Here is a 57671-nt window from a genome sequence, read left to right on the forward strand (position 1 = left end):
ATGGAGCAGGCCTTTCCTGACTCCGCGACACCATCATTGTGAGGGACGACCACCAAGCCTTCAAACTCGGCTGGCTGGGCTCCGCCCGTTACACCATCTAATCAGCTTTGATATAGAATCACGAAACGGGAACAGCGCTCGTGGACGCTGTCAATTTCACGCGAACGTCGAGTAGCTTGCTGAAGCGTCGCCATCTCCTCATCCGTCGGAGCATGCAAGCCGAGTCACGCGCAGACAGCGGCAGTTGTTCCGCGCGCTTTCCGTCCCGGTACATGAAGGAGGCGAGTGCAGGCATGAGGAATCCTTGTGAGGTTTCTATGCGGTGAATACACAGCTGCTTCAGAAAGCTTAGATCTCCGGCTTTCCATGAGAGACACTCAGATGATCACCTGTTCCCCTATTTCCACGACGCGGTTTGCGGGGAGGTGGAAATGGTCGCTGGGATCGATCGCCGATCCCGCCATCCCGATGAAGAGCCGGTCCTGCCACTTCGGCATGCCCGAGTTTGGGTCTGGAACAAGCTTGCGTCGTCCGAGATAAAACGACGTCGTCATGATCTCGAACTTGAATCCTTCCTTCCGGCAGTGCGCAAGGGCCCTTGAGACATTTTGATCGTCCATAAAACCGAACCTCAGCTCCAGCTCGGTGAAGCGTTTGGAGAGTTTGTTAAGCGTGTAGCGGTCCTTCTCAGCAACGTAGGGAACGCTAGCAGTCTTGATGGTCAGGATGACGTTGTGCTCGTGCAGCACGTGGTTGTGTTTGATGTTGTGTAAGAGAACTGCCGGGGTGGTGTCGGGGGTTGCGGTGAGGAAGAATGCCGTTCCCGGCACCCCAAGGGGGGCATGCTCGAACTTTCTCTCGACTGCGGCAATGAACTGGCTGAGAGGGACCTCCGAGCGGGTGGTCTTCTCTCGCAGCAGCCTGACACCTTTACGCCAGGTCCACATCATCGCCATCAAAGTGCCGGCGATCAGGATCGGCACGTAACCGCCATCATGGATCTTGAAGAGGTTGGCGCCGAGAAAGGCCAATTCGAGCAAGTACAGGGGAAGCAGCACCGCGATAGCCGTAAAAACAGACCAGCCCCACCGGTGCCGTGCAAATTCGAAGGCAAGGACGGTAGTCATCACCATGGCGCCGGTGACGGATATGCCATAAGCGGTGGCAAGCGATTCTGAGCTACCGAACAAGAATATGAGCACCAGCACGCCGGTCAGGAGCGCGGTGTTGACGAGGGGCAGGTAAATCTGACCGGTCTCGGTTTCCGAAGTGAAGCGGATTTCGAAGCGTGGCAGGAGGCCGAGGTGAATTGCTTGCCGCACTAGTGAAAACGCTCCGGTGATCACCGCCTGGCTGGCGATGATCGTCGCGGCAGTTGCAAGGATCACCACCGGCAACAGCGCCCAATCGGGGAACATCAGGTAAAATGGATCCGACGCAGACTCCGGATGGGACAGGACCAGTGCTCCCTGCCCGAGATAGTTCAACGTCAGCGCCGGAAATACGACCGCAAACCATGCCGCCTGAATCGGACGGCGACCGAAGTGGCCGAGATCGGCATAGAGTGCTTCTGCTCCAGTAACGGTCAAGAAGACCGCACCAAGCACGATGAACCCGACAAGGCCGGCACTCCATAGGAACGCAACCGCATAAGCGGGATGGAACGCCGCGAGGATACCTAGATCATCGCGGATATGGGCTACACCCGCGGCTCCCATAGCGAGAAACCAAACGAGTGTGATCGGCCCAAAAAAAATCGAAACGGCCCCGGTGCCACGTGACTGGATGGCAAACAGTAGCACCATGATCGCCACGGAGATCGGCAAGACGTAATCGTGAAATGCCGGTGTGACGAGCGTGAGCCCCTCGACGGCGGAGAGAACTGAAAGTGCCGGCGTGATCATCGCATCGCCGATGAAAAGGGCGGCACCAAGAATCCCGGCCATGAACATCACCGTCGCATATTTTGGCGCCTTCTTCAGAAGCAGGGCAAGCAGGGACAGCATACCCCCCTCGCCGTCATTGTCAGCCCGAAGCAAGAACAGCACGTACTTGAAGGTGACGATAATAGTCAGGGTCCACAGCATCAACGAAATGAGACCGATGACCTCCGCGCGCTCAAAACCGCCTGCCGCAAAGGGGCGAAGCGCTTCTCGAAAGGCATAGAGCGGGCTTGTTCCGATGTCGCCGTAGACGACCCCAACCGATCCAAGAGTGAGTGCCAGAAACCGTCGCGTGCCGTTCGTCTGGTTTGGGGAGGCGGTCATAAGTTCCTCTCGTCAGAAAGCGCCCGGACTGGGCAGCGGGACGGTGATTTGACCGTGAGCGCGGTCGTCTGCAGGCTAATATGGACCAAGAGCGACTGTCTTTTTCTTGAGGGATACGGGACGGGAGGTTTTCCAGGCGCGATGTCGACGATCAGCTACAACCGGGCGATCTGGCCCCCGAGAATCGGTTGCTGAAGAACTCACTTTAAAACAGTGGTTCAACAGAGCCGCACCTGCACTATGGGCGAGCTCATTGCGGGCGCCATGGACATCAGGAGCCTCAAAGCAATTCAATGGCGCAATTGACAAGGCGATTCTTATCGTCGCCATCAAACTTACCAAGGTCCCTCCCAACCGAATCAATTGCAATAGCTTGGCTGAGCGTATCCAGGTTCATGAATCTACTGGCAATATCAGTACGCTGCTCAGGCGGTAGAAAATCAGATGCGCCCAGCTGATGGTGGGGGTTGCATCGGCACGCGAGCGCCAGAATTGTCGATTTCGCTCAGCTGCTGCCCCGTGGCGAGGCTTTGCGGATGTCAGTCCTCTGCCTCTTCGCCGGTCTCAACAGCGCTGTGTAATGAGCATTATTGATGATGACGCCCCCGCTGTTCGCGAGGTTGCTCCTGTCAAATGAACTCGTCAGCTCGTCCTGGGCCACGCGCGTTTTGCCCAAGTGCCGTTCAAACTGCGCTGGCGCGACTTGTCCGGATCGCTGCTCTTGCAAGACGGCGTGTTGCACCTGCGACCCAGCCGCTACAAAAGCTTCCGCGGGGATTGCGGCAAGCTCGTGCGGCAAGCGCTCCTCCCTCAGTCGATTTTGCGGCGCCTGCCGATCGGCGACGAGATAGTTGAGGTGCAGCGGCAGCTGCTGGTCCGGCCGCTCTTCGTTCGCCAATCGATGAACCAGCTCGCGCGTGCCGTCCACCACGAAGACACCGCAATCAACACCGTTGTTCTGCTGGGCCATGGCGGGTGTCACCACGGTGATCGCGTCCAGCCTTGTTGCGAGCTCTCGTGCAGGCGCGTCGTTGTATCCCTGTCCATTGTGCTGGATGGAGTCGTAGTGATAGGCGACAGCTCTTTCCGGGTCGCGGCGATCAACGAGCAGCAGCGACCAATGGTTGATGCGTAGAGGATCCGGCGCTGGATCCATAGGATCGAAGCTGTTCACAGGCAGGAACACGAAGTCGGCTGGGGCGTCGTTTTGATGATAGATGGACAGCAACCTATCTTGCACGTCCAAGTGGCGACGGCGCAGTTGATGGGAGACCGTCGCATCCACCAGCCGCGTCCGAGCGGCGAGCACTGGATCGTCCTCCTGCAGGTCCCGCGCCAGCAACTGGTAATCCCTGTGGATATGGGCGTCGCTCAGCAGTTCGGTGGCGCCGAGTACTGCCCCCTGAGGGAGGTTGGACGAGCCTGACGGAAAGGCTCCGATCTCAGCATCGGAGGAGGTGGTCAGATCAAACAGGGGAACACCGCGATAGGTGTCTGACAGCCTGGCGTTCGCTGGCGAGGCGGGTTCTGGAGCCCTCGCCGGTACTGCTGCCGCTACAGCTTCACTCATCGGACCGCGATGGACGAGCCAAAAGTCCTTGCGCCCTTCCGACCTCGCGGCGGTGTAGCAGTGACCTTCAATCTCGTAGTTCCAGTCCGGCTTTTCCGCATCCGGCAAGAGGCCATGGCGGTCCAAGAAAGAGAGCATCGCGTCTGGTTCGTCGGCTCGATCATCGAACAGCGGCCGGAGCTCCTCGGGAATCCCGTCTGACCTGGGGGACGGGGCAGCCCGTTGCCCGGGCTTCTGCGAGCCGCCCGCGGAAACGGGCTCCGCATCACGAGTCAGTTGTAACGCGGACAAGAGCGTCCTGTCGGCCGGGAACAACCTCTCGGCGAATTCTATCCGCGAACCGTGATCCAACCCAGATATCGTCTGGCCCCGACGCTTAAGCGTTTCAGAAAATTTGCGAAGACTATAACCATAGAGAGCACGGGTTCTAGGGGCCAACCTGCTGTCACTGGTCACATGTTCTAAGACATGCGCGTCGGCCTCTGAGGGCACCCTCGGCTGCCCAGTAGGACCTGAATAGCCCGGCTCATAATACGCGCGAAGTGCGTTCAATGCCTGCTTCATATACCTGTTTTTCGGAAAGAAAGCATCGACGTGATCGACCAGGGATTGGTTATTCTTTAGATCAATCGCTTGGCCACGAGCGCCGAGATCATTCGCCAATCGGCGAAGCGCACTCGTGTATGTATGCACCGTGTTGAGGCTATAGTGTTGCTGAGCCGCAGCGTGAGTGATCGCCTGATCAATAATGCCCCGGTGTTCGCTGGACAGATGGGGATAGTAGCGATCAGGGGCGTTACTCGCGACAGGAGCCGGATCGGCTCGGCCAAGTGCTGCTCAAAGCCCAGTTGCCGCTGGCCCGCTTGCCGCTCTCCTAAAGCGGCGTGCTGCACCCGCGACAGAGCTGTTACAGTGGGTGGGTTACTATTTCGCGGGTCCACGCTAGCCTCACATCAAAACTCATCTGAGCGAGTCTACTGGGGCAAGCTGTCGAAAAACTGACGGGCCTCAGTTCAGAAAGGTCTAAGGGGACGCGACGCATGCCTCGGCTGCACGCGAGGCGCGAGTGGCTGGTGTGTCAAACGCTACACACATGAGAATCCGGCCGCTCGGATTCTCAGCTTTAAATGCCAAACCAAGTCGAAACAGTCGCAGTCTCACATTTAACGGCCAAGCGACAGCAGCCTCGGTCACTTTGTGCCGATAGAGGCTTGATTTCCGCGCCAGACGCATCGCGAATTCCCGCCAGGCCCAGACCGGCCCTGCATCCATCTCCTCCCACGCCTCTATTAGCGTCACACCCCAATTCGCCTCGACGTCGCGGATCGCGAATCAAGCGCGCTCGGGCCGCGATCACCCCAATTCCGGGATGGACGATCAGGCAGAGCGTCCGCCGCCAGACGTCGGCAGGGATCGGCCGTTTGAGGAAGAGGGCGATAACAAGATCCGCTGCGAAAAGTGCCACCCCCTCGCGCTTCAAGTCGTCATGGATATCGAGCTCGATCGATAGCACGTGCCCGGCCTGTCTCGGGTCGACATGCAGGCGCTGGGAGAGCGAGTTGAAGTTATGGCAGAGGAGCAGGTCACCGTCCTCAGCAGATCCGGGGCAGTTGCTCGCCCGACAGCCAGTCGATGATCCGGCCGCCACCGAAGGAGGTCGCCATCTGCACAAAGCAATTGCCATCCGCCACGACGTGGCCGATCAGCGCAGCCTCCCTGCCAAGCGGATGCGCGCGCATTGCCGCGAGCAATGCGTCCGCACCCTTAGGTGCGACGACCGCCACGAGCTTACCCTCATTGGCGACGTTGAGCGGATCGAGCCCGAGGAATTCGCAAGCCGCGGCGACTTCGGGCTTTAGCGGGATCGCCTCCTCGTCGATGCGGAAGCCGACCTTCGACTGGCTGGCGATTTCGTTCAGAGTCGCGGCAATGCCACCGCGCGTCGGATCGCGCATTAGTCGAATATGCCTGCCGCCGGTCTCGACCATCGCAGCCACGAGCCCATGCAGTGCAGCGCTGTCGGAGACAATTGCCGTGTCGAATTCCAGGTTCTCACGCTTCGACATCACGGCGATGCCATGGTCGCCGATCGAGCCGGAGACGATGACCGCGTCGCCCGGCCGGGCGGCATCGGCGCGGAGATCAAGCCCGTCGGGCACCTGGCCGACCCCCGCCGTCGAGATGAAGACGCCGTCGGCCTTGCCGCGCTCTACCACCTTGGTGTCGCCGGTGATGATCGGCACGCCCGCCTCACGAGAGGCCGCGCCCATGCTGTCTGCGATGCGTTCGAGATCGGAGAGCGGAAAGCCTTCCTCGATGATGAAGCTTGCCGAGAGATAGAGCGGCACTGCACCCGCCATGGAGATGTCGTTGATGGTGCCGTGGATGGCGAGCGTGCCGATATTGCCGCCGGGGAAGAAGAGCGGCGAGACGACATAGCCGTCCGTCGTTATAACCATGCGCCCACCGGGCACGGAAAAGGCCGACTGGTCGTTGCCGGCACGCAGCCAGTCATTGTCGAAGGCCTTATGGAAGATCACCTCGATCAGATCGCCCATGGCCCGGCCGCCGGCGCCGTGCGAGAGATCGACACGGCCGTTGGCTATATCGAGCTTTCGCCCGCAGGCCCTGATCATCATGTTCATGCGACCGCCCTCCCGGCGTCGACCTGCCGCGCCTTCTCGCGGAAGCGGCCATAGGTCCAGTGGGCGGCACAGGCGCCTTCCGCGGAGACCATGCAGGAGCCGATCGGCGTATCCGGCGTGCAGACGGTGCCGAAGAGCTTGCAGTCGGCCGGCTTCTTAACTCCGCGCAGGATCGCGCCGCATTCGCAGGCCGGATTGTCCTTCGCAGCGGGCGTCACCATCGCGAAGCGTTTCTCGGCATCATAGGCCGCATATTGCGGCCGCAGCCTGAGTGCGCCATAGGGCACCTCGCCGAGCCCCCGCCATTCGAAGCTCTCGCGGAGCTCGAAGAAATTTGCGACTTCTGCCCGGGCCCTCTCGTTACCGAACGTGGTCACGGCACGGATATACTGGTTTTCGACCTCGTGGCGTCCATCGTTGACCTGCTGGAGGAGCATCAGGATCGCCTGGATGACATCGAGCGGTTCAAAGCCTGCCACGACGACCGGCTTTCGGAATTCCTCGGCGAAGAATTTGTAGGGCTCGGTGCCGATCACCGTCGAGACATGGGCGGGGCCGATGAAGCCGTCGATCTTGATCGTGCCGAGCTTGCGCACGTCGGGGCTTTCGAGAATGTTCTGGATCGCAACCGGCGTCAGGACATGATTGCAGAAGACCGAGAAATTGCCGAGGCCTTTGGCGATCGCCGCCTTGAGCGCCAGCGCCGTCGGTGGCGTCGTGGTCTCGAAACCGATGGCGAAGAACACGGCTTCGCGGTCGGGTTCGGCCTCTGCGATCCAGAGTGCGTCCAACGTCGAATAGACCATGCGGATGTCGGCACCGGCCGCCTTGGCCTTGAGGAGGCTCGATCCGTTCGAGCCAGGCACACGCATCAGGTCGCCATAAGTGCACAGCGTGATCTCGGGCCGCATGGCAAGCGCGATCGCGGCATCGATGCGGCCGATCGGCAGCACGCAGACGGGACAGCCCGGGCCATGGATCATCCGCACGTTCGCCGGCAACAGGTCCTCGAGTCCGTAGCGGGAGATGGCATGGGTGTGGCCGCCGCAGAATTCCATGAAATGATAGGAACGCGCGGGGTCAGCAACGGTGGCGATCTGCCGGGCGATGTCCTTGGCTAGCGTGCCGTCGCGATATTCGTCGATATATTTCATACCGCATCTCCCACTGCTGCTTCGCGGATCAGGGCCAGTGTCCTTGCTGCCTCCCCGGGATCGATCTTGGCGAGCGCATAGCCGACATGGAGCACGACATAGTCGCCGACCTTGATGTCGTCGACGAGCGCCGTCGAAATGATCTTCGAGACGCCCTCGAGCGTGACCTTCGCCATATCCTCGGGCAGTACTTCCTTGACCTGGACCGGTATGGCTAGGCACATGTCCGGTTCTCCTCCATTGATGCTTGATCGTGCACGACGACGTGCCGCGCATGGGCCGCCTGGCCGAGCGCGATGCCGCCGTCATTGGCGGGCGCCTGTCGCGGCAGATAGGGATCGAACCCGCGCTCCCGAAGCGTCTGCGCCAGCCCGTCTGCAAGCACGCGATTGATCATGCACCCGCCGCCGAGCGCGATCCTCTGCGTCCCGAGGTTGTGCGCTCCCTCTGCAGCCCATTCCGCCAAACCGGCGATCAGCGTTCCATGAAAGAGGTCGGCGGCATCGGCGCTTCCGAGCTCCCGACCCGCAAGATGGAGCATGAGCGGGCGGAAATCGAGCACGCCGTTCCGGATCTCATATCCGCCGACAAGAGAGCGCGGCGCCCGGACCAGCGCCTCGAACTCCATCGCAGGCTGCCCTTCATAGGCTTGGACGAGGCATAAGCCGGCAATGGCGGCCGCAGCGTCGAAAAGTCGGCCAAGGCTGCTCGTGCGTGGCGGCCGCATGCCGCGGGTGAACATCGCCGTGACCTGCTCAACCCCCGTATGACCGGGCCAGAGCTTTGCGGCAAGGTCAAGGCGTCCAGCCGCCTCGAGCGCCGCCAGCCCCATGCGCCAGGGCTCGCGCGCCGCACGGTCACCGCCCGGCAGCGGCAAAGGCGCGAGCGATCCCGCACGACGCCAGTGGTGGCCGTCGACAGTCAGCATTTCCCCGCCCCAGCTCGTGCCGTCGGTACCGAAGCCATGACCGTCGAGTGCAAGACCCAGAACCGGCCCGGGGAGGCGATGCTCCGCCGCCACCGCCGCTACATGGGCAAGATGATGCTGGACCGGAACGACAGGCAGGCCGAGGCTCTCCGCCATCCGCACCGACCGGAAATCCGGATGCAGGTCGCAGGCGGCGAATTCCGGCTTCACATTGAGGATCGAACAGAGATGGGCGATCGCCTCGCGCTGGAAACGGATCGCCTCGGCGTTGTCGAGCCCGCCGATATGCTGTGAGAGAAAGGCCTCACGGCCGCGTGTAACGCAGACGGTGTTCTTCAGATCGGCGCCGGTGGCGATGACCGACGGACCGTCCGTGCCGAGGTCAACAGGCTCCGGCACAAAACCACGGGCGCGGCGAATGAACGAGGGCGCGCCGTCGATCACCTGTAGGACGGAATCGTCGGCGCGGACGGCGATATCGCGATCGTGGGTGACGATCAGGTCGGCGATTGTGGCAAGGCGGCGCGCGGCATCGGCATTGTCGGCGACCAGCGGCTCTCCGCCGGGATTGGCGCTGGTCGCGACCAACGCAGGAGGACAGTGTGGCGAATGGCGGGCAAGCGCATCGAGCAGCAGATGATGCAGGGGCGCATAGGCGAGGATCAGGCCGATGCGGCGGAGGCCGGGAGCGATCCCGTCGGAGACCGCGCCGGCCGGGGCTTCGACGAGCACGATCGGGCTGGCCGGAGAGACCAGCAGCGCCACTTCAGCTTCGCTCAGCATGGCGAGCTGCCGCGCCGCTTCAATATCGCGCAGCATGATGGCGAAGGGCTTCTGGTCGCGTGCCTTGCGCTGCCGGAGGAGAGCGACCGCCTCATCGTTGCGGGCGTCGCAGAGCAGATGGAAACCGCCGACCCCCTTGAGCGCGACGATCGCCCCGTCGTCGAGCCGCGCAGCCACCTCGGCGACCGGATGGCTCAGCCCCGGTCCGCAATCGGGGCAGGCGACGGGCTCGGCACGGAAGCGTCTGTTCTCCGGGTCGAGATAGTCCGCCTCGCAGGCTTGGCACATCGGAAACGACGCCATAGAAGTTTGCGCCCGGTCATAGGGCAGCGCGCGGGTGATGGTGAAGCGCGGGCCGCAATGGGTGCAGTTAACGAAGGGGTAGCCGAAGAAGCGGCTCGCAGGATCGCTCAGTTCGTCCCGGCACTCGGCGCAGGTCGCGGCATCCGCGGCGATCCGGGTTGCGCTCTTGCCGCCCAGGCTCTCGAGGATTTCGAACCGCGCGCCGCCGGCGGGCGCAAGTTCGAGGACATCGATCGAGCCGATCCGGGCGAGCGGCGGCGCCTGCGAGCGGATGGCGTCTGGAAAGCGCTCTGCATCCTGCCCCTCGATCTCGATCAGAACGCCGGCGCTGTCGTTGAGCACGAAGCCGGATAGCCGCATGGTCCGCGCAAGCCGGTAGGCAAAAGGCCGGAAACCGACGCCCTGCACGGTGCCACGCACCCGCAGCCTGAGACGCCGGATGGGCCTTTCGATCTGTCGCGCGAGCGCCGGCGCCATGGTTCACGCCACCTTCGGTCGCGCAGCCCTGCGGGCGGCGGATGCTTCGAGCCAGGCGTAGAACGCTTCCATCCCTTCCCCCGTGCGGGCCGAGACCGTCAGTGTCGGCAGCCGCGGATTGACGCGCAGCGCATTGGCGACGCAGAGGCCGACATTGAAGTCGAGATGCGGCAGCAGGTCGGCCTTGTTGAGGATCATCAGGTCGGCAGCCGCGAACATGTTGGGATATTTGAGTGGCTTGTCCTCGCCCTCGGTGACCGACAGCACCACCACCTTATGTGCCTCGCCGAGATCGAAGGCCGCGGGACAGACGAGATTGCCGACATTCTCGATGAAGAGCGCCGAACCGGGTTCGGGTGCGAGATCATCCACTGCATGGCCGACGATGTGCGCGTCGAGATGGCAGCCCTTGCCGGTATTGATCTGGATGGCGCGGGCGCCGGTCTCGCGGATGCGCGCCGCATCGTTCGACGTCTGCTGGTCGCCTTCGACGACGCTGATCGTAACACGATCCTTGAGGTCGGTGATCGTCCGGACCAACAAGCTTGTCTTGCCGGAACCGGGACTGGAGACGAAATTCAGCACAAAGATGCCGTTGCGGTCGAAATGGCGCCGGTTCTCGGCGGCATAGGCATCGTTCTTGGAGAGAATGTCGCGCTCGACTTGGATGATCCGCTCCTGGCTCATGCCGGGAACATGGACGCCGGCTATGCCCTTGCCGTGGACGCTGCCGTCCGCTGCATGGCGATGGTCGTGATCGTGGCCGTGGTCATCATGTGCATGCTGATGGGGGTGACCATCATCTTGGTGGTGATGGTGGTGGTGCTCATGGCCGAGCTCGTGGTCCTGGTCATGCTGATGGCCATGCCCTCCAGCCTCGTGCTTGTGGCCTTCGATTGCCGACGTTCCGCAACCACATACCGTGCACATCAGACCACCTCCATATCCCTGATCTTCAACTCGTCACCGGCGGTCATCTGGACGCGATGCTGGCCGCAGTGGGGGCAGGCCCCGAATCGTTGCTCCAGGGCCACCGTCTTGCCGCAGTCGAGGCACCAGCCTTCGCCCGCAACCCGGTTGATCTCCAGCGGGGCGCCATCGGCCATCGTGCCGTGTCGCACCGCCTCGTAACAGAAGAGAAGCGCGTCGGGATCGACATGGCTCAGCACCCCGACGTCGAGGCGGACCGCTTTCACTCGCGTGGCCCCGTTCTTCCGTGCCGTCTCGCACACGATATCGATTACGCTCTCCATCAACGACATTTCATGCATCGGCTGCCCCTACATTGACCTCGAAGGCCACGCAGGGGTCGAACAGCACCGCGAGAATTGATACTGACCGTACGACTGCCACATCGGTGCCGACCGGAGACGACCGCAGCGTCTCGACGAAGGGACCGGCGGGATGGAAATTCCACTCCGTCGGCGCAAGAATCCGGTAGGCCGCGAGCCTGCCATCAACCCCGATCTCCGCCTGATGATAGAGCCTGCCGCGCGCGCATTCCACAGCGCCATAGCCGCCGGCGCCCGGCGTCCGACCGCCGCTGGCAAGGCAAGCCCAGTCGAGCGCGCCGCTGCCCACGAGCGATGCGAGCTGGGTGAGCGAGGTGCGGACGTCCCGCATCCGTGCGCGCAGGCGTTCGGCCAGATGCGGCACCCCGGGAGAGCGTGCGGAGGCGAGGCGGGCATAGGCGCCGGTCTCGACGACACGGCCGGGAAGGTGCGGAAGGCTGGCATAGCCGGGCTCTACGCAGAGCCGCGCGACGACGTCGGCGTCGTCCCTTCCGGTCAGCGGATGGGACCCGCCCCCGGTGAAGACGGTGTCGTGCTCGACGTCGCGCAGCATCGCCGCGCAAGCCGTTCCCGGCACGGGGACCTCTCCCTCGTGCGGGACGCCGAGCGATGCCGCGGCCATCGAGAGCCGCTCGGCCGCGGGCGCGAGCTGGGCACGCTCAATCCTGTCTGCCTTGACCTTGGCGATGATCGCCTGCGACGCGGCAAGCGCGTCGCGAAGGTTGCTGCCAACGGAGGCGGCGAGCCCGACGGGCAGGGGCGCCGGCCATTGAAGAACCAACGCGCGCAGGGTCTCGAATATGCGCTCGGCGAGCAAACCGGCGCCGGCGCCGACGCATTCACAATCGCCCATCGCACGATCCGTGGCATTGAGGACGGCGAGCCGGGCGGCCACCGACTGGGCAAAGCCGCAAAGCGAAAAAACCTGGCGGGCAAGGAGGGGCGCCTCGTCGGGCCTGCGACCGATAAACATGCGCGCCGGGCCCTGCGGGCGATTTGCCGTGACCGAAACAGAACAGGCGAACCCGCGCGGCGCCGCGACATCGATCCTTATCGTGCCTGCCCCAAGAAGGAAGGTCATGTTTCGGCCCCCGCCTCTCGCTTTTGGAAATGCCCGCGCAGCACGTCGCGCCGGTTCACCGCCGCAGGCGGGGCCGGAGGCGGCTCGAGCGGTGCGAGGTCGAAGAAGGCGCGAACGGCCTCCTCGGCGGTGGCGAGCGCCGCCTCCATGGCGGCGAATTCGAAGACAGGCGAGAACAGAGAACAGGAATCCACTCTGCCGATCCCGTCGAGTTCGCCGATGATGAACTCGACTTCGCCCGCCGGCAGCCCGACGCGCAACGTCGTGCCGGAGACGGCGGCGGCCGAGGGCGCGCCATCCGGCAGGTCGATCGCCACGAGGTTCATGAACCAGGGCGTGGTGACGATGCCGAAGGCGCGCCCGCCAAAGGCGCGGCACCCGGTCGCGGCAACGCCGAGCGCCGGGTTGCAGATCGACACGTCCGCCATGGCGGTGACGTGGACATGCCGATAGCGATCCTCGAGCCGCTGCCCGAGTTGGTGGACAGGATCGAGCCCGACCGGTACCGCGAGCTCAGCGCGCATCGCCTAGCCTCATGAACTTTGACTGCAGCGCATCGCAGTTCGGACAGCGCCAGTCCTCCGGCAGGGCGGCGAAGGCCGTGCCCGGCGGAATCTGCCAGACCGGATCGCCTTCGGCCGGATCATAGACATGCCAGCAGATACCGCATTCCATCCGGTCGTCGTCTGAGAAGGTCTCCCGCTTGCCGAAATTCTCGAAGCCGCTCATCTGAAATAGGCCTCCTCGATCTCGCGGAGCCGGACTTCGGAATCGCGGAAATCCTCCTCCGCGGCCACGGCGACCGAGGGTATGTCGCAGATCTCCAATGTGTCGAGGATGATCGTATCCATGGCGTCGTAGAACTGCACCGACCAGACATTGCGTGCGCCGGTCGCCACGATACGGCACGTGCCGTAGCCGCGCGCGATGAGCTGCACGGGTCCGGCGCCCAGCGTATTCTGCAGGAAGGCCATGTCTTCCGGGCTCATCGGGAAGAGCGAGAAGGTGATGATGTGGGCCGGGTCGCCGTCCCCGTCGCGAGCGGCGCGGTCGCCGATCTCGGTGAGAACGGGCATCACATTCATGGCGCCGGCCGGGGCCGGACCGTGGCTGACCGATGCCGGCAGTGCCGAACAGGCCTGCCGGACCGCGGCGGGGATGCTCGCCACCTCGACATAGTCGCCGATCAGCCGGCCTTCGACATCTGTGAAGCGGACGCGCCAGACGCCGGCCATGACAGCCTCCTGCATCTGCGCCGTGATACCGTTCGTCAGTGCCGCGACGCCCGCGACCTCGCCCTCCCCGAGCGTCTGGACAATCAGTTCGCGGTCGTCGTCGGAATAATCCGTGATGTCGAACAGCCGGCCCGGCGCGTCAGCGGCCTGGACGGCGAGCGCATCGGCAAGCTCCGGCAGCAGCGTCGCCGTCCGCCGACAGCGGCGGATCATTTCCTCGGCACTGCTGGTGGCGAGGAAATTGAGCTTGCGGGCGCGCAGCGGCGGCTCGGCGCCGATCGGCATCACCGTCATCGCGGCATCTTCGCCCTCGGGCGCAACCCAGAAACCGGCCTTCATCGCACGATCTCCTTGCCGGCATGGGTGATCTCGACCTTAGGGTCGCCCGAAGCGATCATGACAGGCGCGTCGGGCGCTAGCCAGGTCCCGATCTTCGCCACATACTCCGACCAGTCGCGGATCTTTCCGATCACACCCACCGGCTGATCCCGGCGTGTAACGACAAGGCTCGGCACGACGACCACATTGAAGCGGGCCTTGAGCTTGTCCTCCGCCATGCGCCGCACAACGGCGCCGCGCATGCGGCCGCGAAACAGGCCGAGCAGTTCGGGCAGCACCACGGCGACATCATCGGCCTCGGGCCGCTGCGCCGGATCGCCGGTGAAGAACAGCACGGCATTGTCCGGCTCGCCCGCGGCCGGGGCGAGGAAGGCATCGAGCGTCGTCTCGTCGACGACGGGCAGGCGCGCCCGCTCGCTTAGGGCGCGGACCAGGGCAGATGGCATTATCTCCTCCACAAATCATCATGCAAACGTTCTGCAGCACGATCTGCAAACCGCGTGCCAGATCGGGGAAGGCTGGATTCCATTGATCTGGAAGGGAGATTTTCGCCGTGGGTAAATATCGCCGACGGTGAGGATGAAAAGTCATTTCCAGCTTGGAAGTTGACTTTTCAGTTGTCGCGCAAATGTGCCGGCAGTTCCGGCTCGCGCAAGAGGAGGTCCGAAAACAAGCTTTCGAAGGCGCGTCCCTCGACCGCCTCGGCGAGACCGGCCAGCGCGTCGTCGATCGCGCGCGCCTCCTCGGCATCGAGCACGCGGATGGCAGAACCGAGATGGGTGAGCAGATGGGTGCCGGGCGGTTGCGGGCCGACCAGCATCAGGGAGACGGAGGTTACCTCGCCATGGCGCTCACACTGGGCAACGAAGTCGTTGCCGGCGATGACCTGCATGGGAATACCGATGCACATGACGCTTCACCTTCGTCCTGAACTTGCGAATCGGAAGCCGTGGGGCGCAGGGGTGCCCATACGGCTCCCGTGAGACGGACGCCTCGGGAGAAATGCAGTTCAACCGGCGAGCAATGCCGCGCCGGCAAGTGCGACGGCCGCACCTGCTATGCGGGACACGACCTGCCCTGCCCGACCGAACCGGAGCGAGGCGAGCCAGGCCATGCAGGATGATGGTCGCGGCCAGGAAGCCGGCCACGTAGCCCGTTGCATTCGACATGGTCAGCAGCTCGGCGCCGTGAGCCTGGCCATGGAAGAGCGCGCAGCCACAGAAGTGGGAACCTTCACCTCGAAGGCCACCAGCAGCCCGAGCGCCGCCACGGTCAGAGCAATAACGGTCTCCATCATTGTCAGCGTGACACCCCGGATGCCCAGGATGCCGCCGCCTGCCATCAACGCGACGAAAGCCGAGGGCAAGATCCAGCGCGCCTTGTCGCCGAGCGTCGATGCCCAGAAGCCGATCGCCACCATCGCAACGGGTGGGCGAGACCTGGCGTGCCATCCGAATGTAGCCCTACATGGGCATTGGCGACGCTCGGCAGAGTCAGCGCGGCGAGTGCTGCCGCCATTCTCAGGAAATCCATGGGATCCTCCTCAGCAGTTCAACGTGCCGGCTCGGCACGGCGCTCGTAATGTTCATAATCGATGTCGTTTTCCAGGAGCGGTGGCACCACCGCTCCTTCCGGCCGCACGGTGATCGCAACGCCCCAGTCCCTCAGCACCCGGACCGCCGTTTCGACGGCAGCGGGTATCGCCGCCTTGACCGGCGCGGTTAGCGGTCCGCCCCAGTCCTCGAGGTCGAGCGGCTGGCAGCCGATTAAGGTCAGCCGCTCAGGATACTGGCCCATCAGGTCGGCGGCGCTCAGCACTTCCTGGAAGCCGGTCTGGTGCAGGCTCATCTTCTTGGCGCCGGTGAACTTCGGCACCTCGTCGTCTTCCACCACCTTCATCGTGCCCGGCTCAAGCCCGTAGTCGATTGCGTCGAAGACGATCAGCCGATCGTGCTCGTTGACGAGCTGCACGAGATAGAGTCCCTGCGTGCCGCCATCGAGGATGGTGACATTGTCGGGCACCTCATAGGCCTTGTGAAAGGCTTCCACTGCGCGCACGCCAAGGCCTTCATCGGCCCAGAGGATGTTGCCTATGCCGAGAACAAGGATGCGTGGCGAAGGCGACGGTGTCCCGGAGGATGGGATGGCCATCTAGTCCTCCCTCTCCTTGAAGAGCCGCTCTCCCGAAATCATCGACGAGATAATGCTCTGCCGGCTCATGATGTCCTCGCGCACGGCCACGTAGATATGGACCATGACGAAAACGAGGATCACCCACATGCCGAGGTGGTGAAAGGTGTGGATATCCTGGCTGTTCGGCCAGATCGAGAACACCCAGCCGAAGAGTGCATATTCCCAGCTGTCGCGGCCTGTGCCCTCGCTATAGAGCGCAAAGCCGGTGATCACCATGAAGAAGAGCGGCAGGGTGAACATCAGGAACATGGTGAACTGGGGAAGCGGACTGTGGCCGGCATACTTCTTCGGCTGCCGCGTGAGGAAGGTGTACCAGCGAACCTCGTGAAGCCATTCCTTCCAGAAGCGATCGCTCCAGAACGGCACGTAGAAGATCTGGCGGGCATGGATGTTGCCGACGAAGGCCCAGTAGACGCGCAGGATCAGGAACACGGCGAGGACCTGCCCCGCCGCGAAATGGATGAAGCGAATATAGCCCATCAGGAAGTTGGCGCTCGCCTCGCCCGGCACCGAAGGCAGGGGCGAGCCAATGAAATAGCCGGTCAGTGCGAGCGTCAGGATCGCGACGGCGTTGACCCAGTGCCAGATGCGCACCGGGGCTTCGTAGATGTAGACCCTCTGGCGCTCAATGACCTTTTCGCCGTGCGCGTCGGCTGCGGCGAGAGTCTCACGGATCGTCATGACCATCCCTCCTCACCGGACCTGAACCTTGGCCATTTCCTGTCCGTCCGGGCTCATGACATGCGTCGAGCAGGCCAGGCACGGGTCGAAGGAATGGATGGTTCTGAGGATTTCGAGCGGCTGGGTGGGGTCGGACATCGGCGTATCCATCAGCGATGCCTCGAAGGCGCCGATATTGCCCTCGGGATCGCGCGGGCTGCCGTTCCAGGTGGTGGGGACGACGCACTGGTAATTGTCGATCTTGCCGTCCTTGATCTTGATCCAGTGGGCAAGCGCGCCGCGCGGCGCTTCGGTGAAGCCGACGCCCTTGACCTCCTTCGGCCACGTCTCGGGCTTCCACCTGTCGACATGAGCGGTGGAGGAGTCGCCGGACTTGATGTTGGCGATCAGCTTGTTCTGAAAATGGCGCATCTCATGCCCGGCCCAGCTCGATTCCAGCGCTCGCGTCGCCGTGCGGCCGAGCGTCGAGAACAGCGCCGCGACCGGCAAGCCGAGATCCTTGAGGACCTTGTCGACAGGATCCTTGAACTCGGCCTTGTTCTGCGCATAGCCGACCACCCAGCGGGCGAGCGGTCCGACCTCCATGGCATGTCCGCGCCAGCGCGGCGCCTTGATCCAGGAATACTTGGCGCCCTCATCGAGTTGCCCGATATTGGTCTTGGTGCCCTTGGCGTTGGGGCCGAGCTCGTAAAGCGGCTCGGTGACGCCGTCCCAAGGGTGCAGTCCCTTGGACTCGTCGGGATACTTGTACCAGGAGTGGGTGACGAATTCCTGGATCTGCTCGGGATCGGCATGGTCAACCGGATGTACTTCCGCGAGATTGCCGTTGATGATCGCGCCGCGCGGCAGCCTCAGGCTTGCCTCCGAATAGTCGTTGGCACGCTGTGGCACGTCTCCATAAGCCAGGACATTCTTGCCCGACAATCCGCCCCCATAGAGCCAGTCCTTGTAGAACGAGCCGATAGCCATGATATCGGGGACATAGACCTTGTCGTTGAACTCGATGATCTGATCGATGATGGCGGTCACCATGTTCAGCCGTTCCATGTTGATCGCCCCGACGGCTCCTGTGGCGTCGATGTTGATCGGACAGGGCACGCCGCCCACCAACCAGTTCGGATGCGGGTTCTTGCCGCCGAAGATCGTGTGGATTTTGACGATCTCCTTTTGAAAGTCGAGTGCCTCCAGATAGTGCGCCACCGCCATCAGATTGGCTTCCGGAGGCAGCTTGTAGGAGGCATTACCCCAGTAGCCGTTCTTGAACGGGCCGAGCTGACCGGACTCGACGAACTTCTTGAGACGAGTCTGGATGTCCTTGAAGTAGCCTGGAGAGGAAAGCGGCCAGTCGGAAATGGATTGCGCCAGGGCGGATGTCGCCTTCGGGTCGGCAGAGAGCGCTGAGACCACATCGACCCAGTCGAGCGCGTGAAGATGGTAGAAGTGCACGACGTGGTCATGCACTTGTAGCGCCAGTTGCATCAAGTTGCGGATTGAATTGGCATTATCAGGAATGGTGATCCCGAGCGCGTTTTCCACCGCGCGGACCGACGTGAGTGCATGGGTGCCGGTGCAGACGCCACAGATGCGCTCGGTAAAGGCCCAGGCGTCGCGCGGATCGCGGTTCTTGAGGATCACCTCTATGCCGCGCCACATGGTGCCAGTCGACACGGCATTGCGGATTATATTGTTTTCGTCGACGTTGACCTCGACTCGCATATGCCCCTCGACGCGGGTGACGGGGTCAACCACGATGCGTTTACCCGAATTGTCGAGGGTAAAGCCGTTTGGTGTTTGGATCGCCATGTTTGTGCTCCTCCCCTGAGACTCAAGCGTCGGCTTTTTTACGCTTGGTGGTAACACGCTTGACGGCGGTGACCGCCGCATGCACCGAGACGGCTCCACCGACGATGACGGCAGCGGTCAGGCCGACCTTGTCAGCGTTCGCCTCGGCGCCGAACTGGTGCAGGTTGGTCAGCCGGTCATAGAAGCTGCCATTGTCCCAGAAGCCGTCTTCCGAGCAGCCGATGCAGCCGTGGCCCGACTGGATGGGGAAGGAAACACCGCCGTTCCAGCGCACGGTGGAACAGGCATTGTAGGTGGTCGGGCCCTTGCAGCCCATCTTGTAGAGGCAGTAGCCCTTGCGTGCGCCCTCATCGTCCCACTCCTCGACGAATTGACCAGCGTCGAAATGCGGGCGGCGGTAGCACTTGTCGTGGATGCGCTGGGAATAGAACATCTTCGGCCGGCCCTGCCGGTCAAGTTCAGGCAGCCTGCCGAAGGTCGTGATGAAGGTGACGACGCCGGTCATCACCTCGGCGATCGGAGGACAACCCGGGACCTTGATGATGGGCTTATCCAAGATGACCTTGTCGATCGGTGTGGCCTCAGTCGGGTTTGGCTTGGCCGCCTGCACGCAGCCCCAGGAGGCGCAGGCGCCCCAGGCGATAACGGCAAACGCGTCCTCGGCCATCCATTTCAGCTTTTCGACGAAGGGCCTGCCACCGTCGATGCAGAACATGCCGTCTTCGTTGAGCGGGGGATTGCCTTCGACGGCGAGGATGTACTTGCCCTTGTACTTCTCCTTGGTCTCCTCGAGGATCGCCTCGGCTTGATGGCCGGCGGCGGCCATGATCGTATCGTCGTAATCGAGCGAAATCATCGACAGCACAACATCCTTGACCAGCGGATGGGCCGAGCGGATGAAGCTCTCCGAACAGCAGGTGCATTCAAGTCCGTGCATCCACATGACGGGAATGCGCTCCTTGGTCTCGAGCGCCCGAGCCATCGCCGGCGCGGCCCCCCGGCCGAAGCCGAGGCTCGCCGCTGTCAGGCTGCAGAACTTGGTGAAACTGCGCCGGGTAATTCCCTGGCGGCGGATGACGTCATAAAAGGTTTCGGCAGCTGCCATTTTGCTCCTCCAGCTATCCCGTCCCGAAGACAGCGTCGATATGAATGTTGGACCCTGTCCGAAAGCCAGCAGCAAGAAGCGGGCCAGTTCGCAGGACGGCGGCCTAGGTTCCACCTATGCTGATGATCGTTTAGTCAATCTCATCTCTGCCTGCATAGTATAGTTGCAGCAGCGCATTCCGGGACGAAAAGACTGTTGGCAGGACTGAAAAGTATCTTGCCGCCACTTCCGGATGCCCCTCGACCGACGTCAGTGGCTTGAATCCCTGATCTGAACGCCCGGCTTTTTGGCAGTAAACATTGTTGAGGAAGACGATGCGCTTGGTTTCGCTTCGCCTGTTACCACTCAATCTTTGCATCTGATCTCCAGGGACAGCGAGTCGATACGGAGCCGACGTGCGGATGGTAGCCCCCTGCAGCCTGACAGAGGCTCTAGATGGATCCGATCACCACCATACGACCTGATGATAGCGGGTTTTCCAGGCGTTCCTACTTGTAGTCCAGGAAGTCACGGACCGTTCTGGTGTAACTTCCGGGGCAGGGCGGGGTCCATACCATTGGCCCGGTTAGCAGGGCACCTATTGCGCAAATCCCCGTCAGACGGTGCAGTCATATGTCCGGCCGATCTGACGCGGTCTATGAACGCTGGCCACGATGAGATCCGCGATGCCGATCGCCTTATCACTTTGGCGCGCTCGATGGCGCATTGAGGAAGACGGTCTAATCGGTATCGAGAGAGTAGGAAAGACGCGGTCACCCAGAGATCGCTTGAACACCCCCGCCCACAGACGCGTCAATCTGTGTGCTGGCCGCTACTGCGAATGCGCCCGTCTGGTTGGAGATAACCTCACGTCGTATGTCACCGACGCAATGAAGCCGGTGGTCGATGGCCTTGTCGCCAATCGCCTTTAAGGTCGAACGATCGCCGCAACTACGCATTGCAAGCAGCAATCGGGCACCTCAGTCCATCTCGAAGGCGTCTTTGTCGGCGTAGATGCAACCCGCCGAAGTCTCCAGCCAAACATCCATCGCGCGGATGGGTTCCATCAGCACAACCAATTTTACAAAATTATAGAGAACATGGATATGGAGCGTCGGCTGGGATCTACTGAATGCGAGCTGCCACTCACCGACCTGTCAAACCATCTTACCGACACCTAGTGAACCGACGGGCGCGGTCGAGGCGAGATCGTTCGAAAACAAGTCGAAGTTGGATGGCGCCAGCCCGAGTACGTACTGCTTGATAGATTCGAAGGTGAGTTCGATGGGATTATTTCGGTGTTTTGGGGAACGTCTTCCAATATCTGTACAACGGTCTGCGCGAGAGTTCATAGAGCGTGCGCGCGATCCGATCTCTTCATTAAACGTACATCGGCAGATCGTTTCTCTCCTGCAGAAACCCGATCCCGTCATCTTGGACATCGGCTGCAATGACGGAACCGATACGAGACGCTTTCTCAGGCTTTGTCCGAAAGCTAAGTTCTACTGCTTTGAGCCCGACCCTCGAGCGGCGGCTCGCTTTAAGAAGGACATGAACCTGTACATGGACAAGGTGAAACTGTTTGAAATCGCGCTCAGCAACCGCAACGGCGAGATTGATTTCCATCCAAGCAATGGAGAAGGAAGCGCGAAGGAATGGGACCAATCTGGCTCGATACGCCGGCCCAAAAATCACCTTGTCGAACATGATTGGGTTCGGTTCGATGGCCCCATCTCCGTTGCAACTCGAACGCTTGACGACTGGTCCAGCGAAGCGAAGCTGAACAAGATCGATTTCATCTGGATGGATGTTCAGGGAGCCGAGTCAGATGTCATCGCTGGCGGCAGACAGACGTTGAGCAACACGCGCTTTGTCTACACGGAGTACAGCGACCACGAGCTCTATGAAGGGCAGCTGTCCCTGCAAGCCATTCTTGATCTTTTGCCTTCGTTTGAGTTGGTGACCCGCTATGCCCGCGGAGTGGAGGGCGATGTATTGCTTAGGAATACGAGCCTGTAGCAGGCTCTCTGATTGCGGCTTGGTGAGGTCAAGTTTCTCCTCTTTCGGGACCATGTAGCCCCGTGAGTCACTCGCTTCTCTTCGGCGGTCGGCGCAGGGCGCGCATGACCGGGTCAGTAGGGCGACCCGCCATGCTCTGGGCCGCGACCATTCTTGCTGAGCACGGCATGTCGCCAGCACAGCCACGGATGACCCGTGCCGAGCGTGGGAGCCAGCAAATGGAATCGCGCCTGACGCCGAGAATGCGATATCGGCAACCATGTAAGTTGGCGGTAGCAGGAACGTTGTTTCTGAGCTGAACGAGCCGGATCGTGCCAACTCGTCACTGCAGGACGTGGATCTGCCTGCGGCCGCCGAGCTTTGGAGCAGGACCGATGACTCGAGCGCGAATACCAAGATCGAGTTCCATGACGCCGGGGCGCTCGTCCAATGTCGGTCCTTTGGTCGTCAACACAGCTCTTGCCATGCCGCATTCTCCACCTGCGGAACGGCCGCAGCGGGGCGGGCGGCATTGTCATCGCCTCGACTAAACACACCGGTCGGATTGAAGTTCAGGGCGGGTTGCGGCGGAAGCACATGGAATATCGGCCTGGCAATCGCAAACAGTGATGATCCTCTCGGTTGACGAGGTCATCCGCTGCTTTCTGCTGGACCGCAAGTAAAAATTCCATTGGTTTGACGGGCATTGGGTGGTTCAGGCATCGAGTGCTTTTAGTCGCTTCTGCAACGTCCGCAGTTGAATGCAAATACGCGCATAGATGTTGTGTCCGCGCACTGCGCGAATTCGGCTTGGGCGATCGTCTCCAGGCCCGCTACGTTGGCTTGGTATTGTTCGTGGGCAAGGCTCTCGCTCACAGACCAACACTGGCCAGGTGCACAGCGCGGCTACGTTCGCGCTCCTGGGCCGGCAGCCCGCTGAACAGGCGTAGATCTCGTCACCAAATGGTGTTATTTCTAACGCCGGAATCAGGAAACGAGAATATGCGATCGACCATTAACCTCGACGACTCTCTCATGGAGAGGGCCAGGTTCCTAACCGGCACGAAAGAAACCGCCGCATTAGTCCGCCAATCATTGGAAACACTTGTTCGCGTGGAGTCGGGAAAACGCCTCATCGCACTTGGAGGAACTATGCCGGATGCAGAGGCAGCCCCACGCCGGCGGAGTGCCGCAGCCAAGCGATACTTGCAGACGCTTCCATCTGGATTGATCATTTCCGGCACGCCGATGCTGAACTGCGCAGGATTATTGAGAACGATCGTCTACTCTGCCATCCGGCCGTGATTGGCGAACTAGCACTTGGCAGCCTTCGGGATCACGGTAGCGTGATAGCTTTCCTGACGGCTCAGCGTGAAGCGTTCGTCGCTACGCACGACGAAGTCATGATGATGATTGATCGCCGCGCGATTTTCAGTATGGGCATCGGCTACACAGATGCCCACTTGTTGGCCTCAGTTCTCCTTGATCAGCGAGCGGCCTTGTGGACCAGAGACAAACGTTTGCGGGCAGCGGCGGAAAAGACCAGGGCGTCTCTGCATACACCTGTCAACACGCGGAACTGAAATAGTGATGCTACTCACAAACCCTGACTCCCTGATGAGATTCGAACCAGAGAACCTTTTTCACAGAAATTGTCGAGTTTCCAGGAATGGTCAACCGCTGGTCCTCGGCTGAAATGAATGAAGCTTTTTTGGGCTGCAGCTGGCACCAGGCCGAAAAGGAGCTCGAAGAGAAGGAGGCGCTGGCGAGAGCGGAGACCTTTAATTTGCGTCTCGCTTCGCTTGCCTGCCGTTCCAATTCGCGCTGCCATCGCGTCCCGTGACAGCGTAATGCTGCCGAGCAGGAATATTTCTTGGCTCAACGGCTTGGAATTGGGTCCGTTGGTTCCGTAGCCAGGATCATCAAGCGGCTCTCATGAAAATGCGGCGAACCGTGACACAGGTCGATCCTGCTCAGTGGCAGAGCTAGGGCCGATCCTAGCACCGCGGCCGGAGCATTCGGGCGGAAACATCACGTCCTACCTTTACGTTCGACCGTTTGTGTAACCGCCAATGCACCGAACAGCGCCACGAAGGCCGCCAGCCCGACCCAGCCGATGATTTGACGCGAGCGCTCCTGGGCTGCCGGCATCTGCAGGGCCTCCAGCTTCGGCCACATGACGTGGATGTAGATAATCCTGACAACGACAGCATATTTACTGTGCTGGCGAACTGCATTCGCGAGGCCAAGAAGACGCGGCAAGTGATTTTGGTCACGCACAACCCTAACCTGGCGACGTGACTTTGGACAAAGCGGCTGGCTACAAGTTTACTTATGAATCCGGGTCTATCGAAAATCCGCGTATCAATGACGCTATCGTGAAGATTCTCGAGGGTTCAAAGCCGGCGTTTGTGCAACGCCGCCTTGCGTACCAAATGAAGTAGCTCTCCGCTTGATGGGTGCCCTTCATGCTGTCGTGGCCGAGTCCGCAGATTGCGGTCTTTGCGCCATCCCAAGCGGTTTGCGGTCACCGCTAGCGGCGCGGACGACGTTCTTTGCTGATGGGGCTATTCAACAAGCGTTGCACTTCCGCCTCGACGCGGTTGAGCGAAAGCCCTGCCACGCCAAACCTCTCATAGAGCGACGTCAACAACGGGAGCATGCATTCGGCCAATCGGCTCTCGATATCGTTGGCAGAAAACTTTGCCTCCAGCACGGCTTCATCGCTTCGCGCCGCATGACCTTCGACAAGCAGATCACTCAGCGGGTTAGCCCAGGAGCGCAACACGCGACCGCGCAGGCCCGTGAACATGGCGCGGAAATGAACCGTCACGGCTGTATCGGCGTCTTTGCGAAGGAGCGATGCAAGCTTTTCCGCGTGCAACAGAACCTCACCCATCCGCCATAGGGGAAGCGTCGTGTCGAGGATCGTTCCGGCGGGGAACGTCTCCGCACCGTCTTCCTGATAACCGCGGATCAGGAACATGCGCCCCGAAGGTGCCGCACGCCAGAAATCGCAATGCGCAGGATCATTAAACCCGCGCTCGACTTCCTCGCCTTGCGGTGCAAGCCAACATTCAATCAGTCCATCAACTTCACGCGGCTGAATAGCCTCGCGTGTCGGAAGCCAGAACGGCGGCCAGCCCGTTTTCCGAACTACGGCCTTTTCAAGAGTGCGTTCAAAGGCGGTCAGCTCCGGCATCTTGAGATCGCCCTCAAGCCAGTAGTCGAACCGATACCAGCCATTTGGAAACCGCGCAGGCGAATCCTGGGGGAGCGGAGCAACCAGATTACGCCAACGCTCAAATGCATCGCGCACGAACCGGGCTTGCGTGTCCCCCTCGGTAGGCTCATCCACCAAACCCACCACGCGCAGGATATCGAGCGCTTTCGCCAGTGTCAGGGTCGTTTCACCACGCTCGAACGCAGCCATTGTCGGATGGCTGACACCCGCCAAAGCCGAATGATCTTTTTGTGTAAGACCTTCCGCCTTGCGACGGCGCAAGGTTTCTTCCACGTACCGTTGCCACGCGAGCGGGGCTATGTTTCCAGTATTCTCAGGCATGAATTGTCCACGATCTCTTTGAATCTATGCACGAAGCCGTCCGCCGGCTCCGCGTCGGGCGGACGGATAATGGATGCAGCCTTCTCCACCTGCCGCTTTAGCTGTCTGAATGTCTGGTCGATGGCCCTGTCCGGCAGGCCGATTTCCTGGCCGAAGGCACGGAAAATTGCCTGGTTGGCCGCTTCCAGATGGATTTTCTCACCGCCGATTGGCAGCGCCAATGTCTGGTCGAACCCGTCATAAAATGCGGTGCTCACCACATCATAGGCGGGGGATAGCCGTAAGCCCGTCGGCGTTTCCAGAAGGGAGAAGTTTTTCAGGTGGGCATCGCAATTCCCGACCAGGGTGAAGACGATCAGGCGATTGAAAAACCGCAAGAGGTCGATTTGCGCGCGCGATGAGTGCTGACGAATGATCGCGGCAATATCCTCGTAGGCCGCATCATACTTGCCTGCGTAGTCCCGTCCCTTGGGCTTGCTGAGTATCTGCGCACAGTCTTCGAGGCGCAGTTTCTCGCCGTTCGGTTTCCGGTCGAAGCGGGTAACAATGAGCGCCGTTTCGTCAACAGCCGCGATGAGCGAGGTCGTGAACGCGGTCACTTCCCTTTCGCCAAGGACGGCGGCGGTCCATCGCAGGCTCAGGAGTTCATTTCGAACGAGGTTGTCTATTCGGTCGGAATTGAATTTAGCGATGTAGGGCGCTGATCCCGTCGCACTCGCGGGAACAAACCTGTTTTCATCGTCCTTGGTGACAAGCAGTTTCTTCTGCACACCTGAAACCGTGCGTCCGGGGCTGGCCGTGGCTTCGGTGATTTCCGGGAGCTGTGCGGCTTCGTCCGGCGGCCGGATGCTGACGGCCCCGATACAGTCTGCGCCGTAACGAAGGAGCAGCCCAAGGTCGTCTTCTTCGACGACATGTGCCGAACGTGCCTGTTGTTCGCGTAGCCATCCTTCCGGGCCGAGGTGCTGGAAGAACGGATGCAGGCCGGCCTTCCATTCATGTTCGCGTTGCGTGGAGGGGAAGCAGCAGGCGATATTGCCTTTATTCCAGTCTGAATGATAGGCGAAGCGCGTTCCGCCGTTGGCCGTTTCGACCAACGTGCCGGCGGATTCATCCTTGAACAAAATATCTGCGCTTCTCAGTGCCATTAAGTTATGCCTTCGCTCTCTGCCCCATAAGCGCCCGATGGGGCGCTTATGAAGCCATACATCCATTATGGTGTATAATTTTGGCGAAAATCAAGTTATAACTCGATTTAACGCGTTTCGCGCGAAAGAAGTAATCTTTAGCTTTATATCTTTCCGATCTGCGCTAGCCACAGCTCGCCTGCGAAACTATGACTCGAATCTAGTGTAAAAATCCGTTCGCGGGAGGCCGTTTAGAATTTTCCGGAAATGCGGCGACCGCTGAAAAAACGGAATTTCTTAAAGCGTTCAGGCGTCTCGGGGAAAAATCCCGACCACCCTCTATGGCAAGCCACCAAACCGCAAGCGGTTTCGCCCCGTGCGGGTGACGATCCTATGACGCAAGGCCCTTCGAGGATAGTCTCCTTGGGAGGGGTGCATTGTCCAGTACCTGAACGTCTCCTTTCGGCCCCTACCCGGCCCCCCTGACCGGCTGGGATTTGGTCGTTTAATATCGCGCATCAATTCGAATACAACTTTTAATTATCGTCAATTTCGACATGTGTACTGCAATGAGCTTATCACACACTTACTTCATCAGGCGTGGCGTGATGAACGCCTGCCGGCCCTGGCGTGGAGTGGGATAGTGTCCACCAAGTGCTAGGTGCACACTATAGCGCTATCCGATATCGGGCATGATTGAGGCGGCGAAGTGTGGTCAACGAATCTGGTCGATGGAAGGCAAATAACGGATTGTTGAAGGAGCGCAGCTTCCGGGGAATTCGTTGCGGAGGCGGCGCGTCGGCGCGGGGTCAATAGCAACCTGCTTTTCCGGTGGATACGAGCGGCCGAGGCGGGACATCTTGACTATCGGCCTGCTTTTGCTTTTACCGGAAGCTCTTAGGGACTCATTCCGATCGGTGTGTTTGGACGAGGCGATGACGAAGCCTGCGATGACGATACCGATCCGGTGGTGCAGCACCTTGGCTGTCAGAGCGCACTCGTAGGCGGCCATGTCCGCCGGCTTTATGCGGGCGAGCTGGTCCCGCTGCGAGGCCGCGAGACGACCTGGCAAAGTGGCTGCTATCGCCGCCGTGACCTCATCCTGAATAGCGAAGATGTCGTCCAGTCTTCGGTCGTATTTATCGGCCCAGACATGAGCATCGTTGACCGCGTCGATGAGCTGGACCGTCACCCGCACCCTGTCGCCGATCTTTCGGACACTGCCTTCTACCAGGTACTGGGCACCCAGCTTCTCGGCCACTTCGCGCACGTTCACCGCTTGGTTCTTGTAGACGAAACTTGAATTGCGCGAAATGACGAAGAGCTCGTGGCGGCGGGACAGCTCGGTGATGATATCCTCGGTCAAGCCGTCGGCGAAAAAATCCTGCTCGGGGTCGCCGCTCATATTGTCGAACGGCAGAACAACGATCGCGGGCTTGGAAACGGCGCGCTTCGCGCCCTTCTTCTTCTTCTTCAGCATCTTCTCGCCCAGGTCCTCGATGGGGACTTCGAGGCGGTCGGCAATCTGCGTCGCCACCGCGGCGGTGACGCAGATGCCGCCCACATCAGCCAATTGTTCGATGCGGGCGGCGATATTCACGCCATCCCCGAAGATGTCGTCGTCGTCGAAAATGATATCACCGAGGTTGATGCCGATCCTGAATTCGATCCGCCGATACTGAGGCACGTCCGAATTGCGTCGCTTCATGCGCTGTTGGATCTCCACGGCGCATTTCACCGCGTCGGTCACACTCTGGAATTCCACGAGCATGCCGTCGCCCGTCGTCTTGATGATCCGGCCCTCGTTCTTGGCAATGGCGGGATCGATCAGTTCTATTCGGTGCGTTCTGAGGCGGGCGATGGTGCCTGCTTCATCCGCCTCCATCAGTCGGCTATAAACGCCTATAAATTGGCGCCTTCTTTCGAAAGCAGCTACGTGCCGCATGGGGCGGCAATCGGTGGTAATGAGGCCGCTGTCCCTTCCAAGCGTTTGCGCGAAGGATTTCGGAGGTGCCTGTATTGCTGCCGTAAAGAACGCGCAGCGGCCCCGATCTACGGACGAGCTTGGCTGTGGCCTGCAGAGCGCGCAGGCCGAGGCTGTTGGGGGAGGCTTTTCGACGGACCTGCCGGAACACTCTGGACGCACAGGTTCTGGTCCAGGACAAGCAAAGGATCGGGTACCGTGTCGATTATGCCTTGCGACTGGATATGGCCATTGCGCAACAGGCGATAGAGGTCTTCCAGATTCATTACCAATCCCGAACGCTCAATTTTCTCACGATATAGTAAATGCGCACGCAAAGGGCCTTGTTCCTGAAGGCCAACAGAATGGCGTCTCGCCTGACCGCGAGGGCTTGGTCTGATTTAATTGCTTCGCTTTTCGTGCTCCACGCGTCGGCGCTGGCGCGAACCGGGCGTGAGCCTACTGGCTGCCGAACTTCGACTTCCCGCACCTCTGCCCGTCTGAGGGCGATCGAACCGTCGCGGTCATCGAAAGCAGGCGCAGTGAATGGCTCGTTCCAAGCCATTGCGGACCTTCAAGCGAACACCTGTTTGCTCAAATGCCGACGATCTGATCGGCTTCGCGGCCCAACAGAGGAGTGAGATTAGGTCGCAAAGACTCGTTGGCGGCTCGCAGTAAAGCGACCATCGAACGCAATTCTTTGATGACTTCGTCGCGTTCGTGTTTTAACGGTCGAGATGCCAAACGTCCGGATTTCGTGCGAAGTATTCGATCAGCATTTCGATTAGGACCCGAACTTTCCGTGCGAGGTGCTGACCCGGCGGTCGGACGACATACGCGCCGGCCGAAGGTGGGGGATAGCGTGTCATAACCGGAACGAGCGCGCGGCGCCGCGGGTCGTTCGTGCAAGAAGCTGGACGCCAAGTTCCGCTTCAACCCGAAAGAGCCGCCGACTGACGATTGACCTGGAGACGCCGAGCCGGCGCGCAGTGGCCGATACGCCCGCGGCATCGGCCACTGCGACGAATGTTGCGCACGAAACGATACCGCCTGGGCCTGTCAAGAAAAAAACACCAAATATTACACCCGCGCACGCAACTCAGATGTAACGAACGTAACACTCGCAAAGCGATCTACCTGCTATGATGTCACAATTGGTGAGATAATAGTGTCCTAAGTATTGGTTCTGTAAACCTCAGATAACTCACCCTTATTCCAGGTCAATTCTAGACGGGTTGCCATTTACCCATAAAGCAAACCTGCAAGGGAGGATCGCTGCCATGACGAAGGTATTGCTCGTACTCATTGCTCTCACGTCAACTTTGACTACGACTGCTGTCGCACAGTGCAATCCAGCGGTACAGCAGTGCCGTTGAGGCACCGCTCGAAACAGTGAACCACCACCATGTCGAACCTTGTCGCGCTGCTTTTCGGAGCGGCGATCGTGCTGTTTTATTCTTACAACCGCTTCAACCGCGTCACCTACGAGGGCGGGCGGCAGATGGAGCGGCTTGTCGATCTGCTCTCACCCGACAAGCTTCGGGCGCGGCGCATCGTCATGCATGCCTACACGTTCTACGCCCTCATACTCCTGCTCATTTACTTCTTCCTCTGCGCCTATGCTGAACTGCTGCCGCTTCTCGGCGGCCCGGACCTCGCAGTCGGCGCGAGCAAGCTTCCTGTACCCTCGGCTGAGGCCCCGGGGGCAGTTATCGCTGGCTTCGCTCCGGGCAATGATGCTGCGATCCCGTGGACATTGTCGAGCGTTGTGGGTCCGGCGACCGTGCGCGACTTCGACATCGGCATCGATGCGTCCGTGTCGCTTGCCATAGCCCTGATCATGGTCGGCCTGGCCCCCACCTTCCCCCTCCTGGGCAACTTTGAAGATTGGATGCGGGGGGCGGCACATCGCCTGGCAGGAATTCCAACGCACGTCATCGGCGCCAGCGAGGATCTGCGCCGAAGGGACCTTAAACTGCGCGGAAAGGAGGCGGCGATCTCGGCTCCGACCGTTGATGCGACAGCGGTAAAGCAGCAGCACCTTCTCATTCCGCTTAGCAGCTGGGACCGCTTGAAGCACTACCAAGCAGCGGCGAAGGAACAGGTAAACGAACGGGAGGACTTCCGACTCGATCTGGAACTGATCTTCGCCGTCTCGGCTTGGATTCTCGACCGCAAGCTCAAACTCGCCAATGGCCCCGTGCGGGAGCGTTTCCAACAGCTTGAAGAAGAACTACGCAAGCGTCGAGATCAGTTGATCGTCGAACTGGACGACCGATCAGGCTTCGGGTTGAGCGCAGCGAAAAACATCGTCACTGCCGCAGGCTATGGCACCCGCGACGCAAACCTCGGCGAGCGCAAGCGGGCGACTTGGGAGCGGCTTGCTTCCGACGCCGACAATCTTGCCGACGATTTCTGCTTCTTGCTCGCTCTCTATGTCGAACACGGAATTATAATCGCATCTTCCGACGAGGACGCCGCACACCAGCAGTTCATTGCAAAGAAAAAGCTGGACGCTTTCCTCGGCGGACTGCTTCATCCCCACCTGGCGGCGGGTTCCCATAAATCCCATGCGACCATGGCCTCGCTCTGGGCACTTGGCGTGGTGTTCTTCGTCGGTCTGTTTTGGGGCGTTGTGCCCGGCCGATTTGAAGACGAGCTCGTTTGGGACGCGCCAACCAGCGTCTATTCGCGGACGCTCAGCTGCATCTTCTATGCGTTCAACAACTATTGCATCCCGATAATCGTGACGCTCGCACTTCGTGACGCCGGCATGCAGTCACGTCGCTGGCACAACATCCGCAAGACACACTGGACCAAGTGGTTGCCGCAGGTCGTGCTCGTGCTTGTCGCTTCGTGGGCTGTCGCTACCCTGTTCGTCATGGGGTTGCAGCTCTGGAAAACCGGCTTCGATACCGGTTGGGCTGCTAGTGGGAAAAGTCTCGGGGTAATCCTGCAGTACTCGTTCGAATACAATGCGCCAACGGTCTTCCGCGGCGCCAGCCTGGCCCTGATCGTGGCGTTCCTGCTCGATGCATGGTCGGCGCAAGCGCGGACACTCTCCCTTAATCCGCCTTTGCTTTCGAGTCTGCTCTGGGCGACGGGCTCCGCCGTTGTCATGGCGGTTTTTGGAGGGATAACGCGGTATGCGGCGGCTTGGGCCGCAATGCCGTCAACGACGCAGAGCCTCACAGACATCCACCGAGGCCTAATCTTTTATTCGATAGTCTTTTCGGCACTCATTGGCTTCTTGGTGGTGTTCTGCATCACCGCGGCGCTTCTCAACCTTCACAGCGGCTCCGAGCGTCGCCCTGGGGCGAAGACGTCCCGCCCGGCAGCGCCGGACCCAACGCCGGCGGAGTAGCCGATGTGCACGCTGTTTACAAAACTTGTCCTGGCCGCACTGCTTCCCGCCCACGCGCTGACCTCTGCGGCACATGCCGACACCATCGGCGGCGAAGAGATCACCGTAGGCGTACGCAGCGATGCACGGCCCTTCATCTGGCAGGATCAAAACACCAAAGGATACAACGGATTCTTCTGGGATATCTGCACGGAGGCGGTCCAACGCGCCGGTTACCGGCTTAAAGCGGTGAACGTCAATACAGGAAAACGGGCCGAATTCCTACGGGCAGGCTCGGGAGACTACGACCTTCTCTGTGACCCCACAACGATCACCCTCAAGCGAATGCAGAATTTCGCTTACAACGGTGGCGTGCCCTACCTTGAGTTTTCGCCAATCGTCTTCGTCGCGAATGGCTCCTACGTCAAGCAACAACTTCGCGCGATTGCGCCAAAGGCAGCAGGTGACCTTCCGAAAGGTGCCGGCAAGCCAACCTGCGACGAAATTGTCACGTGGCTGGGCCAGGTTGAAGGCGAAAAACCGGAGGAGTGGAAATGGTGGCCGGCGCCAAACCTCCAAGCCGCCGACTCGGAGAAGACTCCGGACCCCGCTACGGACGGTTTTCTCGGCTGGTTTAAACGCAAATTCAAACTCACGCTCAGCCGTTCACCGCAAGGTGAGGACGAGCAAACGAAGACTTTCGAGATCTGGGGATATGTCGAAGGATCGACGTCCCAGCTGACGGCCGAACGACAAGCAAAGACCGGCTCAAAGGACGGTTTGATGATATGCCCACGGGCGATGAACTCGCACGACGACGCGGCCAAAGCATTCTGCTCTCGAAGTCTGGCGCGCTATTACGGGGACGTCGACATGATCAGGGCCGCTCTTGCCGGCTATAGCGAAGATACCGCCACCCGCTGCGCCGCCGACTTTACCCCCGCCGCCGCGGGGAGTTACGAGCCCTACGCCTTCGTGGTCTCGTCGCGCCACTTTCCGGACTTTCCCGAGCGCATTAGCCTGGCGCTCTACGGAATGTTCGAGGACGGCACCGTCGAGCGGCTTTTCACCGGCCATTTTCCCGGAACGCAGAAGTCTCAGTATCTCGGCACGCTGTTCCGGATCAACAGCATCCCTGCGGGAAGCGAGCCGCCGAGCAAAGATCCGTTGCTTGCCTGCTTCCGTTGTCCAGTGGGCATCGGCCTTAGCAGCCTTTGATATCATGTCGTTCTTCGGAGCTGTCGCTTTTTAGCCGTGAACAAATCCACCCTAGGCGGCCTCCTCGCACTTGGCGCTGAACGCCGTCCCGTCGGGAGATCGCCTGCAGTTCAGGCGTGCATGGCGCTAGGGCTGACATCGCTGAGCCGGCGCGATGCAGAACGCCGAACGGAGGCCGCGGCAACGGTTCGCCACCGACGCGCCAACCTTTTGCTTCCTAGAGTATACCCTCTTATCGAGGCGTTATGATGCGCGGCGGCTTCTGCGGATCGAGGCGAGGCATTAGTCGAAGACTGCGTTGCGCCAGACGCTGACGTTGTGCCCTCCTCACGACATCGGCATCCGTATCTTGAACCCACGAATGCGAATAACGGCGCCGCTGCTCTTCAGCGTCGTGTCGACGTCGCGCTCAGTTGCCTAATACACGCCGGCTTCAGTTTCAGGAGCAGCCTGACCAAAACAAATGGAAGGCAAAACCTGCCGGCCTTGCCCTGCATCTTTGCCTTCCAGCCTCCATGAACTGAACAGAGTGGATGAACTCAAATGGCCCTGAGCCCGGCTGGCTGCGCAGTCGCCACTGAGCTCGGCACCAACAGGCGCCGTCTTGGAACAGCAGCGGTGAAAAGCGGGCCGAGATTCCTTGGCTTGTAGACCTGCTGCGCGCGCGTCGCCGGATTGTCGTTCGGAGAGAAGAAGACCGTCCGCCCGTAGCGCTCGACGACGCTTTGATGAAGGGATTCGTTGATTGTGCGTTGGGGAACACCGAATTCATCGCGCGGCCGGTAGAGCGTCTCGTAGTAATCCACCTTGAAAGGCGTCTCGCAGATTTGCCTGAATGTTGGCGTCAACCGGTCCTTGAAAGACCAGCCCGCACGCGAGTCGTGATGGGGCGCGTTTAGGTCGAGCTCACTTGGAAGCATGCTCCAGTCGATGACCAGCCCGCAGGCCTGCGCCTTTTCGGCCATCCAGACCAGAGGTATGTCGGCCAGGGATCGGTCGACATATCCGCCGCCGACGTCGCCATGGCTACCAGCGAACCAGACCTGCTCTATCTCACATCTCTCCGGGATGTCGCCCGTCCAAAGCGTCGGCACGAACTCATCTCTCGCCTCGTCGATGGCCATCGCGTGATACGCGTGACGCGTTATCCTCGATGCCGTCGTGTTGTGGAACCCGTATTCCCTGTGGTTGAAGGCATTGAAAATGTGGCTGGGCACGCCGAGCGCTCCGACCGTGTCCCAAACCCCCATGAACGTGACCTCGACATCGAGATGCGCGTCCGTTGAATATCTCTCGACGAAATCTTCCGGCGACCGTTTGTCGAACTTCCTATAGTAGTGCCAGGCGTTGCGCAGATCCCCAAGCCGCTGACGTTTGAGAAGTCCGCATGAAGCGATCAGTCCCGCTAGGCTGCGTGCGGAAAAGGCACCGCGCGAGAAACCGAAGAGATAGATCTCGTCGCCTGCAACGTAGTTTTGAGCCAGGAACATGTATCCAGATCGGATGTTCTCATCGACGCCGTTGCCGGTTGCGCCGTCCAGGATGCGCTGAATCTGCAGGCCGGACGATCCCACACCACGCAGGTAAAGGACTGCCTGTGGAATACCGCCTGTCTCCTGGCAGGCGCGAATGGCCCGCGCGATCAGCGCGACATTGGTTTCGGAACGGGCACTATCGGCGTCGTTCCAGGTTCCATCGAAACAAACAACCAAGCGTTTCATCTCTTTTTTCCTTATGGCTTTGATGCGCGTTTCCCTGTTGCATCGGCGCCGGCAGCCGCCGTTCTCATGCGGCCGGGGCTTCAAGTCCGCCCCGAAGAGCCCGGACCCACTTTTCAACCTTGCCCATCACACCCCAGCCTCCGATTGCAGCGAAGACAGGGAAGGCGGCCGTTACCAGCTCGCGGCCGAGCCCTCCGTCGGCCTGCGCCGCCGCCGCTGCTGCGCCCGCGTTCGTAGCGCCCTCGATCAAGGGCGCCGCGACCGCCGTGATCGGCGCCAGCGGCGGGAAGAAGATCGGCAGGATTGTCGTGGCAAGCATGCCGATCGCGCCAATTGCGGTTTTGCGGCCGTCGAGCGCATGCCCGAGCGTCTTGCCGAGCGCACCGTTGACCGGCGTCAACGTGGGGTCGCTGACCGAAGCGAGCGGGTCCGGCTTCGGGCCGTTCAGAACAACGCCATTGATCATGGTGGGTTGGGTCGTGATCGCCCGCAAGACGTCCAGCAGCCAGGTCATATCCTCCTGGCTCGCCGGTTTATGTCCGCGCGACAGCGCAGCGAGCCCGAGGATTTGTTGCAGCAGCTGTACGGGGTTCGCCTCGGTCGTCGCAGGCGCAGGCGCAGGCTGCGTGATAGCGGGCATGGTCGTTTCCTCCTGTGGAACATCGTCCTGATCGACGAGCAAGTAATAAAAGGTCGCCTGTCCATGCTTCTTCAGCAGGCCATCAACGAGGGTCTTGAATTCATTCCACTGGTGCGGCGGAACGGTCTGACAACCAAGGCTGGAGGTGGATGTGACGCCGCCGCGGTGAAGATTGATCCAGAAGCGGCTGGTGGGCGAGTCCGTATCCTCACCAGTCTCGTCGCGGATGACCGTGCAGTCACTGTCCTGCCGAAAAGCCGGATAGGGCCCGTTCTTGCGCGAGAAGCCGTGCGGACCGGGGCGGTAACGGATCGCCTGTCGCGGTTTCAATCGGGCAATCCCGCGACCGAAACGACTGGGATCGGTATTGCCGTTGAAGTTGTGAACACCGTTCGGCTCGACGACGAAGATCGCGTCGTCATAGACGCCGCGATCATTGGCGCTCTCTTTCCCCATCGTGTTGAGGTAATAACCTCGCACGGCCACAATGGCCACGGCGTCGTCGCGCCCGTCTTCCGGGATGAGATCATGGAATTTTTGCAGCACGCTCTGTGTGATCGCGGCGGACTGTTTGGGGCGGTTGAGCGGCAGAAGCTGCGAGATTGGGTTCGCCAGGAGTTCTTCGGTGGACTGCTCCTCCTCCGAGTTCAAAGCGCCGCCAAGCAGCGTCTCGATCTGATCGGCAGTGAAAATCTCCTCCGAGCCGCCCTTGCTCTCCAGAACGCGAACCTTTGGGGTGCCGTAGTCCCCCTTCGAGAACATCGCCGCTTCACGCTCGCGACGGGCGATCAGCCCGTCGAGCACCTTGCCGTTGCTCTTGTTCCAGCGGGCAAACTCGGCCGTGGCGCCATCGACGTCGCCAGCGTTGAACTTGCGCGTCAAGGTGGCGGTCGATATCGCGCCTGTGTTGAAGTGCCAAGAAACAAGTGCATCGAACTGTTGTTGCGAGAGCGCCGCCCTGACCGCTGCCTGAACCTGGCTTTCGACCTGGGCAACGTCGTTGCGGAAAATGTTGATCGCCTCTGTGAGTGTCACCGTCATGCCGGACCGAGGAACCGGTGGCCCGGCGGCCGCGGTATGCCCGGCGCCTACGGTCATGGTCCCAGTACCGTCGTTGTAAGCCGATAGGACGATCGCCTCTTCGGCGAGCATCGCGCATATGCCGCGTACACTGGTCTTCACTTCAGCCTCCCTTTGTTCGAATGGCTTCTTTTGTTGCGCGCTGCCGCCCGCTAGCCATGCCGCAGCCGACGGACGACCTTCTCCGTGGACACGTTGGCGCGATCGCGGCCACGCGGAACCTACCGATCGATCAGGCAGACACCGGTCTTTTCCAATCGCCGCTGGGGTCTATCTCGAGATCGAGACAGAGCCGTTGTGGGTTCTGAAACTAACACGAACAAATATTATTCGGCTTCTTACAATGAAAGGAGCCACGCTCAAGGCAGTACGGGAATAAATTAGTTCATCAGATTTTCTTTTGAAAATCCTTGTTATCTTATGGGGCACCAATATTCGAATGCGAGATTACGGCTCGCATACAATATTTACGTCAAAATGAGAGCCTAGTATGTTACGAACGTAACACTTAGCACCGGCAGAGCGCGTTATAATAAATAGGCTTCAAGGAACTCGATGGCCATTTCGGCGCGCGCATCGCCGTCTTTCGACCTGTCATATTGCTCCCAGAAACTTCGGCGGGTACGCCGAGCGTTGGCATTGTAAAATCGCTCGGCTAGTTCGCGGGTACGCGGCCATGTGGATGGTCGAAGGACTGTCGCCCGTCAATCTCAGAAAACCAGAGGGGTGCTACGGCGTCATGCCGGTCGAGGCGTTATATAAATGGGAGAGCGCACAGCGCTGTCCTGGGAGTTCTCGATCCAGCGGGCGAGACGACGGTAGATATAAAGATCCCAGAAGTACTCGATGGCGCAGCTAACAGAGGTCGACGTCAACTGCGATGTCGCCTGTTGGCGCGCATGCCGGTCATTCGCGCGACCCTAGCAGGCGACCGCTTTCCATCTGTGGACGCCCCGCAAGACGCAAGCGGTTTTTTCGGCGGTCGGCACGTTGTCGGATGCTGCCATCTGTCCGGCCTCTTGGTGCAGCGCAAAGGCTGCGGGCGCGTATGGGAGTTCGCGGACCGGATCCATATCACCCGAAGCGTGCTTATGCGCACGGTGGAAAGCCCTGGTTTTCCGGCCCCGTCTCGCCGACTGTTGTGCCATACCCTCCTTCGACCGACCACGTCTCCGACAGCCCCCAGACCGGCCCGGCTTACGCCGTGACCGCGGCTGGAGCCTTGTAACTCTCCTGCTTCATGAGCAGCGCCCAAACGATCCGTGCCATCTTGTTGGCGAGCGCGACCGCCACCAGCATCCGCGGTTTGCGCGCCAGCATCTGTTCCAGCCAAGAGCCCTTCGGTGCGCCGCGCCTTGCTGCCTGTTTTATGACCGCCATGCTGCCGATGATGAGCAGACGCCTGAGCGTGCGCTCGCCCATTTTTGAGCTCGCGCCGAGCTTCTGCTTGCCGCCCGTCGACTTCTGCAGCGGGGCAAGCCCGAGCCAAGCGGCGAAGTCGCGCCCCTTTGCGAAGGTCTCGGCCGGCGGAGCGAGGGCCGCGATTGCGGCCGCAGGGATGGGGCCGACGCCGGGAATCGTCATCAACCGCCGCGACACCGCGTCCTCGCGGGCGCGCCGCGCGATTTCGCCGTCGAGTTCGGCGATCCTGCCGTCCAGGTCGGCCATGAGGTCCAACATCAGCCTGATCAACGCAAGGGCGGCTGGCGGCAACGAGGAGCCCATCTCGTCCTCATCGAGCAGGTCGGCCAGCATCGCCACATAGGAAGGTCCTTTGGGCGCGACCCAGCCATATTCCGTCAGGTGACCGCGGATCGCGTTGATCAGTTGGGTCCGCTGGCGAACCAGAAGATCGCGGGTCCGGAACACCAGCGCCGCTGCTTGCTGTTCCTCGCGCTTCACGGCGACGAACCGCATGTTCGGGCGCTGCGCCGCCTCGCAAATCGCCTCTGCATCGATGGCATCGTTCTTATTTCGCTTCACGAAGGGCTTCACGTAGGCCGGCGGGATCAGCGGACCGTATGGCCCATGTCCATCAGTTCGCGACCCCAGTGATGGGCACCGCCACAAGCTTCCAGGGCGACGGTGCAGGCGGGCTGGGCGGCGAAAAAGTCCAACACCTTCCCCCGGCTGAGCTTCTTGCTGAAAACGGCGCGGCCGCGCTCGTCTGCACCGTGTGCACGGAAAACATTCTTCGCGATATCCAGCCCGATCGTGGTAACGTCAGGCACGGACGCCTCCCTCCAACGGTTGCAACACCGCCATTCTGGCACAGCGATGCCGTCGGGGGGCGTCAACCCCATCACCCTCCCTTGACGCATGGGAACCCGGAAGGATCGACCAATGCGGACATCTGCGGTGAAGGCGCTGAAGGTCTCAAATGGGCCTTAGCGGACAGGCGGCGGTTAACCCGCCATCGACATGCATTTGCATTTCGCTGGCGGGGTTTGATGCAAGGCAAGATAGACCTATTCGCGAGGCAACCTGCGATCAGAGTGCGTCGCGCTCGGTGCGCAGGTTGGAGACGACGCGCCGGTTCTGCACCATGCAGGAGCGATCCGTGCAATCACGGACCTCGCGGTCGTTGCCGTAACCCTTGGCCCACATGCGGTTGGCATCCACGCCCTTCGAGACGAGATAGGCCATCGCTGCATCGGCGCGTTTCTGCGACAGCGTCACCATCTTTGACGCGGACCCGGAATCGTCGGCAAATCCCTGCAGCTTGATCAGCCAACGCGGGTTGCTGTTGAGCCAGATGGCCTGCTTATCCAACGTTGCCATGGCGACCGAATCGAGCGTGGCCGAGTCCTTCGTGAAGTAGGTCCGTCGGCCCACATTCAGGATGAAGTCCTCTTCGCTGCCGGCCACGACATTTTCGAAACCGGGCGCCGGATCGTTGGTTTGTCCGGTCATCGGCGCCGCGCCCGGCTCTTCCAAAGCGGCGATTTCAGTGGTGTTGCAGGCGGCGAGCGCCAGGAGCATGGCCGCGGTGGCAAGCAGCCGCGTATATCCGGTCAAAGCAGACATCAGCGTGATATTCCTCATTCAACCGGGGTTGCTTGGCTGACCTGAGCGGCACTTTCAGCCTGGTCGGCTATGTGCGGCAGTACTTGCACCGCGGTGCCGATGGGGCAACGCTGATATAGGTCAATTGCATCTTCGTTGAACATGCGGATGCAACCGCTGGAGGCATCCTTACCGATGCTGCCCGGCTCCAGCGTACCGTGTAAGCGATAGCCGGTATCGACACCATCGCGAAGCAGGTACATGGCGCGCGGGCCAAGCGGGTTCTTTGGCGAACCTCCCGCGACCGATTCAGGCAGTTCCGGGTGGCGCTCACGCATCTCCGGCGGTGGCGTCCAGCGTGGCCAGAGCGATTTCTGGTCGATCGTGGCGCGGCCATACCATTTGAAGCCCTCGCGCCCGACACCGACGCCATAGCGGATGGCAGTCTTGTTTTCCATGATCAGGTAGAGAAAATGGTGCCTGGTATCGACAACGATGGTGCCAATCGGCTCGCTGCTGAAGTATTTGACAACCTGGCGGCGCCACTTCTTCTCTATCTTGGCAAAGTTGGTGCTTCGGAACGTTACGCCATTGTCGACGGTGGTGCCGGAAAAATAGGAAGACGCCGCTGCGAAGGTGGATTTCTGGACCACCACCGTGCCAACTGACGCTAAACCACCAAGCACAATATCCCTGCGCATCCACCCCATCGGCAATATCCCCCTGTAAAGCCAAGCAGCGAAGTGGCAGTAAACCAGATTTTTCATTTGCCACAACATAAAATTGCGCGGCTGTCTTAAGTAGAACGGTGTTTGGTCTCTCTCGGGGGGCTGGCGCGTCTTCCGCTCAATCTTCGACCGGTATGTTCGCCTGGAGGGCAAGCTCAAGAGTGTCCGGTCGCTACGGCGCTCGCTACAATTCCGCATGCATGTATTCTACATCCTGTCGCAATCGAACCGGAAGATTCGACCCGTTGACGACCTTGATCGTCGCAGACCTGAGCGTCCAAAACGAGGTCGGGTACCGGACCTTCGCAACAGCATTCACGAGTGCTCTCATGTGAGGTCATTCGCAATATTTGGCGTCCAGTCACCCGAGGCCGCCCGAGTTTCAAGACTTGAATACTGGGAGGTGCACCAGCCGGCGAGAAGGCAATCGAGATCTGTGACCAACGTGAGCATCTGGCGGTGCCGTTGCTCGTCCTGGCGCAAATCCACCAATGCCACGCCGGAGCTCGCGGTCCGTTTTTTATCGCGAGCACTCATGAAGGCTCGGGCGAGGAGCGAACCACAAATGTCTTTTCCATGCTAAGATAGATTTGCAACGCTTGATCTCGAGCTCGGCAATGTGGCAACGGCCGAACGCTAACTTACCCTGGCGCAGGAGCACGGGTTCAATCGCGAAGCGTTTTCTTGACTGATTGGGGCAAGGAGGTTGTCATGTCCACGAGTAGTGTGGACCGCCCGCTGCGGCCAGGCGACCGGGCACCGAATGTTGTTTTCGATGCGATCTCGCGCGAAGGCAAGATTGCGCTCAATGATTTTCGAGGCAATAGCCCGTTGCTGATCGGTCTGTTTCGCGGCCTACATTGTCCGTTCTGCCGGCGCCATGTCGCGGCGATGGCGCAACTCAAACCGGCCCTGCATGAGAAAGGCGTCGAATGCCTGGCGGTCGTCAACACGCCGGTCGAACGCGCGCGGCTCTATTTCCGTTACCACCCGACACCAAATCTTCTCGCGGCGTCTGACCCGGAGCGGGCCTCGCACCGTGCTTTCGGCTTGCGTGAGGTGGGGATGGACACGGTCATGGCGATACGGGTCCATCTCCCGGGAGAGTTGTCCGAGCCTATGGGCGTAATGGCAATGAACGAGTTTCTCAACAAGAAGGAAGAATATGAGATTACGGAAGCCGATCAGCAGATGATGGCTTCCGGCCAGGCGCAGCTTGTCGGTCAGTTCCTACTGGATCGGGCAGGAATCGTACGATGGAGCTTCACTGAAGTTTTGGAGGTTGGCTATACGTTCAGCGCGCCGAATCCCGAGGAACTGATGTCGGCAGCTTCCCAAGTCGCACATCAATAGGCTGCTGAAAAACTGGCTCGACGACCACTGTCCTGTGGTGATCCCGTCGGTTTGAGCCATCCTCAAGGTGTTCAAGCGCGGCGGGTGAGGAAGGTCTCGTGTAACGGCCGCTGCACCGGGAGTATTTCTTTGACGGCGCGGCACGGGGCCGTGCTTAGGCTCCATCGCATCATGGGTCGGCTGCGGCGGGATTTCCGCTGTCTGAATGGCCGCGGCTTCTTCTACTACCAGGATGAGGAGGGCCACCGCCAAAACGGCGTCATTGCCTTCCGGCGGAGCGTCAGGATCAGGGTGGCGCTGAGCGCCCCATCATTGTTATTGCCGCGGATCGCATACTCGCACACTGGTATTGCGGGTGCGCGGATTAGGTGTACCATGATCCATTGCTAATATTCGGTCGGTTTTGCGCTTCGCGCGCAACGGGGACCGCGAAACTCTACATGACCGCCGATTGCCACTCATGTCTTGGGAGGGACGTGTGGTGCAAAGGCGTGGGCGAAATACTGCTTTATTTCTTTCATTTCTGCTGTCGACAGCTTTCATTCCCGCCGCTGCTCAAATGAGCAAGAAGGCGACAAGCGGCGAGAACTTTGACGCCGCGGTCGCCGATCAGGCAAAGCGGTTTCTGGAAGAAGGACGCGAGACGTTCCGCTTCGACACATTCGGCAGCGAGGACTTTTGGGGCGGCAAGCTCAAGCTCCATGAGGCCATTGGGGGCGAAAAGGCCGGTGGCGTCGGGACAGGCCTCAGCCCGGAGAAGGCTCTCGAGCTTGGTCTGAAAGTCGATGTGAACGCGATCCCGAAGGAGGTGGCCGAAGCGCTGAACAGGGGTGAAGTTGATCTCAAGGACCCAGCCAGCACGCTCGTCCTGCTCAAGTCCAATGCCGTTGTTGGCGTCACTGGTTTCTTCAGCGGAGACGGCAAAACGTTGAGATCGGTGGGCATTCAGTGCTCCCTGTGCCACTCGACGGTCGATGACGCCTATGCACCCGGTATCGGGCACCGCCTCGATGGCTGGCCCAACCGTGACCTCGACATCGGCGCGATCGTCGCCCTGGCGCCCGATCTCACCGCCTTTACCGACATGCTGCAGCTTAGCGAAGACGAGGTGAAGGCCAAATGCGCCACTTGCCACGTTCCGCCGATCTTTACCGAGCCAGGATGGAACCTGCACAAGGCGGAGGAGATCGGAATCGACGATTTCCAGGCGATGCGCTCACCGGATGAACGATACCGAACGGCGCCCCTTCGTGCCCTCTGGGATATGGAAAAGGTCCATAAAGGAGGGTTTTACCACGACGGGCGGTTCGCGAGCCTTCGGGACGTCGTAGACCATTACGACCGTCACCTCGAACTCAAGCTGACTGACCAAGAAAAGAGCGACCTAATCGAATACCTGAAGTCGATTTGATCTGTGCTTTCAGGTGACGTGGCGGTCGCGCGACGGGAGGAAAGATCATGAAAAAGGACCATGACGATGTGAACCACAAGTCCACAGCCGGAGATTCAACCCGAAAGCTGTCCCGCCGGAACTTTTTGAAGATTTCAGGGACTGGGGCTGCAGTTGCCGGAGCCGTCGGACTCACTTCTTGCATGACAAGTCCGCGCATGGCGCCCGTGGCGCGTGGCGCGTGGCGCGGGAACTACCCCGAAGCGTGAGGCGGCTTACCAGAATTCTCCCAACCGGGGCCGCCGCTGTGCGGGATGCACCCATTTCCTCGAGCCAAACGCATGCGAGATCGTTGCCGGCGAGATCAGTCCCAATGGCTGGTGCCGGTTTCACGACCCGAAGCGGGCCTGAGGGACTGAACCGCACGAATAGAACACGGCTTGCCGAGAGTTGCTCGTTTGCTTGAACGAGCAACTCGGTGGTCCTCAGGCTGGCTCTCATCGCCTCCCGCGGCGTTGGCCAACAAAGCCGGCTGGAGGAACAGAGCTACCGCTGAAGATTGGGTTAACAAGCGGCGGTTGTCGAACTCTTGCAGGAGTGGCGACCATGATTCTGCTCGCCAAGGACACAGTCAAATTTGCCCTTCTCGTCGGGCTTCCCGCGATCTTCATCGATGCTGTCATCGCCCACGGGCTCTTTTGGGACAAAGATCCTTACTGGACCTACTGGATAACAAAATCCTTTTTGATCACCAGCGTCTTCCTGTTTGGCACGGCCTTTCTCGGCATCGGCATCCGTCCGGGTCTGATCCTCACCGCGGTGCACACCGCAATTCTGGAAATCTACTACCAGTAGCTAGCCCCTGTGGGATTGCCTCGGAGCCTGAGTGGCTCGATTTCAACCATTTGTGAGGGACCGGAGTCCCCGCGCATTTCCTGGCGATCTTCACCGTCTAACTGGTGGCGCTCTGGCTCTGGCGGCGCAACCATCCCACACAGCAAATTGAACGGGCCGAGACCTGGCATTTCGCGGTCTATGGGCTCCTCACGACCGTTCTGGTGGTCGCGGCCGATGCGGTGCTGACGCAAATGGTTCTGCTGCGCGATTTCCCCGATATCACCTTTTTCGTGCAGCACGTGCTGGTCGGCTTTGTCTTCATCTGCGCGTGGACGCCTATGCGGTGTCGGCAGAGCGGGATGGATTGTCGGCTCTTTGATGCTGGCGCTCGTCTGGACCGCCTACAACATGTATCTCGGCCCGCGAGGGCTGCCGCTTCGTCCTCCAACTTATTCGGGATATGACGACCTCTGGTGGCGATCATTCCCCGGAGCGTTCGTCTCCGCCCTGCTTGGATGGTGGCTTGGCGGATATCTGATGAAGCGGCGCCGCAAGCTCGAATGGACCGGAGTGGCAATGGTCCTGCTGTTCGTTGCCGTCGCCCTCGATCCGGTCTTCGGTCAGACCCTGCCGGTCGAGAAGGGCACCAATGCCTTGCTCGCGAGCGCCCGCGCATCCGGTCAAGGCATGCGCGTCGTCGGTCCGGATCCAACCAATATGAAAATCACGCAGCCGATCAGCGGTGACATCAGCATCGAGACTTCTGAGTGGGCAACCGATGGTCGCACGTGCAAAACACAGACGGCATGCGCATAATCGCGACCTTCACACGTCAGGTGGCGCGCGCTACGAGGTTACGGTTGACAAGCCCATGCCTCGGCATCCGCTCCGCCAATACACCACCTCGCTGCGACGGCGCCTGTGCATGTTACGATAAGCAGCGGCGATCGGCCGATGCCGGGAATCATGCTTGAGGTCGATACCAAGGACAAGGCGCTTACGGCCGAGGCGGATGGGTACATCCACGTCATGTGGCCGAAGGTCGACCAGCTACAGATGCCGACGGCGCAGAAACAGACACGTATGATTGTCGGCTGGATCGCAATGATCGGCATTGCCGGGCTGTTCGGCTGGCTTGCCTTTTCAGAGACGGGGCGACGGACCGATGCGCTTAACGCAGCCACTTAGTACTGCCTGTCAGCAAAGCAGCAATGCGATCACTGCCGCGGTCGTGGGCGTCATCCTCAATCTGGCGGTATAGTTCGCGCTGCACGTGTTGTTCGGTGAACTCTACGCAGCGCGCGGGCTCGGCATGACGATCGATGCCCGGTATTGAGTTCCGTCCACGTCGCCTCGCTGATGCTGACGCCTGGGGCGATGCTCGCAGTGTTCCGCTTCAGGATCGGCATGGTGACGGTATTGGCCGGCTGCTCGTTCATCGGCCTTTCCTATGGATCCCTCATGGGGTGTGTCTAGCCCACCAATCCGGTCTAAGCTGAGACACTCCTAGCGCACAGTGGTGAGCGGTGCGCGAGTCCGGCTCCTCGACAAGACGCGATCGAAAATAATGCGACCCGTTCGAAGCATTCATCCGACCACATACCTCTTTGCGGCGCGAGCCTTACGCGATTTCGCGGACGGTTTCGTCGCCATATTGCTGCCGGTCTATCTGCTCGCTCTTCGATTTTCGCCGCTGCAAGTCGGTGTCATCGCCACGGCATCACTCTTTGGCTCGGCGTTCTTGACGATCGTGGTCGGGTTTCTGGGCGCGCACCGCGATCTCCGCGGGTTGCTCCTGGGCGCCGCGAGCCTGATGGTCGCCACTGGTGCAGCCATGACTGTGATCAACGATTATGCGCTGCTGCTGGTCGTCGCATTTGCCGGCACGATTAATCCATCGGCCGGCAGTGTGAGCGTCTTCGTGCCACTGGAGCACGCGGTGCTCACGCGCGAAGTGGCGAGTGTCGAGCGCACGAGGATGTTCGCTCGCTACAGCCTCGTCGGGGCGCTCGCAAGCGCGTTTGGCGCCCTTGCCGCAGCCCTGCCTGACTTGATCACGCCGCTCGGGCTCGGGCAACTGACCGCCATCAAGCTGATGTTCATTCTCTATGCGCTCTTAGGTCTAGCGGGCGCCGTACTTTATGCCCGCATACCCCCGCGCATCACCGGCGACGAGCCCCCGAAAGCAGTGCTTGGCCCTTCGCGCGCTATCATCTTCAAGCTCGCTGCCCTGTTCAGCCTTGATGCTTTCGCTGGCGGGTTCGTGGTCCAGTCGTTGCTCGCCTTGTGGCTGTTCGAGCGGTTCAATCTATCGCTCGCGGAAGCCGGGGTGTTTTTCTTCTGGTCGGGCGTGCTGTCGGCGTTCTCCTTTCCTGTCGCCGCATGGCTATCGAAGCGGGTTGGGCTCATCAATACGATGGTGTTCACTCACATCCCGTCGAGCATCGCTCTGATGCTGGCGGCATTCGCGCCAACCTTGCCGTTGACGCTTGCCTTGCTGCTCATTCGGGCGGCGCTCTCGCAGATGGACGTGCCGACACGCTCTTCTTACGTGATGGCGGTCGTGACGGAGGCGGAGCGTGCTGCCGCGGCGAGTTTCACATCAGTTCCCCGAAGTCTTGCGGCGGCTGCCAGCCCTGCACTCGCAGGTGCTCTCTTCGCCGCGTCATATCGATCCTGGCCCCTCCTCATCTGTGCGGCACTGAAGATCACCTACGACCTGCTACTGCTGCTGCAATTCCGGCACGTGAAGCCCCCTGAGGAGTGTTGAGCCAAACGCGTCCGTGAAGAGCCACTGACGAGTCCCGCAAAGTCCGCTCATTGAGGCAAATAAGACATGAGCCTGGCGGCAGCCGAGCTTCCGCTTTCCCACCCGAGTGAGACGATCGGAAGCCGGCTACATGCCGCCCAGTCCGGGATGTCGACTCCTATCCCTCCCCTTGAAGGGAATGGAACTGCATGCCCTGGAGTCCAGAATCGCAGCGATGCCATTCATGCAAAGGGCAAACGCAGCCAAAAAACCACCAACGAGCTTGTCTGCTATTTAACCGCGGCGCCGGTAAAGCCTTCGAGTTCCGCTCCGATTGATGATAAGGCGTCTCCAAGACTGCGCTCGGCGGCTGCCTTTCTTTTCTCCGGAAGCAGGCTAAGGCCCTTCTGGATCGCGGCGCGCCAGCTCTGACCTCTGCCCCAAGCTTCGGCAAAGACCTCCGCGAGGTCCTCTTGTCGGCGTGTGGCTTCCAGCGCGTCGATCAGGAGGCTGGCCTGATACACGTCCTTCTCCCGTTTCGCGATGCCGTTTACATCCGACTGCCTGCGGGAGGCGACGATCAGTTTGTGCACTGCATAGCGCTCCGGCGATGGCACGATCACGGGAACACCCGAGCGATGCAGCATGACAGTCCGGACGGGCTCATGGATCAGAAAATCCAGAAAGCGCAATGGCTGTGCCGACGCCCCGCCAAGAGCAGGCATCGGGCTGGCATGATCGGCATAATCATCGGCACCCCGATTGGGTGTGAGGAATTCGACCCGGTATCGGGCGGCATTCTCGAACTGTGTGGTCCTGTGCGGGTCTGATCGATGTGGTATCGCCCTGAAAGTGGCGTCAACGCTCTTCAGAATGTCGATGACGGGCGGCAGGCTGTCTTCGACAGTCGAGGACGCCGAATAATGCTGAGCGAAATCGGCGTCTCCGGTCTGCAACGAGGCTCCGGGCAGCCGGACACCCAGGTATCCGGCATAGGTCTGGAAGGCGACGGTGCCGACGAGAACACCGCGTAGCCGGAAGATGCCAGATGCTCCCATGGCTGCGACCACGTCTCCCGTAAACCGGTCGGGACCCGCCAGCCCGGCCTCCCGGGTCAGGGTCGACACCAGTTTTCGACGACCGCGCAGATCATCCTTGATGCCTTGGAAACTCTCCACACGTCGTGCAATCCCCGGATCATCTGCCGGACCGACATATTTGCGTGTTTTCTTTGGCTGGGTCTCCTCGAAATACCAGTAATATCTTCCCTTCACTGGAACCCGGACGAAATTGCCCGACGTGGAGAAATCTGTCTCAAACGACGCATCAAGGCTACGCTGAACGAGCTCCGCGAACATTGTCCGGTACATCAGGTCGATCGTTTTCATCAGCAAGCTCGCTATAAGAATTACGCATTTTTCTTATAACTTGCCCACGGTTGGCTGGCAAGGGCCGCCTACTATAAGACGATCGCGAGAATCTTATAACTTAATCGATCGCCGACGATACGTTATGCGATCGTTTTAGCCCAGAACGTGAACACGCCACGGTTGAGTGGCGTGTTTGAGTCTTGCGGCAGGATCATGGTCCCGACATGCACATACCTTGGAAGTGTTCCGAGAGGCGTTCAGCGACGGCGGTGTCCCGGTACGTCTACTAAAGAAAGAGCCCGATTGGCCGGAGGTGCCCGCCCAGCGGGCTTCAAATTGATCACCAAATGTTGGCGGTTTATAATGCGTGAATTAGCGGAAACGCCGCGCAAATCAACAGCGAGAGATCGCCCTCTGATACTGAAAAAATCCCCTCGACACCTGGAGTACGTCGAAACCCCCAAGTTTTTGCGATTTTAACGGCATCGCGTCGGTGGCAAAATATCAGCGTCGGGAAATTGCTGCCCGGCACCCCAGCCGCCCGCACCCGGCCCCCTCCGACATGGGTTTGCAGGGCGACACCTAAAAGAAGCCTCGGCCGCCCCAGCCGGGGCTTTTTCGCACTTGGTAGTTTCACGCCGAACTGAGGCTTAGGCGGCTTCAGTACCTGCTGCTATAGCGTATCCAGAAATGGGTACCGTCCCCGAAGGGGCCCTTCCAAATACGTCATTTCAGGCGCATTCTTCCTTCCACCAGTGGTTATGCGCAAGGGCGCCGCTGGCTGAAAGATACATACGCTTTCGCCCCAACCAGGGAGGCCGCATCGTGTATCCTTTCCGCGACTTTGACTGTGTCATCCGCCCGGATGACTTCAATCTCCTGCAGCGTGTGTTCGACAACGAACTCGCGAGGGCGAAGCTGAAGATCGATATGCCCGAGGCTGACGCGCTCGCAAAGCGGCTGATCGCGCTGTATCAGGAAGGCCTCAGGGACCCGGTTGACCTGCTTGAAAGGTTGAACGTCCACTAATTAGGGCAAAAGAGAGCCCGCACGGAAGGACATGGTAGGGCGGGCTCGGTTAAGGCCAGTTGTTTTGGCCATCCTCATAGTGACAGAGCGCCTGAAGTTGTCCAGTAGACCATTGTGGCTATCAAACGCCTGCTCGACTCCTTCGACCCGCCCGACAACATCGTCGCCTGCCTCGACTTCTTTTGGGTTTTTGATGTTCCAAGCCCGAGCATTTTACCGCGCATAAAAAGGAAAACCCGCATAGGCCGAAGCCAGGGCGGGACCGGTTCGACACACAGGCGCGCCGGTGCGGGAGGTACGCTGTAACGCAAATCCCGGCCGGATACCTTGACAAAGTACGCATGAACGTACGCGCTTTTAGCTGCGGGGCCTGCCCGGCGGAGGCCAATTCCAATCGATACATTATTCGATCTTCTTGGCCCGGAACGTGAACTCCTCGCACAAGCCATGCACGGGCTCGTGAAGAACGGCTCCCTTCAACCCGCTGCGGACTTTGGCGCCGGACGCGATCTACGGCTCGATTTAGCCCGAAGCGGACTGTCAATTCGTTGCGCGGGACGGCAGGTTTGCGCCGTCATCGGTCGTCCACGCCACCTGCTCAAGCTCATAAAAGCCGTCGATACGCTTAGCCAGCGGCCACGCCAGGACCCCCAGCAGGAGACATCGGCCGATCGTGTTCTCCCTTATGTTGGTCCACATTTGTGCTCGCCGCTCGGCGTTTGTTGGAGACGATATCTTGACTTCCGATACATACCGAAAAGAATGATGCAGACATTGGGAGGATTACATGGCGGAAATTCGTCTGGAGAACGTTTCCAAGAGCTTCGGCTCGGTATCGGTGATCAGCAACATATCCCTGACGGTGAACGCCGGCGAACTGATGGTGTTTCTCGGACCATCGGGGTCGGGAAAATCAACGCTTCTTCGGATGATCGCCGGTCTGGAGACAATCGACTCCGGCTCTCTGACCATCGGCGGCATGCGCAGCGAAGCGCTGCCGCCCGGCCATCGCAACGTAGCGATGGTTTTCCAGAACTACGCGCTTTATCCGCACATGTCGGTGCGGGACAACATGGCGTTCGGGCTCGAGAACATCGGGCTTCCGGGGGCGGAGATCGAGACGCGGGTCTTGACGGCGGCGCGGATGCTCGAGATGGAAAACCTGCTTTCTCGCAAACCCGCGCAGCTATCTGGTGGCCAAAGGCAGCGCGTAGCCATAGGGCGTGCGATCGTGAAGGAGCCAAAGGCGTTCCTTTTCGACGAACCTCTGTCGAACCTCGATGCCGCGCTGCGCGTGAGGACGCGCGTCGAGCTGGCGCAACTTCACCAGCGGATGAAGTCTACGATGATCTATGTCACGCACGACCAGACGGAGGCGATGACGCTGGCAGATCGGATCGTGGTGCTCAACCAATGCAAGATTGAGCAGATCGGGACACCAATGGAGGTTTACCTCAAACCAGCGTCCCGCTTCGTCGCAGGTTTCATCGGAAGCCCGGGAATGAATTTCCTTCCGGTCGATGTCATCCGGCCAGGGCGGACACCCATCAGGTTCGGGAACGGGTTCGAGCTCGAGATTGAGGCCCCTGTGCCCGCGCCAGGCAGGTTCGATCTTGGCATACGGCCAGAGTCGGTCCGGATCATGACTGGCGAAAACGATCCCTCTCGGCCCTCGATCGAGGCACAGGTTGGCGTCGTCGAGCAACTTGGCGAGCGGACGTTGGCATATTGCACGCTTGAGGACGGTTCACAGCTTATCGCTCAGGATGCGGGGCGTTCCGAAGTCCGTCCGGGAGATCGCGTGCGCGTGGGACTCGACCCTCTGGCCGTTCACCTCTTTGATGCGGACGGGAAATCCTATCAAGCCATCTGATACGCGTCCAAATAGCAGCGGACCTCCAATCACCAAATCGGAGGTCCGTGCAAGGGCGAGCGGGAGAATAACGATCTAGCCTTTAATACCCGCTGACAGTGTGATCGCTTCAGTGACACGCCGCTGAAAGATCAGGTAAGCCATCGCCACAGGCAGGCCGGCGAGAACCGCCGCAGTAAGCTGCCTTGCATAATAGACCCCGAAAGCATCGTTCACCTGCGTGATCCCCACCGTAATCGTCATCATGTCGGTCTTGGTCACCGCAAGGAATGGCCACAAGAACGCGTTCCAGGACCAGATGAAGCAGACGATCGAGAGCGCCGTTGTCACACCCCAGTTCATAGGAATATAGATCTTGGCTAAAATCCGCCATTCAGACGCATTGTCCATAACCGCGGCCTCGCGAAAATCCTTCGGCACGCCGTCAAAGAATTGCTTGTAGACGATGATAATGACGGGATGAATGAGCTGCGGGAGCACGATCCCACTCCAGGTATTGATCAGGCCAAGATCGGCCACCAATTCGAAGTGGTTGACGATCAGGGTCTGCATGGGGACCATGAAGCTCGCCAGGATTAGCCACCACAAGACATTCCGAAACGGAAAGTTCAGCTGCGAGATGGCGTAGCCGCAGAACAGTGACGAACTGACAGTCAGCACCGTGACGGCTATCGCCGTGACGATGGAATTGACATACCACCGCCCGATTTCTGTCTGCGTCAGGGCGAATATATAGTGCGATACGGTGAAAGTCTCGGGCCAGAGCTCGATATAGGGCCTGACGACTTCGTGCTCAGGCTTCAGTGACGAAGCCACAGCCCAGTAGAGGGGAAACGCCCAGATGATGGCGCAGAAGACGGTTATGACAGTGATAATGAGGCCGATGGCGTTAACTCGGCGCGCTGTTGTCGCGGTCATCGGTCCCGCCCTCCCGAAAGGCGTGTCAGTTGAAAATTCAAAACCGACACGACAATGACGATCACAAATAGGACCACCGCGACGGCTGCCGCCCTGCCTCCCTGATCCGATTGGAACGCTCGCTGAAAGACATAATAGACCAGGACCACATTGTCGTTCGGTCGTCCGCCGACTGAGAAGAGGTAGACTTGGTCAAAAATCTTGAGCTGCGAAATCAACTGGATGGTCAATACGAGCGCCGTGATTGGCCACATCAAAGGCCAAGTGATCCGGCGGAAGGTCGACCATCTGCCGGCGTTGTCCAAGGCGGCAGCCTCGTAGATTTCCGTCGGGATGGTTCGCAATCCGGCGAGGAACAACAATATGGAAAATCCGGCGGTCCACCAGATTGTGATCATGCCGACGGCGGGCATGAACCAGGCGGTCGACTTGAAAACGGGGATGCGCGCGATGCCGAGCATGTCGAAAAGGTACATCGCGATGCCGAACTGGAAGTTCAGCGTCCAATCCCAGAGAAGATATACGACCGAAACCGGAAGAATATATGGCAAGAAGAATAGAGCGAGCACGGCTGCCTGAAGTCGTCCGGCAAGACGATTGACGCCGAGCGCTATTGCGAATGCCACAAGCGTTCCAGGGACGACGGTGATGAGTACGAAGTAGGCCGTGTTCCACACCGCGGTGCCGAACCGTCGGTCAGAAGGAAGGCGTGCGTAGTTGTCGAACCCGACGAAGTTTCCATCGCCAATCAGGGGCGCATCTGTGAAGCTTGTCATGAAAAGCTTGATCGTCGGATAGACGAACACAAGTCCGTAAATGGCGACGAAAGGCGCGACGAGCGCCAAGCCGAAGAGACCTTCGTTGCGCCGGTTTCTGAGCATCATCCTCCCGCTCCACTTCTTTTCAGACGAGGATGGCCCAGGCGAACGATTGACTGCCTGGGCCCCGGGTCGTCAAAGGTCGGCCAAACCGGCCTTGATCTCCTCGACCGCTTTCGCGGGCTCCATTTCACCATTGAGCGTCGGCACGAAGAAATTCGACATCACGTCAAAAATTGGCCCAGCGATGCCCGCCAGCGGAGTCTTGGGATCGAAGATGATGTTCGCGGTGAGCGAAGAGTATGTGTGGTTCGGCTCCATCGCCTTGTACTCGGCCGAGTTCGTGACCGGACCATATGCGGGGATATGCCCCGCGGTCGCCCAAAACAAGGAATTCTTCGACATCCAGCTCATGACCTCGAGGACCGCGGCGCGCTTCTCGGGACTCATGTCCTTGCCCTTGTTCGCAGGGAGCGCGAAGGTGTGACTGTCGGCGTAGGTGGAGGGATGATCGAAGATTACAGGCAGTTCGACGGCTCCCCATTCGAAGAGCTTGCCGTTGTTCTTGAGGTCCGTCATCGTGGGGACTTCCCAAACCCCGTTGATCATCATCGCAGCTTCACCCGATGTGAAGAGCGCCACGGTCGCAGGGTAGTCCGTATAGGTGGATTGAAGCCCTTCCTTCGTCCATTCGGACAGAACGGCAAGAGAGTTTTCGAGCTTCTTTGCGCTGTCGCCAGCAAGAAACTCACCGTCCGTCATGAGCTCACCATCCTGCTGGCCCATGAAGGAATAGATGGTGCGGAACATGAAGTTGCCGTCCGCAGTCACCGAGCCAAGCGGGAACTTGACCCCAGCGGCCTTCAAGGCCTTCAGCGTCGCGGTGAAGTTCTCACGCGAGTCCATGCCCTTCGGCTTGCCGTCGTCGCCGAGAACTCCAGCTTTCTTGAGCAGGTCCTTGTTATAATAAAGGACGATTGGGTGCGTATCGAGCGGCACCGCATACTGTTTGCCGTCGATGCTCACAGCCTCCCAAGTCGCGGGGGCGTAATCAGATTGTCCGAGGCCCATCGTCTTCCAGTCGGCGGCGGTGATTTCCTGCAGAATGCCCTGCTTCACCGCCAGCGGGATGCGGCTGGCGTGATACGTCATGATATCAGGGGCTTCGCCAACCGCCGCAGAGGTTTGGACCTTGGAGTAAAATGGCGTTCCCCATTCCAGCGTGGTCGCATCGATCTTAATCTTGCCCTTGTGGGCCTCGTTGAAGTCGGCGACCATTTGTTTCATGCGAACGCCGTCACCGCCGCCGAAGAAGTCCCACCATGTGACGGTCTCCTCGGCGTGGGCGACGGAGGTCATGAGACCTCCCGCCAAAAGCACTGCCTTCGTAAGTTTAAACCAATTCGGCATGTCACTTTCCTCCCAGACAAGCAGCGTGTCGTCGCTACCGATTGATCTTAAAGTTGAATTCTGATCATCGAATATGAGTATGGCGGAACGGAAACACTGACACTGTTGCCGTCCATGACCGCATCGGAGGTCTTGCGCGGCGAGACATTGTCCGGATTGTCCTTGGTATTCCGGGCCTCGAGATCGTCGTGCTTGATCAGGGTGTGCTCGACGCCCCTGATGGTTCCGAAACGCTCCACGGCGAGCTTGATGCTCGCCGCTTCGGACGAGTGGCGATTGACCGCAAAGAAGGTGAGAGTGCCCGCGTCGCCGTCATGAACGCCGGCGATATCGAGATAGGACACAGCTTCGGAAACGTTGGAGACATAAGTCGCACAGTCGACGTCGAGTTGCAGCGCGGTGCCTCGACCGTAGCGAGATGCCAGATGGAGGGGATGGTAGATCGTCTGACGCCAGGAACTACCGCCTGGCTCGGTCATGATCGGCGCGATCACGTTGACCAACTGCGCTATGCAGGCGACTCGCACGACGTCCGAGCGGCGAATGAAGGTGTTGATGATGCACCCGACCTGGAGCACATCCTCGAAGTTATATATGTCTTCGAGGAGAACCGGCGCATGAGGCCAATTCCATTCTCGCATCCGCTTGGCGTCGTTCTTGCGCTCGTGATACCAGACGTTCCATTCGTCGAAGGAAATCTTGACGTCTCGCTTGGATCGTTTGCTGCCCTTCACAAAATCGATAACACCACTGACGGTCCCGATGTAGCGATCGAGCTTTTCCGGAAGAGCGAGAAATTCTGAAGTTCTCTTCTCGTAGTTCTCGAAATACATGTGGAGAGAGATGTAGTCGACCTGGTCGTATGTCGCGTCGAGGACCGTTGCCTCCCACCGAGGATAGGTCGCCATATCGGAGTGGGATGATCCGCAAACGACAAGTTCAAGTTTGTCGTCGAAGGCTCGGATGGCCTTTGCGGTCTCGTTTGCGAGGTGGCCGTACTCGGCGGCGCTTTTATGACCCACCTGCCACGGCCCGTCCATTTCGTTGCCAAGGCACCACAGCTTGACATTCCAAGGCTCCGCGCGCCCGTTCTGGCGGCGCAGGTCCGACCACTGACTGCCGCCCGGATGGTTCACGTACTCGACGAAGTTCCGTGCGGCGTCCAGGCCGCGCGAGCCCAGATTGACCGCCAGCATCATTTCGGTGCCGGCAGCCTCAGCCCATTCGGCGAACTCATGGATACCGACCTGGTTAGATTCCGAGGTGCGCCATGCGAGATCAAGGCGCGTCGGACGGCCCTCTTTCGGCCCAATGCCGTCTTCCCAATTGTAGGCCGACACGAAATTGCCACCTGGATAGCGGCAAATCGGCGTATCGAGTTCTCGCACCAGATCGATGACGTCCTTGCGCATCCCGTTGGCGAGCGCCGTCGGATGGCCGGGTTCGTAAATGCCTGTATAGACAGCCCTACCCAAGTGCTCCAGGAACGATCCGTATAGCCGCTTATCTATGTCCGCGATTGTATAGCGCGAATGCGCGGTGACCCCAGCCTCCAAAACTCTCTCCCCTCGAATTCAATATCCAAGTTTTCGGTTCGTATCCGATTTGTTGGTATATGAGGCCGAATTGGAGGTCACGTCAAGCGAAAGTATGACTTTTCAAACTTGAATGCGGAGCACGATATCCTGGTCGTAATTGCCGAAGCCGCTGCCGAAAATGTTGATTCCGCCGGGATGCTCGGCCCCGTCCTTGACGCCAACCCGCAACCGGATTGAACGATGCTTGTCCAGACCGAGGTCATCGAGGTTGATGTTTGATATCTTCACTCCATCGACGAAACTTCCCTGCCCGTTGATGCGCCAGTTCTTGAGCTTGCCATACTGTGAACCCGCGAGCTTCCACCAGTCCGGCGTGAAAGTACCCCTTTTGTCCCCATAATCGCCAGGCGACGTCCACGTGCCGATTTCGATTCCGTTGACCTGCAGAAATATGTCGGATGGCCAGTTTGCCGACGTCCCCGGCACTTCAGAACTCAGTTCCATCGAGAATTCGATCGCCTTAGGTTTCGCCTTCTTGAGCAGGGTGTTGTTGGGGAACTGATATTCTACGAACCCCGTGTTGAACCACAGAAGCCCCGCCTTCATACGGTCCGGATCGAGGAAGGTGTCTGGTACGTCGAGAAGGCCGATGATACCATCCTTGGAGCACATCCCACACGGGCCCGTGACTTCAAACTGGGTATATAGACCAAGCGGCATGGAAACTTCTATCGCGTCCGCTAATCGATCAACCACTGGCTCTGAAAACGAAATGAGAATTTCCTGGAAGGCCGAATAGCAGACTTTCTGGCTGCCCTTTTTGGCCCGCTGTCCCTCAGTATAGATTAGTCCGCAATCCTCGAGCACCTTCAGGTTGATCGACGCCGTCGACTGGGGAAGACTTAGTTCCTCCGCGATCTCGTTCACGTTTTTCGGACCGCTCGATCGAAGCAACTTCAACATCATCACGCGAACGTCGCTTGCGAGACCTTTGATGAGGTCTTGCCGCTCGATCGGATCAATCACGAGTACTTTACCAGTCATATCGTCCACACACTTTCTTACGCTTCATATCAGGTTCTGCGATATGAAAGCAACCATGCATTGAGTGCGGACGTGTGACACTAAGGAGCCTACAGCACGGTCTTTCTGATCGCGGTGGCGTCATCGAACCAGCAATTGGCCCGCTACAAAGAGAATTCTCGTGAAATTGCCAAGCCAAGACACCATCAACGGATACGGCCCCTGCCAGCGCCATCAGTCAACCTGGTGGCGGCTGTATCCGGGCGGCGGCTATCGCTGAGTTGCCCGGGGCCAGTGATGCGACGGCAGCTTCGGGACGAAAGCCGACTAACGAACCTCTCGCCTTGAAAGGATTTGAACCGCGGGCCCCCATGCTGCCCGCTCCGGAATTACCGCCGCACTCAATGCTTAAAGCAGTTTTCCCGGTGCCATTCGGAGAAAGTGCGGATGCGGCCTTTCAAAATGGCGCTGCGGAACGATTGCGCGTCCCGTCTTTTGATGAGCGACTGGATGCTCTCTGGATCGTTCATCTGTCGCGAAACAAGGATGTCCAGCTCGTCGGAAAGGCTGATCAGGCCCCGATCGAACATCCAGTGGGCGGTCGAGGGTCGCTATCCGTTGGCCGCCGCCGAGGCTATCAGGTCGTTCCTGATGTTGCGGCTCGGCCTGTACCTCGGCCTTCGCCAGAAGAACCTGCGGCAATTGCTTGTCTGCCCGCGCGGACAAGACGCCCTGACCGATTTCGCGGAAAGATACCACGACGGCAGCAGCGACCATGGGGCAAAGTCCAGTTTTCTGTTGCGACCGCCCAGAATCGCCGCCCGAGGTTTCCCCGCCGCTGCCGCAGGCTCGGCCGGTACAAAGGGCGGGCGCGGCGGTCGCCCACCGCGCCTTGGTCCATTCGCAGGTTCACCTTCAGGCGGGCACCATTCCGTCGAGTTCGGCCATCGCTCCTGCCGGGAGATCGACTTCGGCGGCGGCGAGGTTCTCCCTCAGATGCACGCGCGAGGAGGTGCCGGGGATCAGCAGGATGTTTGGCGCGCGTTTCAGCAGCCAGGCGAGCGCCACCTGCATCGGCGTTGCGCCGCGCCGGGCAGCCACATCCGACAGCGTCGAGGATTGCAGGGGCGAAAAGCCGC

The 57671-nt window shown here is 60.0% G+C and carries 48 protein-coding genes and 10 pseudogenes (1 of these 58 running past the window's edge); 17 read left to right on the forward strand and 41 right to left on the reverse strand.

Annotated elements, in window-relative coordinates; genetic code table 11:
• Positions 1-377: 377 nt before the first annotated feature.
• From ILFOPFJJ_RS28775 to ILFOPFJJ_RS28865, 19 genes and pseudogenes are all read right to left on the reverse strand, one after another.
• A complete protein-coding gene (locus ILFOPFJJ_RS28775; RefSeq protein WP_173513952.1) occupies positions 378-2267 on the reverse strand; it encodes a potassium transporter Kup in 1890 nt (629 codons plus the stop codon).
• Between the two features lie 505 nt (positions 2268-2772).
• Positions 2773-4500, reverse strand: a complete 1728-nt coding sequence (locus ILFOPFJJ_RS28780) for a Ulp1 family isopeptidase (RefSeq protein WP_246299885.1) — start codon at positions 4498-4500, stop codon at positions 2773-2775.
• 929 nt (positions 4501-5429) lie between these two features.
• Positions 5430-6482, reverse strand: coding sequence for a hydrogenase expression/formation protein HypE (hypE, locus tag ILFOPFJJ_RS28785; protein WP_173513953.1), 1053 nt, complete (start codon positions 6480-6482; stop codon positions 5430-5432).
• On the reverse strand, positions 6479-7636 hold the full coding sequence (gene hypD / locus ILFOPFJJ_RS28790) for a hydrogenase formation protein HypD (protein WP_173513954.1): 1158 nt from the start codon (positions 7634-7636) through the stop codon (positions 6479-6481). Before hypD ends, hypE begins: the two co-directional genes overlap by 4 nt.
• The gene (locus ILFOPFJJ_RS28795) at positions 7633-7860 is read right to left on the reverse strand and encodes a HypC/HybG/HupF family hydrogenase formation chaperone (protein WP_173513955.1); all 228 of its coding nucleotides are present in this window, start codon (positions 7858-7860) and stop codon (positions 7633-7635) included. Before ILFOPFJJ_RS28795 ends, hypD begins: the two co-directional genes overlap by 4 nt.
• Positions 7851-10127 carry a carbamoyltransferase HypF gene (gene hypF / locus ILFOPFJJ_RS28800; RefSeq protein ID WP_173513956.1) on the reverse strand — a complete coding sequence of 759 codons (2277 nt, stop codon included), beginning with the start codon at positions 10125-10127 and terminating at the stop codon, positions 7851-7853. Before hypF ends, ILFOPFJJ_RS28795 begins: the two co-directional genes overlap by 10 nt.
• 3 nt (positions 10128-10130) lie before the next feature.
• Entirely contained in the window at positions 10131-11057 is a 927-nt protein-coding gene (gene hypB, locus ILFOPFJJ_RS28805; protein WP_173513957.1) for a hydrogenase nickel incorporation protein HypB, read from the reverse strand.
• Positions 11057-11398, reverse strand: a complete 342-nt coding sequence (hypA, locus tag ILFOPFJJ_RS28810; RefSeq protein WP_173513958.1) for a hydrogenase maturation nickel metallochaperone HypA — start codon at positions 11396-11398, stop codon at positions 11057-11059. Before hypA ends, hypB begins: the two co-directional genes overlap by 1 nt.
• Complete coding sequence (locus ILFOPFJJ_RS28815; protein WP_173513959.1) at positions 11391-12500, reverse strand: hydrogenase assembly protein HupF; 1110 nt, start codon at positions 12498-12500, stop codon at positions 11391-11393. Before ILFOPFJJ_RS28815 ends, hypA begins: the two co-directional genes overlap by 8 nt.
• Entirely contained in the window at positions 12497-13024 is a 528-nt protein-coding gene (hybE, locus tag ILFOPFJJ_RS28820; protein ID WP_173513960.1) for a [NiFe]-hydrogenase assembly chaperone HybE, read from the reverse strand. The genes ILFOPFJJ_RS28815 and hybE overlap by 4 nt, the downstream gene beginning before the upstream one ends.
• Positions 13014-13229, reverse strand: a complete 216-nt coding sequence (locus ILFOPFJJ_RS28825; protein ID WP_173513961.1) for a rubredoxin — start codon at positions 13227-13229, stop codon at positions 13014-13016. Before ILFOPFJJ_RS28825 ends, hybE begins: the two co-directional genes overlap by 11 nt.
• Positions 13226-14074, reverse strand: coding sequence for a hydrogenase expression/formation protein (locus ILFOPFJJ_RS28830; protein WP_173513962.1), 849 nt, complete (start codon positions 14072-14074; stop codon positions 13226-13228). Before ILFOPFJJ_RS28830 ends, ILFOPFJJ_RS28825 begins: the two co-directional genes overlap by 4 nt.
• Complete coding sequence (locus ILFOPFJJ_RS28835; RefSeq protein WP_173513963.1) at positions 14071-14520, reverse strand: thioredoxin domain-containing protein; 450 nt, start codon at positions 14518-14520, stop codon at positions 14071-14073. The genes ILFOPFJJ_RS28830 and ILFOPFJJ_RS28835 overlap by 4 nt, the downstream gene beginning before the upstream one ends.
• 167 nt (positions 14521-14687) lie before the next feature.
• Positions 14688-14984: a HypC/HybG/HupF family hydrogenase formation chaperone gene (locus tag ILFOPFJJ_RS28840; protein WP_173513964.1), complete on the reverse strand. Its 297-nt coding sequence runs from the start codon at positions 14982-14984 to the stop codon at positions 14688-14690.
• Positions 14926-15494, reverse strand: a pseudogene (locus tag ILFOPFJJ_RS28845) (HupE/UreJ family protein). The gene ILFOPFJJ_RS28840 and the pseudogene ILFOPFJJ_RS28845 overlap by 59 nt, the downstream one beginning before the upstream one ends.
• Positions 15495-15625: 131 nt before the next feature.
• Positions 15626-16225, reverse strand: coding sequence for a HyaD/HybD family hydrogenase maturation endopeptidase (locus ILFOPFJJ_RS28850; protein WP_173513965.1), 600 nt, complete (start codon positions 16223-16225; stop codon positions 15626-15628).
• On the reverse strand, positions 16226-16948 hold the full coding sequence (cybH, locus tag ILFOPFJJ_RS28855; RefSeq protein ID WP_173513966.1) for a Ni/Fe-hydrogenase, b-type cytochrome subunit: 723 nt from the start codon (positions 16946-16948) through the stop codon (positions 16226-16228).
• Positions 16949-16960: 12 nt separating this feature from the next.
• Complete coding sequence (locus ILFOPFJJ_RS28860; protein WP_173513967.1) at positions 16961-18751, reverse strand: nickel-dependent hydrogenase large subunit; 1791 nt, start codon at positions 18749-18751, stop codon at positions 16961-16963.
• Between the two features lie 22 nt (positions 18752-18773).
• A complete protein-coding gene (locus ILFOPFJJ_RS28865) occupies positions 18774-19856 on the reverse strand; it encodes a hydrogenase small subunit (protein WP_173513968.1) in 1083 nt (360 codons plus the stop codon).
• 1350 nt (positions 19857-21206) lie between these two features.
• On the opposite strand from ILFOPFJJ_RS28865, the gene ILFOPFJJ_RS28870 reads away from it, so the two are divergent.
• Positions 21207-21854: an FkbM family methyltransferase gene (locus tag ILFOPFJJ_RS28870; protein ID WP_376741467.1), complete on the forward strand. Its 648-nt coding sequence runs from the start codon at positions 21207-21209 to the stop codon at positions 21852-21854.
• A 322-nt stretch (positions 21855-22176) separates the two neighbouring features.
• Here ILFOPFJJ_RS28870 and ILFOPFJJ_RS28875 read toward each other — a convergent pair whose 3' ends face one another.
• Positions 22177-22320, reverse strand: a complete 144-nt coding sequence (locus ILFOPFJJ_RS28875; RefSeq protein WP_173513970.1) for a hypothetical protein — start codon at positions 22318-22320, stop codon at positions 22177-22179.
• 515 nt (positions 22321-22835) lie between these two features.
• Between ILFOPFJJ_RS28875 and ILFOPFJJ_RS28880 the strand changes: the two are divergent.
• A pseudogene (locus ILFOPFJJ_RS28880) lies at positions 22836-23033 on the forward strand (type II toxin-antitoxin system VapB family antitoxin); the annotation flags it as partial.
• Positions 23034-23035: 2 nt separating this feature from the next.
• Positions 23036-23416, forward strand: a complete 381-nt coding sequence (locus ILFOPFJJ_RS28885; RefSeq protein ID WP_173514085.1) for a type II toxin-antitoxin system VapC family toxin — start codon at positions 23036-23038, stop codon at positions 23414-23416.
• 448 nt (positions 23417-23864) lie between these two features.
• On the opposite strand, the gene ILFOPFJJ_RS28890 is transcribed toward ILFOPFJJ_RS28885, so the two are convergent.
• The gene (locus ILFOPFJJ_RS28890; protein WP_173513971.1) at positions 23865-24113 is read right to left on the reverse strand and encodes a hypothetical protein; all 249 of its coding nucleotides are present in this window, start codon (positions 24111-24113) and stop codon (positions 23865-23867) included.
• On the opposite strand from ILFOPFJJ_RS28890, the pseudogene ILFOPFJJ_RS36555 reads away from it, so the two are divergent.
• A pseudogene (locus ILFOPFJJ_RS36555) lies at positions 24012-24277 on the forward strand (hypothetical protein); the annotation flags it as partial. The gene ILFOPFJJ_RS28890 and the pseudogene ILFOPFJJ_RS36555 overlap by 102 nt on opposite strands.
• A gap of 89 nt (positions 24278-24366) precedes the next feature.
• Here the strand turns inward: ILFOPFJJ_RS36555 and ILFOPFJJ_RS28895 are convergent.
• The 6 genes and pseudogenes from ILFOPFJJ_RS28895 to ILFOPFJJ_RS28915 form a co-directional block, all read right to left on the reverse strand.
• Positions 24367-25398 carry a helix-turn-helix domain-containing protein gene (locus tag ILFOPFJJ_RS28895; protein ID WP_210267637.1) on the reverse strand — a complete coding sequence of 344 codons (1032 nt, stop codon included), beginning with the start codon at positions 25396-25398 and terminating at the stop codon, positions 24367-24369.
• On the reverse strand, positions 25374-26546 hold the full coding sequence (locus tag ILFOPFJJ_RS28900) for a type II toxin-antitoxin system HipA family toxin (RefSeq protein ID WP_173513973.1): 1173 nt from the start codon (positions 26544-26546) through the stop codon (positions 25374-25376). The genes ILFOPFJJ_RS28895 and ILFOPFJJ_RS28900 overlap by 25 nt, the downstream gene beginning before the upstream one ends.
• A 943-nt stretch (positions 26547-27489) precedes the next feature.
• Positions 27490-28470 (reverse strand): annotated as a pseudogene (locus tag ILFOPFJJ_RS28910) (adenylate/guanylate cyclase domain-containing protein); the annotation flags it as partial.
• Between the two features lie 188 nt (positions 28471-28658).
• Positions 28659-28775, reverse strand: a pseudogene (locus tag ILFOPFJJ_RS35370) (histidine kinase); the annotation flags it as partial.
• Positions 28776-29213: 438 nt separating this feature from the next.
• Positions 29214-29372 (reverse strand): annotated as a pseudogene (locus ILFOPFJJ_RS35375) (LysR family transcriptional regulator); the annotation flags it as partial.
• Positions 29372-29533 (reverse strand): annotated as a pseudogene (locus tag ILFOPFJJ_RS28915) (helix-turn-helix domain-containing protein); the annotation flags it as partial. The pseudogenes ILFOPFJJ_RS35375 and ILFOPFJJ_RS28915, both read right to left, overlap by 1 nt.
• A 360-nt stretch (positions 29534-29893) precedes the next feature.
• Here ILFOPFJJ_RS28915 and ILFOPFJJ_RS28920 point away from each other — a divergent pair.
• Both ILFOPFJJ_RS28920 and ILFOPFJJ_RS28925 read left to right on the forward strand, forming a co-directional pair.
• A complete protein-coding gene (locus tag ILFOPFJJ_RS28920; protein ID WP_173513974.1) occupies positions 29894-31852 on the forward strand; it encodes a hypothetical protein in 1959 nt (652 codons plus the stop codon).
• A 3-nt stretch (positions 31853-31855) separates the two neighbouring features.
• A complete protein-coding gene (locus ILFOPFJJ_RS28925; RefSeq protein WP_173513975.1) occupies positions 31856-33049 on the forward strand; it encodes a transporter substrate-binding domain-containing protein in 1194 nt (397 codons plus the stop codon).
• Between the two features lie 539 nt (positions 33050-33588).
• Here the strand turns inward: ILFOPFJJ_RS28925 and ILFOPFJJ_RS28930 are convergent.
• From ILFOPFJJ_RS28930 to ILFOPFJJ_RS28950, 5 genes and pseudogenes are all read right to left on the reverse strand, one after another.
• A complete protein-coding gene (locus tag ILFOPFJJ_RS28930; RefSeq protein WP_173513976.1) occupies positions 33589-34770 on the reverse strand; it encodes a T6SS phospholipase effector Tle1-like catalytic domain-containing protein in 1182 nt (393 codons plus the stop codon).
• 64 nt (positions 34771-34834) lie between these two features.
• Positions 34835-36592 (reverse strand): lysozyme, encoded by a 1758-nt coding sequence (locus ILFOPFJJ_RS28935; protein ID WP_173513977.1) that lies wholly within the window; start codon positions 36590-36592, stop codon positions 34835-34837.
• Between the two features lie 1095 nt (positions 36593-37687).
• Positions 37688-38721 (reverse strand): annotated as a pseudogene (locus tag ILFOPFJJ_RS28940) (IS110 family RNA-guided transposase).
• Between the two features lie 259 nt (positions 38722-38980).
• On the reverse strand, positions 38981-39535 hold the full coding sequence (locus ILFOPFJJ_RS28945; RefSeq protein ID WP_173513978.1) for an OmpA family protein: 555 nt from the start codon (positions 39533-39535) through the stop codon (positions 38981-38983).
• Positions 39532-40206 carry a L,D-transpeptidase gene (locus tag ILFOPFJJ_RS28950; protein ID WP_173514086.1) on the reverse strand — a complete coding sequence of 225 codons (675 nt, stop codon included), beginning with the start codon at positions 40204-40206 and terminating at the stop codon, positions 39532-39534. The genes ILFOPFJJ_RS28945 and ILFOPFJJ_RS28950 overlap by 4 nt, the downstream gene beginning before the upstream one ends.
• 729 nt (positions 40207-40935) lie before the next feature.
• Here ILFOPFJJ_RS28950 and ILFOPFJJ_RS28955 point away from each other — a divergent pair.
• The 9 genes and pseudogenes from ILFOPFJJ_RS28955 (at position 40936) to ILFOPFJJ_RS28995 (ending at position 46574) form a co-directional block, all read left to right on the forward strand.
• Positions 40936-41577, forward strand: a complete 642-nt coding sequence (locus ILFOPFJJ_RS28955; RefSeq protein WP_173514087.1) for a peroxiredoxin-like family protein — start codon at positions 40936-40938, stop codon at positions 41575-41577.
• A 403-nt stretch (positions 41578-41980) separates the two neighbouring features.
• Complete coding sequence (locus ILFOPFJJ_RS28960; RefSeq protein ID WP_246299887.1) at positions 41981-42988, forward strand: hypothetical protein; 1008 nt, start codon at positions 41981-41983, stop codon at positions 42986-42988.
• Positions 42989-43035: 47 nt separating this feature from the next.
• Positions 43036-43236 (forward strand): twin-arginine translocation signal domain-containing protein, encoded by a 201-nt coding sequence (locus ILFOPFJJ_RS36565; RefSeq protein WP_173513979.1) that lies wholly within the window; start codon positions 43036-43038, stop codon positions 43234-43236.
• 337 nt (positions 43237-43573) lie between these two features.
• Complete coding sequence (locus tag ILFOPFJJ_RS28970; protein ID WP_173513980.1) at positions 43574-43822, forward strand: hypothetical protein; 249 nt, start codon at positions 43574-43576, stop codon at positions 43820-43822.
• Positions 43823-43926: 104 nt separating this feature from the next.
• The gene (locus ILFOPFJJ_RS28975; protein WP_173513981.1) at positions 43927-44268 is read left to right on the forward strand and encodes a hypothetical protein; all 342 of its coding nucleotides are present in this window, start codon (positions 43927-43929) and stop codon (positions 44266-44268) included.
• Positions 44269-44380: 112 nt separating this feature from the next.
• A complete protein-coding gene (locus ILFOPFJJ_RS28980; protein WP_173513982.1) occupies positions 44381-44620 on the forward strand; it encodes a hypothetical protein in 240 nt (79 codons plus the stop codon).
• A gap of 138 nt (positions 44621-44758) precedes the next feature.
• Positions 44759-44992, forward strand: a complete 234-nt coding sequence (locus ILFOPFJJ_RS28985) for a hypothetical protein (RefSeq protein WP_173513983.1) — start codon at positions 44759-44761, stop codon at positions 44990-44992.
• Positions 44937-45280: pseudogene (locus ILFOPFJJ_RS28990) on the forward strand (chromate transporter); the annotation flags it as partial. The gene ILFOPFJJ_RS28985 and the pseudogene ILFOPFJJ_RS28990, both read left to right, overlap by 56 nt.
• A 91-nt stretch (positions 45281-45371) precedes the next feature.
• Positions 45372-46574 (forward strand): MFS transporter, encoded by a 1203-nt coding sequence (locus ILFOPFJJ_RS28995; RefSeq protein ID WP_173513984.1) that lies wholly within the window; start codon positions 45372-45374, stop codon positions 46572-46574.
• Positions 46575-46843: 269 nt separating this feature from the next.
• Here the strand turns inward: ILFOPFJJ_RS28995 and ILFOPFJJ_RS29000 are convergent, their stop codons facing one another.
• Positions 46844-47941 carry a nucleotidyltransferase family protein gene (locus ILFOPFJJ_RS29000; RefSeq protein WP_173513985.1) on the reverse strand — a complete coding sequence of 366 codons (1098 nt, stop codon included), beginning with the start codon at positions 47939-47941 and terminating at the stop codon, positions 46844-46846.
• Between the two features lie 807 nt (positions 47942-48748).
• Here ILFOPFJJ_RS29000 and ILFOPFJJ_RS29005 point away from each other — a divergent pair.
• Positions 48749-48952 (forward strand): hypothetical protein, encoded by a 204-nt coding sequence (locus ILFOPFJJ_RS29005; RefSeq protein WP_210267648.1) that lies wholly within the window; start codon positions 48749-48751, stop codon positions 48950-48952.
• A 540-nt stretch (positions 48953-49492) separates the two neighbouring features.
• On the opposite strand, the gene ILFOPFJJ_RS29010 is transcribed toward ILFOPFJJ_RS29005, so the two are convergent.
• Complete coding sequence (locus ILFOPFJJ_RS29010; protein WP_173513986.1) at positions 49493-49651, reverse strand: hypothetical protein; 159 nt, start codon at positions 49649-49651, stop codon at positions 49493-49495.
• 88 nt (positions 49652-49739) lie between these two features.
• Between ILFOPFJJ_RS29010 and ILFOPFJJ_RS29015 the strand changes: the two genes are divergently transcribed.
• Positions 49740-50825, forward strand: a complete 1086-nt coding sequence (locus tag ILFOPFJJ_RS29015; RefSeq protein WP_173513987.1) for an ABC transporter ATP-binding protein — start codon at positions 49740-49742, stop codon at positions 50823-50825.
• Positions 50826-50900: 75 nt separating this feature from the next.
• Here ILFOPFJJ_RS29015 and ILFOPFJJ_RS29020 read toward each other — a convergent pair whose 3' ends face one another.
• The 7 genes and pseudogenes from ILFOPFJJ_RS29020 to ILFOPFJJ_RS29050 all read right to left on the reverse strand — a co-directional run.
• Entirely contained in the window at positions 50901-51743 is an 843-nt protein-coding gene (locus tag ILFOPFJJ_RS29020; protein ID WP_173513988.1) for a carbohydrate ABC transporter permease, read from the reverse strand.
• Positions 51740-52624, reverse strand: a complete 885-nt coding sequence (locus ILFOPFJJ_RS29025; protein WP_164819166.1) for a carbohydrate ABC transporter permease — start codon at positions 52622-52624, stop codon at positions 51740-51742. The genes ILFOPFJJ_RS29020 and ILFOPFJJ_RS29025 overlap by 4 nt, the downstream gene beginning before the upstream one ends.
• Before the next feature lie 72 nt (positions 52625-52696).
• The gene (locus ILFOPFJJ_RS29030; protein ID WP_173513989.1) at positions 52697-53971 is read right to left on the reverse strand and encodes an extracellular solute-binding protein; all 1275 of its coding nucleotides are present in this window, start codon (positions 53969-53971) and stop codon (positions 52697-52699) included.
• Positions 53972-54018: 47 nt separating this feature from the next.
• Entirely contained in the window at positions 54019-55527 is a 1509-nt protein-coding gene (gene arfA, locus ILFOPFJJ_RS29035) for an arabinosylfuranosidase ArfA (RefSeq protein WP_173513990.1), read from the reverse strand.
• Positions 55528-55629: 102 nt separating this feature from the next.
• Positions 55630-56553 (reverse strand): ArsR/SmtB family transcription factor, encoded by a 924-nt coding sequence (locus ILFOPFJJ_RS29040; protein WP_173514090.1) that lies wholly within the window; start codon positions 56551-56553, stop codon positions 55630-55632.
• 380 nt (positions 56554-56933) lie between these two features.
• Positions 56934-57134 (reverse strand): annotated as a pseudogene (locus ILFOPFJJ_RS29045) (HNH endonuclease); the annotation flags it as partial.
• Between the two features lie 313 nt (positions 57135-57447).
• Positions 57448-57671: the final stretch of an aldo/keto reductase family oxidoreductase gene (locus ILFOPFJJ_RS29050; RefSeq protein WP_173513991.1), read on the reverse strand. It continues 646 nt past the right edge of the window; 224 of the gene's 870 nt are visible here — the last part of the coding sequence; the start codon falls outside the window, past its right edge; its stop codon occupies positions 57448-57450.

Origin of the sequence: Sinorhizobium psoraleae (assembly GCF_013283645.1) — a bacterium.
Taxonomy (GTDB): Bacteria; Pseudomonadota; Alphaproteobacteria; order Rhizobiales; family Rhizobiaceae; genus Sinorhizobium; species Sinorhizobium psoraleae.

Bases quoted from the DNA above. Each gene is read 5' to 3' on its own strand.
- ILFOPFJJ_RS28775 (WP_173513952.1), bottom strand. From the start codon at position 2,267: ATGACCGCCTCCCCAAACCAGACGAACGGCACGCGACGGTTTCTGGCA.
- hypE (WP_173513953.1), bottom strand. From the start codon at position 6,482: ATGAACATGATGATCAGGGCCTGCGGGCGAAAGCTCGATATAGCCAAC.
- hypD (WP_173513954.1), bottom strand. From the start codon at position 7,636: ATGAAATATATCGACGAATATCGCGACGGCACGCTAGCCAAGGACATC.
- ILFOPFJJ_RS28795 (WP_173513955.1), bottom strand. From the start codon at position 7,860: ATGTGCCTAGCCATACCGGTCCAGGTCAAGGAAGTACTGCCCGAGGAT.
- hypF (WP_173513956.1), bottom strand. From the start codon at position 10,127: ATGGCGCCGGCGCTCGCGCGACAGATCGAAAGGCCCATCCGGCGTCTC.
- hypB (WP_173513957.1), bottom strand. From the start codon at position 11,057: ATGTGCACGGTATGTGGTTGCGGAACGTCGGCAATCGAAGGCCACAAG.
- hypA (WP_173513958.1), bottom strand. From the start codon at position 11,398: ATGCATGAAATGTCGTTGATGGAGAGCGTAATCGATATCGTGTGCGAG.
- ILFOPFJJ_RS28815 (WP_173513959.1), bottom strand. From the start codon at position 12,500: ATGACCTTCCTTCTTGGGGCAGGCACGATAAGGATCGATGTCGCGGCG.
- hybE (WP_173513960.1), bottom strand. From the start codon at position 13,024: ATGCGCGCTGAGCTCGCGGTACCGGTCGGGCTCGATCCTGTCCACCAA.
- ILFOPFJJ_RS28825 (WP_173513961.1), bottom strand. From the start codon at position 13,229: ATGAGCGGCTTCGAGAATTTCGGCAAGCGGGAGACCTTCTCAGACGAC.
- ILFOPFJJ_RS28830 (WP_173513962.1), bottom strand. From the start codon at position 14,074: ATGAAGGCCGGTTTCTGGGTTGCGCCCGAGGGCGAAGATGCCGCGATG.
- ILFOPFJJ_RS28835 (WP_173513963.1), bottom strand. From the start codon at position 14,520: ATGCCATCTGCCCTGGTCCGCGCCCTAAGCGAGCGGGCGCGCCTGCCC.
- ILFOPFJJ_RS28840 (WP_173513964.1), bottom strand. From the start codon at position 14,984: ATGTGCATCGGTATTCCCATGCAGGTCATCGCCGGCAACGACTTCGTT.
- ILFOPFJJ_RS28850 (WP_173513965.1), bottom strand. From the start codon at position 16,225: ATGGCCATCCCATCCTCCGGGACACCGTCGCCTTCGCCACGCATCCTT.
- cybH (WP_173513966.1), bottom strand. From the start codon at position 16,948: ATGACGATCCGTGAGACTCTCGCCGCAGCCGACGCGCACGGCGAAAAG.
- ILFOPFJJ_RS28860 (WP_173513967.1), bottom strand. From the start codon at position 18,751: ATGGCGATCCAAACACCAAACGGCTTTACCCTCGACAATTCGGGTAAA.
- ILFOPFJJ_RS28865 (WP_173513968.1), bottom strand. From the start codon at position 19,856: ATGGCAGCTGCCGAAACCTTTTATGACGTCATCCGCCGCCAGGGAATT.
- ILFOPFJJ_RS28875 (WP_173513970.1), bottom strand. From the start codon at position 22,320: ATGGCAAGAGCTGTGTTGACGACCAAAGGACCGACATTGGACGAGCGC.
- ILFOPFJJ_RS28895 (WP_210267637.1), bottom strand. From the start codon at position 25,398: ATGCCTGAGAATACTGGAAACATAGCCCCGCTCGCGTGGCAACGGTAC.
- ILFOPFJJ_RS28900 (WP_173513973.1), bottom strand. From the start codon at position 26,546: ATGGCACTGAGAAGCGCAGATATTTTGTTCAAGGATGAATCCGCCGGC.
- ILFOPFJJ_RS28920 (WP_173513974.1), top strand. From the start codon at position 29,894: ATGTCGAACCTTGTCGCGCTGCTTTTCGGAGCGGCGATCGTGCTGTTT.
- ILFOPFJJ_RS28925 (WP_173513975.1), top strand. From the start codon at position 31,856: ATGTGCACGCTGTTTACAAAACTTGTCCTGGCCGCACTGCTTCCCGCC.
- ILFOPFJJ_RS28930 (WP_173513976.1), bottom strand. From the start codon at position 34,770: ATGAAACGCTTGGTTGTTTGTTTCGATGGAACCTGGAACGACGCCGAT.
- ILFOPFJJ_RS28945 (WP_173513978.1), bottom strand. From the start codon at position 39,535: ATGAGGAATATCACGCTGATGTCTGCTTTGACCGGATATACGCGGCTG.
- ILFOPFJJ_RS28950 (WP_173514086.1), bottom strand. From the start codon at position 40,206: ATGGGGTGGATGCGCAGGGATATTGTGCTTGGTGGTTTAGCGTCAGTT.
- ILFOPFJJ_RS28955 (WP_173514087.1), top strand. From the start codon at position 40,936: ATGTCCACGAGTAGTGTGGACCGCCCGCTGCGGCCAGGCGACCGGGCA.
- ILFOPFJJ_RS36565 (WP_173513979.1), top strand. From the start codon at position 43,036: ATGAAAAAGGACCATGACGATGTGAACCACAAGTCCACAGCCGGAGAT.
- ILFOPFJJ_RS28970 (WP_173513980.1), top strand. From the start codon at position 43,574: ATGATTCTGCTCGCCAAGGACACAGTCAAATTTGCCCTTCTCGTCGGG.
- ILFOPFJJ_RS28980 (WP_173513982.1), top strand. From the start codon at position 44,381: ATGGTCCTGCTGTTCGTTGCCGTCGCCCTCGATCCGGTCTTCGGTCAG.
- ILFOPFJJ_RS28985 (WP_173513983.1), top strand. From the start codon at position 44,759: ATGCCGGGAATCATGCTTGAGGTCGATACCAAGGACAAGGCGCTTACG.
- ILFOPFJJ_RS28995 (WP_173513984.1), top strand. From the start codon at position 45,372: ATGCGACCCGTTCGAAGCATTCATCCGACCACATACCTCTTTGCGGCG.
- ILFOPFJJ_RS29000 (WP_173513985.1), bottom strand. From the start codon at position 47,941: ATGAAAACGATCGACCTGATGTACCGGACAATGTTCGCGGAGCTCGTT.
- ILFOPFJJ_RS29010 (WP_173513986.1), bottom strand. From the start codon at position 49,651: ATGTGGACCAACATAAGGGAGAACACGATCGGCCGATGTCTCCTGCTG.
- ILFOPFJJ_RS29015 (WP_173513987.1), top strand. From the start codon at position 49,740: ATGGCGGAAATTCGTCTGGAGAACGTTTCCAAGAGCTTCGGCTCGGTA.
- ILFOPFJJ_RS29020 (WP_173513988.1), bottom strand. From the start codon at position 51,743: ATGACCGCGACAACAGCGCGCCGAGTTAACGCCATCGGCCTCATTATC.
- ILFOPFJJ_RS29025 (WP_164819166.1), bottom strand. From the start codon at position 52,624: ATGCTCAGAAACCGGCGCAACGAAGGTCTCTTCGGCTTGGCGCTCGTC.
- ILFOPFJJ_RS29030 (WP_173513989.1), bottom strand. From the start codon at position 53,971: ATGCCGAATTGGTTTAAACTTACGAAGGCAGTGCTTTTGGCGGGAGGT.
- ILFOPFJJ_RS29040 (WP_173514090.1), bottom strand. From the start codon at position 56,553: ATGACTGGTAAAGTACTCGTGATTGATCCGATCGAGCGGCAAGACCTC.